The sequence below is a fragment of the Micromonospora sp. C95 genome (assembly GCF_018070465.1).
Classification (GTDB): Bacteria; Actinomycetota; Actinomycetes; order Mycobacteriales; family Micromonosporaceae; genus Micromonospora.
The window spans coordinates 114,308-169,704 of sequence record NZ_JAGPXT010000011.1; the positions used below are offsets into that span (position 1 = coordinate 114,308).

At 71.0% G+C, this 55,397-nt stretch carries 46 protein-coding genes and 1 pseudogene (1 of these 47 cut by a window edge); 27 read left to right on the plus strand and 20 right to left on the minus strand.

The annotated features are described in order from the left end of the window. From KBX00_RS15685 to KBX00_RS15695, 3 genes are all read left to right on the plus strand, one after another. Positions 1-310: the end of a nitrate- and nitrite sensing domain-containing protein gene (locus KBX00_RS15685; RefSeq protein ID WP_210827560.1), read on the plus strand. It extends 2,081 nt beyond the left edge of the window; only the last 310 of its 2,391 coding nucleotides appear in the window; its start codon lies beyond the left edge, outside the window; its stop codon occupies positions 308-310. An 85-nt stretch (positions 311-395) separates the two neighbouring features. After that, positions 396-818, plus strand: coding sequence for a roadblock/LC7 domain-containing protein (locus KBX00_RS15690; protein WP_210827562.1), 423 nt, complete (start codon positions 396-398; stop codon positions 816-818). A 30-nt stretch (positions 819-848) separates the two neighbouring features. Then, positions 849-1,448 carry an ATP/GTP-binding protein gene (locus tag KBX00_RS15695; RefSeq protein ID WP_210827564.1) on the plus strand — a complete coding sequence of 200 codons (600 nt, stop codon included), beginning with the start codon at positions 849-851 and terminating at the stop codon, positions 1,446-1,448. 63 nt (positions 1,449-1,511) lie between these two features. On the opposite strand, the gene KBX00_RS15700 is transcribed toward KBX00_RS15695, so the two are convergent. Together KBX00_RS15700 and KBX00_RS15705 are read right to left on the minus strand one after the other, a co-directional pair. Beyond that, complete coding sequence (locus tag KBX00_RS15700) at positions 1,512-4,367, minus strand: aconitate hydratase (RefSeq protein ID WP_210827567.1); 2,856 nt, start codon at positions 4,365-4,367, stop codon at positions 1,512-1,514. A 474-nt stretch (positions 4,368-4,841) separates the two neighbouring features. Further along, complete coding sequence (locus KBX00_RS15705; RefSeq protein ID WP_210826683.1) at positions 4,842-5,501, minus strand: C39 family peptidase; 660 nt, start codon at positions 5,499-5,501, stop codon at positions 4,842-4,844. Positions 5,502-6,089: 588 nt separating this feature from the next. Between KBX00_RS15705 and KBX00_RS15710 the strand changes: the two genes are divergently transcribed. Further along, complete coding sequence (locus tag KBX00_RS15710; protein ID WP_210827569.1) at positions 6,090-7,763, plus strand: right-handed parallel beta-helix repeat-containing protein; 1,674 nt, start codon at positions 6,090-6,092, stop codon at positions 7,761-7,763. 8 nt (positions 7,764-7,771) lie between these two features. Here the strand turns inward: KBX00_RS15710 and KBX00_RS15715 are convergent, their stop codons facing one another. After that, a complete protein-coding gene (locus KBX00_RS15715) occupies positions 7,772-7,978 on the minus strand; it encodes a hypothetical protein (protein ID WP_301547999.1) in 207 nt (68 codons plus the stop codon). Positions 7,979-7,997: 19 nt separating this feature from the next. On the opposite strand from KBX00_RS15715, the gene KBX00_RS15720 reads away from it, so the two are divergent. Beyond that, on the plus strand, positions 7,998-8,657 hold the full coding sequence (locus KBX00_RS15720) for a hypothetical protein (RefSeq protein WP_210827571.1): 660 nt from the start codon (positions 7,998-8,000) through the stop codon (positions 8,655-8,657). A gap of 37 nt (positions 8,658-8,694) precedes the next feature. Beyond that, the gene (locus KBX00_RS15725; RefSeq protein WP_210827572.1) at positions 8,695-9,084 is read left to right on the plus strand and encodes a hypothetical protein; all 390 of its coding nucleotides are present in this window, start codon (positions 8,695-8,697) and stop codon (positions 9,082-9,084) included. A gap of 157 nt (positions 9,085-9,241) precedes the next feature. Here KBX00_RS15725 and KBX00_RS15730 read toward each other — a convergent pair whose 3' ends face one another. Next, a complete protein-coding gene (locus tag KBX00_RS15730) occupies positions 9,242-9,391 on the minus strand; it encodes a hypothetical protein (protein WP_210827573.1) in 150 nt (49 codons plus the stop codon). Between the two features lie 12 nt (positions 9,392-9,403). Here KBX00_RS15730 and KBX00_RS15735 point away from each other — a divergent pair, with 12 nt between their 5' ends. The 3 genes from KBX00_RS15735 (at position 9,404) to pulA (ending at position 16,489) form a co-directional block, all read left to right on the plus strand. Beyond that, on the plus strand, positions 9,404-10,090 hold the full coding sequence (locus KBX00_RS15735) for a cellulose binding domain-containing protein (protein ID WP_210827574.1): 687 nt from the start codon (positions 9,404-9,406) through the stop codon (positions 10,088-10,090). A 79-nt stretch (positions 10,091-10,169) separates the two neighbouring features. Then, a complete protein-coding gene (locus tag KBX00_RS15740) occupies positions 10,170-10,865 on the plus strand; it encodes a cellulose binding domain-containing protein (RefSeq protein WP_210827575.1) in 696 nt (231 codons plus the stop codon). Positions 10,866-10,996: 131 nt separating this feature from the next. Beyond that, a complete protein-coding gene (pulA, locus tag KBX00_RS15745; RefSeq protein WP_210827576.1) occupies positions 10,997-16,489 on the plus strand; it encodes a pullulanase-type alpha-1,6-glucosidase in 5,493 nt (1,830 codons plus the stop codon). A 109-nt stretch (positions 16,490-16,598) separates the two neighbouring features. Here pulA and KBX00_RS15750 read toward each other — a convergent pair whose 3' ends face one another. The 3 genes and pseudogenes from KBX00_RS15750 to KBX00_RS15760 all read right to left on the minus strand — a co-directional run bounded on the left by KBX00_RS15750 (position 16,599) and on the right by KBX00_RS15760 (position 22,251). Continuing rightward, positions 16,599-18,269, minus strand: a complete 1,671-nt coding sequence (locus tag KBX00_RS15750; protein WP_210827577.1) for a hypothetical protein — start codon at positions 18,267-18,269, stop codon at positions 16,599-16,601. Positions 18,270-19,770: 1,501 nt separating this feature from the next. Then, positions 19,771-20,412: pseudogene (locus tag KBX00_RS29845) on the minus strand (right-handed parallel beta-helix repeat-containing protein); the annotation flags it as partial. Between the two features lie 357 nt (positions 20,413-20,769). After that, positions 20,770-22,251 (minus strand): aminopeptidase P family protein, encoded by a 1,482-nt coding sequence (locus tag KBX00_RS15760; protein WP_210827581.1) that lies wholly within the window; start codon positions 22,249-22,251, stop codon positions 20,770-20,772. 134 nt (positions 22,252-22,385) lie between these two features. On the opposite strand from KBX00_RS15760, the gene asnB reads away from it, so the two are divergent. Further along, positions 22,386-24,347 carry an asparagine synthase (glutamine-hydrolyzing) gene (asnB, locus tag KBX00_RS15765; RefSeq protein ID WP_210827583.1) on the plus strand — a complete coding sequence of 654 codons (1,962 nt, stop codon included), beginning with the start codon at positions 22,386-22,388 and terminating at the stop codon, positions 24,345-24,347. 66 nt (positions 24,348-24,413) lie between these two features. On the opposite strand, the gene KBX00_RS15770 is transcribed toward asnB, so the two are convergent. Beyond that, positions 24,414-25,529 (minus strand): lytic polysaccharide monooxygenase, encoded by a 1,116-nt coding sequence (locus tag KBX00_RS15770; RefSeq protein WP_210827585.1) that lies wholly within the window; start codon positions 25,527-25,529, stop codon positions 24,414-24,416. Between the two features lie 398 nt (positions 25,530-25,927). On the opposite strand from KBX00_RS15770, the gene KBX00_RS15775 reads away from it, so the two are divergent. Next, positions 25,928-26,863, plus strand: a complete 936-nt coding sequence (locus KBX00_RS15775) for a PfkB family carbohydrate kinase (protein ID WP_210827587.1) — start codon at positions 25,928-25,930, stop codon at positions 26,861-26,863. A gap of 37 nt (positions 26,864-26,900) precedes the next feature. On the opposite strand, the gene KBX00_RS15780 is transcribed toward KBX00_RS15775, so the two are convergent. Both KBX00_RS15780 and KBX00_RS15785 read right to left on the minus strand, forming a co-directional pair. Continuing rightward, positions 26,901-27,737: an MBL fold metallo-hydrolase gene (locus KBX00_RS15780; protein WP_210827589.1), complete on the minus strand. Its 837-nt coding sequence runs from the start codon at positions 27,735-27,737 to the stop codon at positions 26,901-26,903. Next, positions 27,734-28,138 carry a thioesterase family protein gene (locus KBX00_RS15785; protein ID WP_210827591.1) on the minus strand — a complete coding sequence of 135 codons (405 nt, stop codon included), beginning with the start codon at positions 28,136-28,138 and terminating at the stop codon, positions 27,734-27,736. The genes KBX00_RS15780 and KBX00_RS15785 overlap by 4 nt, the downstream gene beginning before the upstream one ends. A 109-nt stretch (positions 28,139-28,247) precedes the next feature. Here KBX00_RS15785 and KBX00_RS15790 point away from each other — a divergent pair, with 109 nt between their 5' ends. After that, positions 28,248-29,324, plus strand: a complete 1,077-nt coding sequence (locus KBX00_RS15790; RefSeq protein WP_210827593.1) for a phosphatase PAP2 family protein — start codon at positions 28,248-28,250, stop codon at positions 29,322-29,324. 115 nt (positions 29,325-29,439) lie between these two features. Here the strand turns inward: KBX00_RS15790 and KBX00_RS15795 are convergent, their stop codons facing one another. The 3 genes from KBX00_RS15795 to KBX00_RS15805 all read right to left on the minus strand — a co-directional run bounded on the left by KBX00_RS15795 (position 29,440) and on the right by KBX00_RS15805 (position 31,777). Continuing rightward, positions 29,440-30,882, minus strand: a complete 1,443-nt coding sequence (locus tag KBX00_RS15795) for a PH domain-containing protein (protein WP_210827603.1) — start codon at positions 30,880-30,882, stop codon at positions 29,440-29,442. Next, entirely contained in the window at positions 30,879-31,409 is a 531-nt protein-coding gene (locus KBX00_RS15800) for a PH domain-containing protein (RefSeq protein WP_210827607.1), read from the minus strand. Before KBX00_RS15800 ends, KBX00_RS15795 begins: the two co-directional genes overlap by 4 nt. A gap of 95 nt (positions 31,410-31,504) precedes the next feature. Beyond that, positions 31,505-31,777 (minus strand): hypothetical protein, encoded by a 273-nt coding sequence (locus KBX00_RS15805; RefSeq protein WP_210827608.1) that lies wholly within the window; start codon positions 31,775-31,777, stop codon positions 31,505-31,507. A gap of 236 nt (positions 31,778-32,013) precedes the next feature. Between KBX00_RS15805 and KBX00_RS15810 the strand changes: the two genes are divergently transcribed. The 5 genes from KBX00_RS15810 to KBX00_RS15830 all read left to right on the plus strand — a co-directional run bounded on the left by KBX00_RS15810 (position 32,014) and on the right by KBX00_RS15830 (position 36,924). Beyond that, the gene (locus KBX00_RS15810; RefSeq protein WP_210827610.1) at positions 32,014-33,123 is read left to right on the plus strand and encodes a MoxR family ATPase; all 1,110 of its coding nucleotides are present in this window, start codon (positions 32,014-32,016) and stop codon (positions 33,121-33,123) included. After that, a complete protein-coding gene (locus KBX00_RS15815) occupies positions 33,102-34,115 on the plus strand; it encodes a DUF58 domain-containing protein (RefSeq protein ID WP_210827612.1) in 1,014 nt (337 codons plus the stop codon). The genes KBX00_RS15810 and KBX00_RS15815 overlap by 22 nt, the downstream gene beginning before the upstream one ends. After that, on the plus strand, positions 34,112-35,062 hold the full coding sequence (locus KBX00_RS15820) for a VWA domain-containing protein (protein WP_210827614.1): 951 nt from the start codon (positions 34,112-34,114) through the stop codon (positions 35,060-35,062). Before KBX00_RS15815 ends, KBX00_RS15820 begins: the two co-directional genes overlap by 4 nt. A gap of 307 nt (positions 35,063-35,369) precedes the next feature. Continuing rightward, the gene (locus KBX00_RS15825; RefSeq protein ID WP_210827615.1) at positions 35,370-35,672 is read left to right on the plus strand and encodes a hypothetical protein; all 303 of its coding nucleotides are present in this window, start codon (positions 35,370-35,372) and stop codon (positions 35,670-35,672) included. Beyond that, positions 35,656-36,924, plus strand: coding sequence for a hypothetical protein (locus KBX00_RS15830; RefSeq protein WP_210827617.1), 1,269 nt, complete (start codon positions 35,656-35,658; stop codon positions 36,922-36,924). Before KBX00_RS15825 ends, KBX00_RS15830 begins: the two co-directional genes overlap by 17 nt. A gap of 189 nt (positions 36,925-37,113) precedes the next feature. On the opposite strand, the gene KBX00_RS15835 is transcribed toward KBX00_RS15830, so the two are convergent. The 5 genes from KBX00_RS15835 to KBX00_RS15855 form a co-directional block, all read right to left on the minus strand. Then, entirely contained in the window at positions 37,114-37,275 is a 162-nt protein-coding gene (locus KBX00_RS15835; RefSeq protein WP_210827665.1) for a hypothetical protein, read from the minus strand. A 179-nt stretch (positions 37,276-37,454) separates the two neighbouring features. Then, on the minus strand, positions 37,455-38,669 hold the full coding sequence (locus KBX00_RS15840; RefSeq protein ID WP_210827619.1) for an acyltransferase: 1,215 nt from the start codon (positions 38,667-38,669) through the stop codon (positions 37,455-37,457). Beyond that, positions 38,666-39,568 carry an alpha/beta hydrolase gene (locus KBX00_RS15845; protein WP_210827621.1) on the minus strand — a complete coding sequence of 301 codons (903 nt, stop codon included), beginning with the start codon at positions 39,566-39,568 and terminating at the stop codon, positions 38,666-38,668. The genes KBX00_RS15840 and KBX00_RS15845 overlap by 4 nt, the downstream gene beginning before the upstream one ends. Before the next feature lie 98 nt (positions 39,569-39,666). Continuing rightward, entirely contained in the window at positions 39,667-40,329 is a 663-nt protein-coding gene (locus KBX00_RS15850; RefSeq protein WP_210827659.1) for a response regulator transcription factor, read from the minus strand. Next, positions 40,329-41,612, minus strand: a complete 1,284-nt coding sequence (locus KBX00_RS15855) for a sensor histidine kinase (protein WP_210827623.1) — start codon at positions 41,610-41,612, stop codon at positions 40,329-40,331. Before KBX00_RS15855 ends, KBX00_RS15850 begins: the two co-directional genes overlap by 1 nt. A gap of 153 nt (positions 41,613-41,765) precedes the next feature. Between KBX00_RS15855 and fabG the strand changes: the two genes are divergently transcribed. From fabG to KBX00_RS15875, 4 genes are all read left to right on the plus strand, one after another. Continuing rightward, positions 41,766-42,470 (plus strand): 3-oxoacyl-ACP reductase FabG, encoded by a 705-nt coding sequence (gene fabG / locus KBX00_RS15860; RefSeq protein WP_210827625.1) that lies wholly within the window; start codon positions 41,766-41,768, stop codon positions 42,468-42,470. 26 nt (positions 42,471-42,496) lie between these two features. Continuing rightward, positions 42,497-43,264: an enoyl-ACP reductase FabI gene (gene fabI, locus KBX00_RS15865; RefSeq protein WP_210827661.1), complete on the plus strand. Its 768-nt coding sequence runs from the start codon at positions 42,497-42,499 to the stop codon at positions 43,262-43,264. A gap of 72 nt (positions 43,265-43,336) precedes the next feature. Beyond that, positions 43,337-44,368 (plus strand): ferrochelatase, encoded by a 1,032-nt coding sequence (locus tag KBX00_RS15870; protein WP_210827627.1) that lies wholly within the window; start codon positions 43,337-43,339, stop codon positions 44,366-44,368. Further along, positions 44,317-45,186 (plus strand): HAD-IIA family hydrolase, encoded by an 870-nt coding sequence (locus tag KBX00_RS15875; protein ID WP_210827630.1) that lies wholly within the window; start codon positions 44,317-44,319, stop codon positions 45,184-45,186. The genes KBX00_RS15870 and KBX00_RS15875 overlap by 52 nt, the downstream gene beginning before the upstream one ends. 182 nt (positions 45,187-45,368) lie before the next feature. Here KBX00_RS15875 and KBX00_RS15880 read toward each other — a convergent pair whose 3' ends face one another. Further along, the gene (locus KBX00_RS15880; RefSeq protein ID WP_210827632.1) at positions 45,369-46,163 is read right to left on the minus strand and encodes a hypothetical protein; all 795 of its coding nucleotides are present in this window, start codon (positions 46,161-46,163) and stop codon (positions 45,369-45,371) included. Positions 46,164-46,368: 205 nt separating this feature from the next. On the opposite strand from KBX00_RS15880, the gene KBX00_RS15885 reads away from it, so the two are divergent. Both KBX00_RS15885 and KBX00_RS15890 read left to right on the plus strand, forming a co-directional pair. Next, positions 46,369-47,181 carry a DUF3097 domain-containing protein gene (locus KBX00_RS15885; protein ID WP_210827634.1) on the plus strand — a complete coding sequence of 271 codons (813 nt, stop codon included), beginning with the start codon at positions 46,369-46,371 and terminating at the stop codon, positions 47,179-47,181. A gap of 76 nt (positions 47,182-47,257) precedes the next feature. Next, on the plus strand, positions 47,258-48,559 hold the full coding sequence (locus KBX00_RS15890) for an AI-2E family transporter (protein ID WP_210827636.1): 1,302 nt from the start codon (positions 47,258-47,260) through the stop codon (positions 48,557-48,559). 86 nt (positions 48,560-48,645) lie between these two features. Here KBX00_RS15890 and KBX00_RS15895 read toward each other — a convergent pair whose 3' ends face one another. After that, on the minus strand, positions 48,646-49,965 hold the full coding sequence (locus KBX00_RS15895; protein WP_210827638.1) for a serine hydrolase: 1,320 nt from the start codon (positions 49,963-49,965) through the stop codon (positions 48,646-48,648). Between the two features lie 82 nt (positions 49,966-50,047). On the opposite strand from KBX00_RS15895, the gene KBX00_RS15900 reads away from it, so the two are divergent. From KBX00_RS15900 to KBX00_RS15915, 4 genes are all read left to right on the plus strand, one after another. Then, positions 50,048-50,518: an NfeD family protein gene (locus KBX00_RS15900; protein ID WP_093407378.1), complete on the plus strand. Its 471-nt coding sequence runs from the start codon at positions 50,048-50,050 to the stop codon at positions 50,516-50,518. Positions 50,519-50,522: 4 nt separating this feature from the next. Continuing rightward, entirely contained in the window at positions 50,523-51,632 is a 1,110-nt protein-coding gene (locus KBX00_RS15905) for an SPFH domain-containing protein (protein ID WP_210827640.1), read from the plus strand. Positions 51,633-52,095: 463 nt separating this feature from the next. Continuing rightward, entirely contained in the window at positions 52,096-52,905 is an 810-nt protein-coding gene (locus tag KBX00_RS15910) for a hypothetical protein (RefSeq protein ID WP_210827642.1), read from the plus strand. A gap of 223 nt (positions 52,906-53,128) precedes the next feature. Further along, positions 53,129-55,318 carry a transglycosylase domain-containing protein gene (locus KBX00_RS15915; protein ID WP_210827663.1) on the plus strand — a complete coding sequence of 730 codons (2,190 nt, stop codon included), beginning with the start codon at positions 53,129-53,131 and terminating at the stop codon, positions 55,316-55,318. The last annotated feature ends 79 nt before the right edge of the window (positions 55,319-55,397 follow it).

The window sequence follows — 55,397 nt, forward strand, 5'->3', positions numbered from 1 at the left end:
GGTCTCGGCCGCCGGTCCGCCGCCCGAGCTGGGCGACCCCACAGTTACCGGGATCGAGCCGACCCGCACCGAGTCGGGCCTGCCGGTCCGGGTACGCCAGACGAGCCTGGCACCGGGGTTGCGGGCCGAGCCCGCGGCGGTGGCGGAGAGCGACGACACGATCCGGGAGCCGGAGCAGGTCCGGCGCATGATGAGTTCGTACCAGACCGGCACCCGGCGGGGACGTTCCGACGCCGCCCGGCTGCTCGGTGCTGGCGGTCGGCCCGGGCCCGACGATGAGTCCGACGACGCCGATCAACAGGCGCCCTGACCGGGGTGCGCTGCCCGGTCAGCCGGGGAGAACGGTCAGGCCCGAGTGAGCCGGTGATGAGCCGGAGGAGAAGAGGGACGACGACGTGGCGCAGAAGACGGCTTCGAGTGCCGACCTGACGTGGTTGCTGGATGATCTTGTTGGCCGGGTCAAGCAGGCCGAGCACGCGGTCGCGTTGTCCGCCGACGGCCTGCTGATGGCCTCCTCGCAGGGGCTCAGCCGCGACGACGGCGAGCACCTGGCAGCGATGGCGGCCGGCATCCAGAGCCTGGCCCGTGGCGCTGGCAAGCGGTTCGGTGGCGGGCAGGTGCAACAGACGATCATCGAGATGCAGTCGTCGTTCCTGTTCGTCACAGCCGCCGGCCGCAACGCCTGCCTGGCGGTGCTGGCCAGCGAGGACGCCGACGTCGGTCTGATCGCGTACGAGATGGCCATGCTGGTCACCCGGGTCGGCAAGTACGTCGCGTCGCCGCCCCGGCCGGCCGAGCAGACCGGCGGAGAGCAGTAACCCTACACAGCATCTTCGAGGCGGTTACCAATGGACTACGGGCACGCTGAGCGGCCGTCGGGCGCGGCCACGCTGCCCACCGCGATCAAGATCCTGATCGCCGGCGGGTTCGGGGCGGGTAAGACCACCTTGGTCGGTGCGGTAAGCGAGACGCGCCCGCTGCGGACCGAGGAGGTGCTCACCGAGTCGGGAGTGGGCATCGACGACCTGGAGGGCGTCGAGACGAAGCGGACCACCACCGTCGCGATGGACTTCGGCCGGATCACCATCAGTGACGATCTCGTGCTGTACCTGTTCGGTACCCCGGGTCAGGACCGGTTCTGGTTCGTCTGGGACGAGTTGGCCCTCGGGGCGATCGGCGCGGTGGTGCTCGCCGACACTCGTCGGCTGGCCGACTGCTTCCCTTCCATCGACTACTTCGAGGGCCGGGGAACACCGTTCCTCGTCGCGGTCAACTGCTTCGAGGGAGCCCGCCGGTATCGGCTCGACGAGGTGCAGGCGGCGCTGAACCTCGACCCCGAGGTGCCGGTGTTGCTCTGCGACGCCCGGCAGCGGGAGTCGGCCAAGGAGGTGCTCATCATGCTCGTGGAGCACGCCATGAAGACCCGGGCGGCCGGTCGCACCGACTGACGGGGCCTGCAGAAGCTGAGGGCTCCCACCCCGGCGGGGTGGGAGCCCTCACGGCATCGCGAGTCAGCTGGCGATCATGCGCCGCAGTACGTACTGCAGGATGCCGCCGTGCCGGTAGTAGTCCGCCTCACCCGGGGTGTCGATCCGCACCACCGCGTCGAACTCCACCCCACCGTCGGTGGTGACCTGCACCGTGCGTGGGGTGTCGCCGTCGTTGAGGGCGGTGACCCCGGAGATGGAGAAGGTCTCGGTGCCGGTGAGCCCCAGCGACTCGGCGTTCTCCCCGGCGGGGAACTGCAACGGCAGCACGCCCATCCCGATCAGGTTGGAGCGGTGGATCCGCTCGTACGACTCGGCGATGACCGCCTGCACGCCGAGCAGCATGGTGCCCTTGGCCGCCCAGTCCCGCGACGAGCCGGATCCGTACTCCTTGCCGGCCAGGATGACCAGCGGCACGCCCGCCTCCTGGTACGCCATGGCGGCGTCGTAGATCGACGTCTGCTCCCCGGTCAGGTGGTTGATCGTGAAGCCGCCCTCCACGCCGGGCACCAACTGGTTACGTAGCCGGATGTTGGCGAAGGTGCCCCGGATCATCACCTCGTGGTTGCCCCGGCGCGAGCCGTAGGAGTTGAACTCGTGCCGTGGCACCCCGTGCTCGGCGAGGTACTGCCCGGCGGGGGAGTCGGCCTTGATGGAACCGGCCGGCGAGATGTGGTCGGTGGTCACCGAGTCGCCGAGCTTGGCCAGCACCCGAGCCGGACCGATGTCGGAAACAGGCGCCGGTAGGCGCCCCATGCCCTCGAAGTACGGGGGCTTGCGGACGTAGGTCGAGTCGCCGTCCCAGGCGAAGGTGTCCCCGGTCGGGGTCGGCAGCGACTGCCAGCGCTCGTCACCGGCGAAGACGTCGGCGTACGCGGAGCTGAAGCCGGTGGCGCCGATCGCGGAGGCGATCACGTCCTGGATCTCGGCGGTGCTCGGCCAGATGTCGCGCAGGAAGACCGGGTTGCCCGCGCTGTCCTCACCGAGCGGCTCGTTGGCCAGGTCGATGTCCATCGTGCCGGCCAGGGCGTACGCTACCACCAGCGGCGGGGACGCCAGGTAGTTCATCTTCACGTCCGGGTTGATCCGGCCCTCGAAGTTGCGGTTGCCGGAGAGCACCGAGACCACCGCGAGGTCGGCCTCGTTCACCGCGGCGGAGATCTCCTCCGGCAGCGGGCCGGAGTTGCCGATGCAGGTGGTGCAGCCGTATCCGACCAGGTGGAAGCCGAGCTTCTCCAGGTACGGCGTGAGACCGGCCCGCTCGTAGTAGTCCATCACCACCTTGGAGCCGGGCGCGAGGGTGGTCTTCACCCACGGCTTGCGGTTCAGGCCCTTGTCCACGGCGTTGCGGGCGAGCAGCGCCGCACCGATCATCACCTGCGGGTTGGAGGTGTTGGTGCAGGAGGTGATCGCGGCGATCACCACGGCGCCGTGGTCCAGCTCGAACTCGGTGCCGTCGGCACCGGTGACCCGGATCGGGTTGCTGGCCCGACCGCCCGAGCCCACGGCGGCGTTCACCAGGTCACGGGGCGCGTCGGCCGGGTCGTCGATGCCGTTGGCCGGGGAGTCGCTGGCCGGGAAGGACTCGGCACTGGCCTCGTCGGCGTGGCCGGTCACGCCGTACGGCTGCTCCTGCTGCGGGACGCCCGGCTTGCGACCCGGGTCGCCACCGGTCTCGTCGGCGGACACGTAGTCGGTGAGCGCCGAGCGGAACAGGGTCTTGGCGTTGCCGAGCGGCACCCGGTCCTGAGGGCGCTTCGGCCCGGCGAGAGAGGGCTCGATGGTGCCCAGGTCGAGTTCCAGCTGCTCGGAGTAGACCGGCTCGTCGTCCGGGTCGTGCCAGAGGCCCTGCTCCTTGGCGTACGCCTCGACCAGGGCGACCTGCTGCGGGTCGCGGCCGGTCAGCTCCAGGTAGCGGACGGTCTCGGCGTCGATCGGGAAGATCGCGACGGTGGAGCCGTACTCCGGGGACATGTTGCCGATGGTGGCCCGGTTGGCCAGCGGCACCGCGCTCACACCGGGGCCGTAGAACTCGACGAACTTGCCGACCACACCGTGCTTGCGCAGCATCTCGGTGATGGTCAGCACCAGGTCGGTGGCGGTGGTGCCGGCCGGCATCTCACCGGAGAGCTTGAAGCCGACGACCCGCGGGATCAGCATGCTCACCGGCTGGCCGAGCATGGCGGCCTCGGCCTCGATGCCGCCGACGCCCCAGCCCAGCACGCCCAGGCCGTTGACCATCGTGGTGTGCGAGTCGGTGCCGACGACCGTGTCCGGGTACGCCTGGCCGTTGCGCTCCATGATCGTACGCGCCAGGTACTCGATGTTGACCTGGTGCACGATGCCGGTGCCCGGCGGGACCACCTTGAACTCGTTGAACGCGCTCTGGCCCCAGCGCAGGAACTGGTAGCGCTCCTTGTTGCGGGCGTACTCCAGCTCGACGTTGCGCTCGAAGGCGTCCTCGCGACCGAACAGGTCGGCGATGACCGAGTGGTCGATGACCAGCTCGGCGGGGGCGAGCGGGTTCACCTTGGTCGGGTCACCACCCAGCTCGCGAACGGCCTCACGCATGGTGGCCAGATCGACCACGCACGGTACGCCGGTGAAGTCCTGCATCAGCACCCGGGCCGGGGTGAACTGGATCTCGACGTTCGGGTCCGCGGTCGGGTCCCACGCACCGAGCTGGCGGATGTGTTCGGCGGTGATGTTCGCGCCGTCCTCGGTCCGCAGCAGGTTCTCCAGCAGGATCTTCAGGCTGTAGGGGAGCCGTTCCTGGCCCTCCACCTTACTGATCTTGAAAATCTCGTAGCTCGCGTCTCCGACGCGTAGCTGGGTCTTCGCACCGAAGGTGTCGAGGCTCGCCACGTCGTACTCCTTCACACCAGCGACCGTGAGTAGTCCTGAGCAGTCTTTCGCACCGGTCGGAGCGCTGCCGTGCTTAGGCAACACTTACCGCCGATTCGCGCCATCAACAAAACCGTACGTCCGTCTTGCTATTGGCGCAACCCGGTGTCACCAGGTGGGCGGGAGGTGCCTCCCCTCGTGGCGGGACGGGAGCCAGCAACTTCGGGGGATGTTGCTGGGTCGCGTTGTTTTGACACGGCAGTTTCCCTCTGCGGTGGCCTGTCCGTCGCGTGCCGTCGTAGCGTCCGGCCCCCCGCCGCCATCGGCGTGGTCCCCGCTGGCGGCGAGGCGAGGCCGCAACTTCGGGGATGTTGCTGGCTGGCTGCGGTTTCAGGCTGCAACATCCCTGATGTTGTCGCATCCTGCGGTGCGGTGCGGTGGTGGGGATTGGGGGTGGGGACGACGAAGGGCCGGCCCCGGGTGGGGCCGGCCCTTCGTGGTGTTGGGTTGTCAGGAGGTGGCGGTGTAGCCGCGGGTGGCGATCCAGTCGGCGAGGGCGTCGATGCTCATCCGGTAGGAGGCCTGGGCGGGGTCGGCGGAGTCGGCGATGGTGACCGTGTCGCCGCCGTCGCGGTAGCCGACGACGCTGATGTAGTGGCCGCCTTCGAAGCTGTGCGTGGTGCCGTCGGTGTCGGTGGCGGTGCCGGCGATGTTGGCGACCACGGCACGGCCGTTGTCGACGGTGCGGACGATGTCGTCGCGCAGCTTGTCGGTCTGCTTGTCGTCGGCCTTGGTGTCGGTGATCTCGACCGACTTGTAGACGTCCTTGCCGGTCTCCTTGTTCAGTACCGGGGTGATGTCGTTGATGGAGTTGGTGCCGGCCTCGGTGGTGCGCATTTCCTTGGCCATGGTGTCCACGTCGATGTTCTTGCCCTGCACGCTGAGTGCGTTGCGGGCGGCGGCGGGGCCGCAGTAGTAGAAGTTCGGCTGCGCCTCGTAGCGGACGCCGAGTTCGCGCTCGCCACCGGCCTTGCGGTCGGTCTGTACCTGTGCGGCCGGCTTGGTGGTGGGGGCGGCGTGGGCGGCGACGGCGGGGCCGGCGATGCCACCGGCGGTGGCGGCGGCTGCGGCGATGGTCAGGGCGGTCTTGCGCAGGATGGTGGTAGCCATGATGGTCTGCACCTTTCGGTCGGGGGTGCGTGGCGGTGCCCGCGGTAAGGGGGATGCGGGTGGGCCTCGCGTGAAAGGGAAGACGTGCTACGAGCTGGTCCGTTGCCCGGAGACGGTGTAACGCCGGGTGGTGCGGGGTCATTCCGGGGCTCGCGGCCCGGCCGGATGTAACGCCGGGTGGGCCGGGATCATTCCGGGGGCTCGCCCGGCCCGGGGGATGTGACGCCGGGTGGTGCCGGAGTCATTCCGGGGGATCCTCGCCGGGGGGCCTGGTGCGATGTTCCGGGGGGTGTAACGCCCGGCGGTGGGGGGTCATTCCGACCCGGCCCGGGACGCGGCGCTGGGGGCGCTCGCGGTTACGCCATGTACAACCACCGGCCCGGGTCCACGATTCCGCCGGTGCGGTGACCGACGCCACCACAAACCGGAGCTTTCCGGACATAAGGCGTCTGAATGCACGTCATCAGGTCCGCCCGCCTGTGCCGGTGCCCGGGTGGCATGGCGGTGGTGTGACTGGCGAGGCGTTTTCGGCCGGGGAGATGGGGAAAGCGGCGGCCGGCAGGAGGTAACGACCGAGGGGAGAGGTCCGTGCGGCAGCAGGACCGGTCCACCGCCATCCGCGAGCGCCTGTCACCGGTCGCCGGTGCGCCGCTGTGGTGCGACGCGCTTGATTTCGGACTTCGGGGCGATGGGGTCACCAACGACCAGCCCGCGCTGTCTGCGCTGGTCGACCGCCTGGGCGAGGGATACGCCGCCGACAGCCGGGCACGGGTCATCTACTGCCCGCCCGGGATCTACTCGATCCGGGACGCGGGCACGGTGTGGCGCAGCGGGGTGTCACTGATCGGCGCCGGGCCGGGAGCGACCCGGTTCGTGCTGAGCAACGAAGGCAACCGCGCCGACCCGACGCCGCTTGCCTTCTGGACCACGGTGCAGCACGGCGCCGACCGGGACCGGCACATCGCCGACTGCACCTTCGCCGACTTCGAGATCGACGGCTCGGGCGTGGCCATGGCCGAGTACAGCTATCTGGCCAAGGGACTCGGCCTGCAGTACGTGGTGCGGGGCGTCTTCCGCAATCTCTACATCCACCACACCGGCGCCACCGGACTCGGTTGCGACTTCCTCCAGGACAGCCTGATCGACGGCGTGGTGGTGGTCGGGTGCGGGCGGCTGGACACCGGTGAGGAGATGGGCGGTGCGGGCATCGGCATCGGCATCGGTGGCTGGGGTGCCGTGGAGCGTTGCACCATCAGCAACTGCACAACCCTCGGCAACGGCACCAACGGGATCTTCCTTGAGCTGCAGAAGCCGTACTGGACGCCGCCACGCGGGTACCGCATCATCGGCTGCCACAGCCAGGCCAACCGGTTCGGCATCTCGGACTGGGGCGCAGACGGCCTGATCGTCTCCGCCTGCACGCTCACCGGGAACCTGGAGGCCGGCTTCGACGTCTCTGCCAACGGCACGGCCGGTATCGCCGGCCGGGGCGGCATCCTGAGCGACTGCGTGATCGACCGCAATGTCCGCGACGGGATCAGCGTGGGCAACACCCCCGGGCCGTACACGATCCGGGGCAATCGGATCAGCGGCAACGGCTGGTACGGGTACCACCAGCACAGCCTGGGCAACGGCTACGAGGGCCCGGCGTCGGATGTCGTCGTCGACAGCAACGAGTTCTGGGACAACGGTCTGGACGGGATCCGGGTGGACCGGCCGATGGTCGACGCGACGGTGACGAACAACCGGATCCGGAGCAACGGCCGGCAGTGCGCCCCGGCGGCCACCGGCTCCGGGGAGTCGGTGCGATACGGCCGGCGTGCCGTGTCCGACCGGGCGGCAGCGTGGTCGATCGACGGGCACCGCGGCAAGCTGCTCCGGGTGGGGTCCCGACTGGCGCTTGTGGTCGGCAACACCGAGATGGAGTTGGAACTGGCCGACCTACGGCCGGACGCTGCGATCGCCTGGAACGAGGACGTGCCACCACCCGGCGCGCGCTACGAGTTGCCGGCGGCGGCACCGGTACGGGCCGGAATCACCGTCAACGCCCACTTCGAGTCCGCGACAGTGCGCGGCAACCGGATCTGGGACAACCGCGACGACCCGACCCAGAGTTACGGCATGTGGATCAGCGATCAGGGTGCCTGTGTCTCCTGCCGGGTCGAGGACAACGACCTGGCCGGCAACGCCGAGGCCGCGCTGCGACTGGACAACCAACCGGTCGGCGGCCGGTGGGACCGTAACCACGCCGAAGTGGACTGAGGGGCGCCTCAGCCGTCGTCGTCGGCCGGGGAGACCGAGTCGGCCGGGGAGACCGAGCTGGCCTCTGCGTGCCGGTCGCGCAGCCGGGCCCGGATCTCCTCCGGGGTGTACGCGCGCCGCCGCCGTTCCGCTCGGGCGATCACCACGCCGGAGGCCGCGACACCGGCCAGACCGGCCAACCCGAGGACCTTCCACCACCGCATCCGTCGCCGCATCCGCTTAGGGTAGTCCCCTATGAGCATCAGCCTGGACGAGGCGGTGGAGCTGACCCGTACCGGCGATCTGTGGGTCTTCCGTGGCCGCAGCGTGCCCGACCGGGCCATCCAGTTGACCACCAACAGCCCGGTCAACCATGTCGGCATGGCGGTGGTGCTGGACGACATGCCGCCGCTGATGTGGCACGCCGAGCTGGGCCGGTCGCTGCCGGACCTGTGGACCGGCAGCCACCAACGTGGCGTGCAGTTGCACGACCTGCGCGACGCGGTCTGCGTCTGGGGCAACCGGTACGGCCAGCGTGGCTGGCTGCGCCAGCTCGAGCCACCGGCCGATGCGGAGATGGAGCGGTCGGTGCTGCGGACCGTCGCCCGGCTGGACGGCACACCGTTCCCGTCCACCGCGCAGCTGGCCTGGCGTTGGTTGCGGGGCCGGGTACCGTCGACGCGGTTGCCGCTGCCAGCGGCGTGGCGACGCGGCCAGACGGCGCGGGACCTGGCGCTGGAGACCGCGTACTGCGCCGAGGTCGTCGCGGTCACCTACGAGGCGATGGGTCTGCTGCCGGTCGGACGACGACCGAGCTGGTACGACCCGGGCCGGTTCTGGAGCGGGGACGACCTGGGTCTGCACGGTGGTGCCCGGCTGGGCAGCGAGATCGAGGTGCGGATCCCGCCGCGTTGAGGTTTCGGCCTGACGCGCTCCGGCAATTGGTTGCGGCGTGACTGCTTCCACCGATCTCGACCTGCTGACCGACTTCTTCGACCGGTACGGGGTGGCGTTGACTGTCGGTGACGTGCCGGCGATCGCCGGCTGTTACGCCCTGCCCGGGCTGGTGGTCGCCGACACCTACAGCTTCTCGTTCAACTCGCCGGCTGCCGTCGCGCTGTCCTTCGTGGGCGCCGCGCCGGACTACACCGAGCGCGAGCTGGTCGCGGCGCACGCCGACATCGAGCAGGTACAGCAGATTTCCGCGCTGCTCGTGGAGGTGGCGGTGCGGTGGGAGTTCCTGGACAGCCAGGGCCGGCAGGTGCCCGGCGAACGGTACCGCTACCTGCTGCGCCGCACCGAGCAGGGGTTGGCCATCTGCACCGTGGTCCGGACGGGCTGAGCCAGCGGGACGACGCTGGCCGCCGACCGGCCAGGTAGGGCACGTCGCTGGTTGCGAAACGTCGCGCGGGTCGGACGGCTTCGGCGCCTGCCCGTTTCGCGCCCCGGGCCGGCGTGACTAGGCTGCCCGTCGGCGACGACGAGTGGGGACCTCAATGTCAGTGCGGCCGTCCGGTGATGACGCCAACGACGATGCCACCGGTGACCGGTACGGCGACGACAACCGTCCCGGCACCGGTGACCGGCACGACGATGCCGACGATGCCAGCGCTGACCGGAAAGGCGACGGTGGCGCCACCGGTGGGCATGCCCTGTCCAGGATGATCGCCTCCGCGCCCTGGGTGGTGGTGCTGGTCGGCGTCGCGGTCCTGGCGGTGCTGCTGGTGGTGGCGCTGTTGTCGTTCCGTGGTCCCGAAAGTCCGTCGGCCTGGTCGCCGGGCCCGCCGGTGAGCCTGCCGACAGCCGGGCAGGGCGGCGAGTCGACGCCCACGGCACGGTCGACCGCCTCGACCGGTCCGTCCGCCTCGGCCACCTCGACGGCTTCGGTGAGCCCGACCGGCTCACCCTCGCGGTCCGGCTCGCCGGAACCGCCGACCGACCCGTCGGGTACCGGATCGGTCGTCCGGCCGGACGCCAGCCGGTCGCCGAGTGCGTCGGCACCGGCGGCGCCGGCCGACGAGGGTGGGGCGGTCACCGCCAGCTACCGGGTGCAGGACAGCGACGACGCGGACCATTTCGAGGCCCAGTTGGTGGTCCGCAACGGCACCAGCCGGTCGGAAGACTGGCAGGTGGAGTTGCGTTTCAGCGGCGGCGTCACCGGCATCCGCGCCTCCAGCGGCCCCGGAGTGTCGGTGACCATCAGGGGTAGCGGCTGGTACCTGCTCAGCGGCACCGGTCAGCTCGCCGCCGGCGCCCAGCAGTCGGTGCAACTGCGGTTCACCCGTACCGGGGGCGGCGAGTACCCGACACAGTGCACGGTGAATGGATCCGGCTGCGGGATGGGGTAGGACAGTTCATGATTCGTCCGGCACTTTCCGGCGCGGCTGAAGATCGTTACGCTTGCCGGGCTGCCCGCTGAGGAGAGACATGTCCGGTACGCGTCGCGCTCCCCGTCAGTTCCCGCCGCACGGCTCCGCCGCCGTGGCTTCCTCGCCGTGGATCCTGGTGTCGATCGGGGTCGTCATCATGGTGGTGCTGCTCGTCATCGCGGTCGGCGCGTACCGGGGTCCCGGGCCGGACTTCCAGCCGGTGCCGCCGGGGCAGCCCCCGGTCGCCGCCGCGCCGATACCCGAGCGGGCCTCCTCGGCGGATCGGGAGGTGTCGACACCGCCGTCGGTCGCGGTGCCCGGGCTGTCCCCACGCCGGACCGACCCGCCGAGCCCGACCCCGAGCGCCTCGCGCACGACGTCCCCGCCGCCATCGGCGGCACCGTCCCGTACGACGGAGCCGCCGGCACCGCCGCCCGCGCCGATCGACGCGCGTTACCGGGTCTTGCACACGTTTCACGGCGGCTTCATCGCCGAGGTGTCGATCCGCAACACCTCCCATCGTGACCTGGACTGGGTGGCGCGGGTGGACTACCCGGGCGGGCGGGTGGTGACCGCCTGGCTGGAAGGCGTGCCGCAGGGGACGTTCAGCGGCACCGGCGGGACGCTTACCTACCGCAGCGGGCCGGACCTGGATGCCTGGTCGTCGGTGTACCTGCGCTTCCACATCGAGTCGGCCGATCCCCGTCCCGCGAGCTGCACCGTCTCCGGGCGCACCTGCCGCAGTCGTCGTTAGCTCACGCGCACGGGTGACGGTCCCGTCTTGCGCAAGTGTCTGCTTTGTTGCGGGCCTGTTTGCAAGGTATTGCAGAATTTTTCGGCAAGGGCTAGCGTGCGGGCCAATCAGCGACCAGAGGAAGGCCGTCGATGAAACCCCCGCCGACACCGCGAAAAATCCTGCTCGCCCTCGTCTTCCTGCTCACCGTCACCCTGGTCGGCACGCCCGTCGCGGTGACCCCCGCCGCCGCGATCGGTCGGTCCGCCGGCATCGGGGCACCGAGCGCCACCGGTGCCGTCACCTGGCACCGGGAACCCTCCGCCACGGCCCTGCTCGCGGCCGGCCGCAACCAGGCGAAGGCCGAGCAGTTCTACTTCGTACTGCCGGACCGGTTCGCCAACGGCGATCCGCGCAACGACCGCGGCGGCCTTGCCGGCGACCGGCTGCGCACCGGGTACGACCCCACGGACAAGGGGTTCTACCAGGGCGGTGACCTCAAGGGACTTACCGAGCGACTCGACTACATCGAGGGGCTGGGCACCACCGCCATCTGGCTGGCACCGGTGTTCAAGAACCGGCCGGTGCAGGGTGCGGGCGACGACGTGTCGGCCGGCTACCACGGCTACTGGATCACCGACTTCACCCAGGTCGACCCCCACTTCGGCAACCCCGCCGACCTGAAGAAACTGGTCAAGCTCGCGCACCGGCGCGGCATCAAGGTCTACCTCGACGTCATCGTCAACCACACCGCCGACGTCATCGCCTACGAGGAGGACACGTACACCTACGTCGACAAGGCGACCGCACCCTACCGCGACGCGCAGGGCCGACCGTTCGAGGACCGTAACTACGCCGACGGCAGCCGCGACTTCCCGAAGGTCGACGGCGACTCGTTCCCGTACACCCCGACGTTCGAGACCCGGGCCGACGCGAAGGTCAAGGTCCCGGCGTGGTTGAACGATCCCACCATGTACCACAACCGCGGTGACTCCACCTTCGCCGGGGAGAACAGCGAGTACGGCGACTTCTTCGGCCTCGACGACCTGTGGACCGAGCGGCCCGAGGTGGTCCGTGGCATGACGGAGATCTACGCTGACTGGGTGCGGGCGACCGGTGTCGACGGCTTCCGGCTGGACACGGTCAAGCACGTCAACATGGACTTCTGGCCGCAGTTCAGCCAGGGGGTGCAGCAGGCGGCGGCCCGCGCCGGCAAGCGGGACTTCTTCATGTTCGGCGAGGTGTACAGCGCGGACCCGGAGATCGCCTCCAGCTACGTGCGGCAGGGCGGGCTGCCCGCCACGTTGGACTTCGGCTTCCAGGAGGCCGCGCGCGGCTACACCGCGAACGACGGATCGGCCAAGGCGTTGGCCGAGCTCTACGCCCGCGACGACCTCTACGCCGCCCGGGACACCCACGCCGGGCGGCTCACCACCTTCCTCGGAAACCACGACATGGGCCGGATCGGCTCGTTCATCGCCAACGGCCCCACCGACCCGGCCAGCCACCTGCGTCGGGACCAGCTCGCCCACGAGCTGATGTTCCTCACCCGGGGCCAGCCGGTGATCTACTCCGGTGACGAGCAGGGCTTCACCGGCGCCGGCGGGGACAAGGACGCCCGGCAGCCGATGTTCGCCTCACGCACCCCGGACTACCTCGACGACGACCTGCTCGGCACCGACCGCAGCCACGCGGTCGACCAGTTCGACCCGACGCACCCGCTCTACCGCACCATCGCCGACCTGGGCCGGTTGCGCCAGGCCCACCCGGCCCTGCGCGACGGCGTGCAGGTCACCCGGTACGCCGCCGACGGACCCGGGGTCTTCGCCTTCTCCCGGTTCGACCCGGACGACCGCACCGAGTACCTGGTCGCGGTAAACAACGCCACGAGCGCGCAGACCGTCACCGTGGACACCTGGTCGGGCGGTGCCACCTTCACGGGCATCCACGGTGCCACCGCCCGACCGGTCGCCACGGGCGACGGGAAGCTGACCCTGACCGTGCCGCCCCTGTCGGCGGCGGTGCACCGGGCGGACAAGCCGGTAGCACTGCCCGACGCCAAGCCGGGCATCACCATCACCGCGCCCGCCGGATCGCCGGCCACCCGGGCCGAGGTGACCGCCCAGGTCACCGGCGACCCGCTGGCCCACGTCGCGATGGCCACCCGGGTGGCCGGCGGTAAGTGGACGCTGCTCGGCTCCGCCCAGCGTGCGCCCTACACCGTGCACCACGACCTGACCGGTCTGGCTGCCGGCACGAAGATCGAGTACAAGGCGGTGGTCCGCGACGGCCGGGGCCGCACCGCCGCCGCCCGGTCCACCACCACCGTCGGCACCCCGGACCTGCCCGGCTCGTCGCGGGACTGGCTGGTGGTCCACCACCAGCGCCCCGACGGCGACTACGCCGACTGGGGGCTGTACGCCTGGGGTGACATCGACCCGGAGTACGCCACCGAGTGGCCGCAGGGGCAGCCGTTCGCGGGAAGCGACGCGTACGGACGGTTCGCCTGGGTGAAGCTCAAGCCCGGCGCGAAGACCGTCGGGTTCCTGGTGGTCGACGCCGACGGCAACAAGGACGTGGACAACGACCGGACCGTGGACGTGACCCGCACCGGTGAGGTCTGGGTCAAGCAGGGCGACCCGGCGACGTACCAGACCCGGGAGGAGGCCACCGGCGAGCCCGCCCCGCCGGTCGAGGAGGGCACGGCGGTCATCCACTACCACCGCCCCGACGGCGACTACGACGGCTGGGGCCTGCACCTGTGGGACGGCGCGGCCACCCCCACCGACTGGGCGACGCCGATGCCGCCGACCCGGACCGACTCCTTCGGCGCGGAGTTCCGGGTGCCGCTGGCCGAGGGCGCGACCGGGCTGAGCTACATCATCCATCGCGGCGACGAGAAGGACCTGCCGCAGGACCAGCGGCTCGACTTCGCCGACGCCGGCCGTGAGGTCTGGTTGCTCGCCGCGACTCCGGGCCGGCTGTTGCCGGCGACGGCCACCGGATCCGGTACGGACGCCGACATCAGCAAGCAGCGGGCGCACTGGATCGACAGGTCCACCGTCGCCTGGCGCACCGGCCCCACCGACGGTCGGGCGTACGCGCTGGTGGCCGCGCCGACCGGCGGGGTGCGCGTGGTCGACGGCGAGCTGGTCGGGACGTACACCTCGCTGCCGTTGACCGCGCGGCGCAACGGGCTCACCGAGGCCCAGCGCGCGACCTTCCCGCACCTGTGGGACCACCGGGCCTTCACCCTGGACCGACGCGATCTGGCCAGGGTGCCGGCGGCCCTGCGCGGGCAGCTGCTGGTGACCGAGCGGGCCGCCGACGGCACCCTGCTCGGCGCCACCGGCGTGCAGATCCCGGGTGTGCTCGACGACGTGTACGCGCCGGCCACCGCCGCGCGGCTCGGTGCCACGTTCACCGGTGGTGTACCGACCCTGTCGGTCTGGGCACCCACCGCCCGGACGGTGTCGCTGGAGTTGTACGACGCGCCGACCGCCACCGCGCGACAGGTGGCGATGCGCCGCGACGACCGCACCGGCGTGTGGTCGGTACGCGGGCAGCGGTCCTGGAGCGGCAAGTACTACCGCTACCGGGTGCAGGCGTGGCAGCCGGCCACGCAGCAGCTGGTCACCGCCTCGGTCACCGACCCGTACTCGGTGGCGCTGGCGGCGGACTCCACGCACAGCCAGATCGTCGACCTGACCGACCCGAGACTCGCCCCGGCGGGCTGGGCGCGGCTGCGCAAGCCGGCCGCGGTGCCGCCGGCCAGGGTGCAGATCTCCGAGCTGTCGGTGCGGGACTTCTCCATCGCCGACGACACCGTGCCGCCGCAGCGGCGGGGCACCTTCCTCGCCTTCACCGACCCGGCCACCGCCGGCATGCGCCACCTGGGGGCGATAAGCGACGCCGGGGTGACCCACCTGCACCTGCTGCCGGCGTTCGACTTCGCCACCATCCCCGAGCGCCGGGCCGACCAGCGGCAGCCGGACTGTGACCTGGCCGCCCTGCCACCGGACTCGGAGCGGCAGCAGGAGTGCGTGGCCGAGGTGAAGGAGACCGACGGCTACAACTGGGGGTACGACCCGCTGCACTACACCGTCCCCGAGGGCGGGTACGCGGTCGACCCGGCCGGCGCCGGGCGCACCACCGAGTTCCGGCAGATGGTGGCCGGGGTCAACGGCGCGGGCCTGCGGGTGGTCATGGACGTGGTCTACAACCACACCTCGGCCGCCGGCACCGACCCGAAGTCGGTGCTGGACCAGATCGTGCCCGGCTACTACCACCGGCTGCTCGACGACGGCACGGTGGCCACCTCCACCTGCTGCGCGAACACCGCGCCCGAGCACGCCATGATGGGCAAGCTGGTGGTGGACTCGCTCGTCACCTGGGCGAAGGCGTACAAGGTGGACGGGTTCCGGTTCGACCTGATGGGCCACCACCCGAAGGCGAACATCCTGGCCGTACGCGCCGCACTTGACGAGCTGACGGTGGCCCGGGACGGGGTGGAGGGCAAGGACATCCTGCTCTACGGCGAGGGCTGGAACTTCGGCGAGGTGGCCGACGATGCCCGCTTCGTCCAGGCCAGCCAGGCCAACATGGCCGGCACCGGGATCGGCACGTTCAACGACCGGCTACGCGACGCGGTGCGCGGCGGCGGCCCGTTCGACGACAACCCACGCCGGCAGGGCTTCGCCTCCGGGCTGTACACCGACCCCAACGGCGATCCGGTGAACGGCTCGGCCGCCGAGCAACGGGCCCGGCTGCTGGCTCAGCACGACCTGGTCAAGGTGGGCCTGACCGGCAACCTGCGCGGCTACCGGTTCGTCGACTCGGCGGGCCGGCAGGTCACCGGCGCCGAGGTGGACTACAACGGCTCGCCGGCCGGCTACACCGACGCGCCCGGGGAGGCGGTCACCTACGTCGACGCGCACGACAACGAGATCCTGTACGACGCGCTGGCGTACAAGCTGCCGCAGGACACCTCGGCCACGGACCGGGCCCGGATGCAGGTGCTGGCGCTGAGCACGGTGGTGATGAGCCAGGGCGCCGGCTTCGTCACCACCGGCACCGAGCGGCTGCGGTCGAAGTCGCTGGACCGTAACTCGTACAACTCGGGGGACTGGTTCAACCAGATCCGGTGGGACTGCGCCCAGGGCAACGGCTTCGGCATCGGGCTGCCGGCGGCCGAGGACAACCGGGACAAGTGGCCGTACGCGAAGCCGCTGCTGGCCGATCCGTCGCTGGTGCCGGACTGCGCGGCGGTCGAGTTGACCGACGCCCGCTACGCCGAACTGCTGCGGATCCGGGCCTCGTCGCCGGTCTTCGGGCTGCCCACCGCGAAGGAGGTGCAGCGCCGGGTCGCCTTCCCGCTGTCCGGCGCGGACGAGACCCCGGGGGTGCTCACCATGACCCTCGACGCCGGTGGGCTCGGTGGTGCGTGGAGGTCGGTGACGGTGGTCTTCAACGCCACCCCGGAGACCGCCACGCAGCGGGTGACCGGACTGCGCGGGGCGGACGTGACGCTGCACCCGGTGTTGCGCTCCTCGGCCGACCCGGTGCTGCGTACCGCGGCCTTCGACCGGGCCAGCGGCACGTTCACCGTACCGGCGCGCAGTGTGGCGGTGTTCGTCCAGCGGTAGTGCCGTGCCGGTGACACGCTCCGGCCCCGCCGGTCCGATCCTGCTGGATCGTCCCGGCGGGGCCGAAGTCCCCGTCACCTCGGTCCGGCGGGTGCCGGCACCGCGTTGATCAGCCGAAGCAGTTCGGGATCGGGGTGAAGGTGCCGGCGCAGTTGGTCGGCTTGTTGGCCGTGATGGCCGACTTGTCGTCCACGTTCACCTCACCGAGGAAGCTGAAGACACCGCCAGCGGTGAGCGTGGCGAAGTTGTGCGCCACCTTCGTCTTCTCCAGGTCGATCACACCGGCGACGGTGAAGATGCCGCCGCCGACGCCCAGCGGGCCGACGGCCCGGTTGCCGCTGATCTCGCTGTGCCGGAAGGTCGCCTCACCGGTGCCGTTGAACACGCCACCGCCGAAGAAGCCGGCCTTGTTCTCGACGATCTTGGTCTCCTCGACGTTGGCGATCGCGCGGAAGCCGAGGGCCAGGCCACCGCCGACACCGACCGTGGTGTTCTTGGCGACCTCGACGTGGGCCAGTTCGAGGGTGCTGTCGTCGCCGGCCGCGGTGACGCCGCCGCCGGCCAGGACCGCGGTGTTCCCGGTGATCTTGGAGTACCGGACGGTCGTGTTGCCCTCGATGTCGAGCACGCCACCGCCGAAGCCGAGCACCTCGTTGCTGGTGATTTCGGTCTTCTCGATCCAGGCGGTGCCGCCGTCGATGTCCCGACGGAAGATGAACGCCGCGCCGTTGGCGATGCCGCCACCGCCGATGATCGCGTCGTTGTTCTTCACGGTCGACTCGGCCACCCGCAGCACGCCCGCGTTGAAGATGCCGCCGCCGTAGAGGAAGGCGGTGTTGTCCGCGACCGTGGTGTGGTAGAGGCTGGCCTTGCCGAAGTTGGCCAGGCCACCACCGACGCCGCCGGCCTGGTTGGCGACGATGTGCGTCTCCTCGAAGGAGGCGGTGCCGCCGGGCTGCACGAGCACGCCACCACCGTCGTTCGACTCCGGTTCGACAAGCACCGACGGTGCGCTCGCGGCCTTGGCCTTGAGCGCGATGCCCTTCGGCTCGGCCTGGAGCAACGGCAGGTACTCCTGCTTCGCCTCGGCGGCCTTCGTCGCCTCGACCGAGTTGGAGAACCGCGACCAGACCGCTTCCGGCGTGTCGCCGTTGACCGGCAGCGCCCGGGTCTGACCGTTCTTGATGGTCAGGCCCTTGACGGTCAGGTTTCCGCCGCGACCCACGTTGAGGATCCGGAACTCCTCGGCCGTGGCGTCCCGGACGATCTTGGTGTCGTGGCCCTTGAGCACCACGTTCTCCGTGATCACCGGAAGGCCGTTCGGGCCGGTCCCGTCGCCGTAGTCGGAACGGGTCAGGGAGTAGGTGCATCCCTTGGCGAGGTTGAGCACAGCGCCGTGGTTCTCGTTGGCGTAGACCAGGGCCTGGATCAGCTTGTCGCTGTCGCAGGGCACCTCCTTGCCGTGGTCCCGCTTCTCGTCGTCCCGCTTCTGGTCGTGCCGGCCACGCTCGTCGGCGGCGTCGTCGGCCCGGTCCTCCTTCTTGCCCTTGTGCTCCTCGGGCGCTACCGCGTTCTGGTCGCCGTCCCTGCTGACCTGCTGGGCGGTGGACCAGCGCAGACCATCGGTACCAACCGCGCCGGCGCCGGTGGCGACCCCGACGGCGGCGATGCTGACCACGCCGGTGAGCCCGGCGACGCCACTGGCGAGCCAGAGCTTACGACGCCGCTTGGGCGTCGCCTCCGGCTCGCTGGCGTTGTTCTTAGCTACATAGTTGGACATCGGAGCTCTCTGCCCTCTCGTCGTACCAGACAGGGTCGTCACGCACAGGCGAGCGTCCCCTGCTACAAATCGGTTGTAGCTCCCAGAACCACCGTATGAGAATGTTCCTCGCCTCAGGCCCTTATCCGAAATAACCCCACATTAGGTACGACGGTGACTAGCGAGACCCAGGGCCGTGCTGATCGGCACGCCCGGGTGGCTTCCGCTCGGACCTGCGCGGACGGGTCTGGAGGGGAGAAGTGGAAAAGAAGGTGGGGCTCCTCCGCGCCGAGCGGCACGGAGGAGCCCCTCTATGTGGTGGTGCTGTCCTGTTGCCTGTCGCTCGCCCCGGCGTCGGTCAGCCGAAGCAGCGTTCGGGGATGACCGGGCTACCGACGCAGTTGGTCGGTCGGTTGCCGGTGACCGCGGACTGCCGGTCGATCTTCACCTGGTCGTTGTCGGTGTAGATGCCGCCGGGAGCGTTGGTGGCCACGTTGTCGGCGACCTTGGTCCGGATCAGGGTGGTGACGCCGTCCTGGTTGACGATGCCGCCCGCGAAACCACCAGTACCCGTCGCCTGGTTCGCCCACAGCTCGGAGTCACGCAGGGTCACCGAGGCGCCGTCGTTGAACAGACCGCCGGCAGCCCCGTTGGCGGCCACGTTCTCCTTGAGGACGCTGTGGTCGATGACGGCGGTGGAGTCTTCGGCGATCCCGAGGCCGCCGGCATCGTCGCTCGCGTAGTTCCGGACGACGAGCAGGTGCTCCAGGCTCACCCGGCTGTCGCCGAGAGCGACCAGACCGCCGCCGTCGAGGCTGCTGGTGTTGTCGGTGAGCTGGCTCTGGACGGCAGTGGTGTCGCCGCCGTTGACGAAGACCCCGCCGCCGAGCACCCCGGTCCGGTTGTGGCTGATCGTGCTCTTCCAGATCCAGACCGTGCCGCCGGTGCCGGCGAATCCGTTGGGCGTGGAGCCGTTGGCGATGCCGCCGCCCCCAGCGCCCGAGTTGTTGTACACGATCTTCGACTCCTCGACCCGCAGCGTGCCCGCGTTGAACACGCCGCCGCCGAAGCTGCCGGCACTGTTCTGTTCCACGGTGCTGCTGCGGATCGTGGTGGTGCCGTAGTTGGCGATGCCGCCACCGTTGCGCGTCGCCTGGTTCTGCACGATCAGGCTGTGCTCCAGGTCGGCGGTACCGCCCCGCTGCACCAGAATCCCACCCCCGTCGACGCCGTCGGCGGCGATGCTCGGCGGAGCGACGTCCGCTCCGACGGCCCCGGCCTTGGCCGCCGCTGACGGCTTCGCCGCCGGTGCCGCCTTGGCCCCGGCCGCCTTTGCTCCGGCCGCAGTGGCCCCAGCTGCTTTGGCCCCGGTCGTCTTAGCCCCGTCGGTCGTGGGCTTCGCCCCGGCTGCTTTGGTCCCGGCTGCCTTGGCCCCGGCTGCCTTGGCCTCGGCTGCCTTGGCCTCGGCTCCGGCCGCCGGGGCGGTCCCGGCGGGTTTCGCGGTGCCGAGTTCCAGTCCCGCGACCGGCGCGGTGGTCGTCATGCCCGCAGTGGTCTGCCCGCCCTTGACCGTGACGCCCTTCAGCGTCAGGTGACCACCTCGACCGACGTTGAGGATGCGGAACCGCTCGACGTTCGCGGCCCGGAGGATCTTGCTGTCGTCACCCTTCAACGTGATGGGCTTGGTGATCACCGGCAGCCCGTTGCCGTCGTCGCTGCGGGTCAGTTCGTACGTGCAGTGCCGGGCCAGGTTCAGTACGGCACCATGGTTCTGGTTGGCGTGCACGATCGCCTGGATCAGCTTGTCGGCGTCGCAGGGCACCTCGTGCGCCCGGTGCTTGTCACCAGCGGTGTCCTTGCGGCCGGCGCCCTTCCGGCCGGCATGCTCGCCGGCCGACTCCTTGGTATCGCCGCTTTCGGTCGCTTCGGCCTTCCCGGCGTCGCTGACGTTCTGCCGGGCGTTGGACTGCGCGTCCGTGCGGCCCGAACTTTCGGGTCGGTCGTCGCGGGCGGCCACCCCACCCAGCGCGGCCAGACCGACGACGCCGGTCAGGCCGGCGACGCCCGCTGTCAGCCATAGTTTTCGTCGTCGAAGTCCCGGCGGTGCCGCCGGTGGTGGCGCCGGGGGCGGCCCACCGTAGGAAGTGGTCACGTCATCAGACATCAGAGCCTTCCGCCCTTTCCTGCTACCAGACTGGCTCGCACCGAGCGAATGGGCGCGAGCAGCTACAAATCGGTTGCAGCCTCTGATGACCACCGTATGAGAATGTTCCTCGCGAGAGGGATGAATCCGAAACAACCCCGCATTGGCACCTGATCGGGCATCACCCGACCATCCCGCAAGACCTGGCTGAAAGCGGTTGACCAGGACAAACGCTCGATCCACCGGACAGACGAGGGCGGACCCCATGCCAAGAGCATCGCTCCGGCGGGGGTCCGCCCTCGGTAGCCGGCGCCAAGGCGCTGACGAGCCTGTGCAACGCGGCAGACGCGGTCTCGCCCGATCAGCCGGGCGTTCCGATCAGCCAGGCAGTCGCGGCCCGGCGGCACGCTGTTCGGCCAGCCAGGTCTCCACCTCGTCGGCCTGGCGCGGCAGGCCCGCCGACAGGTTCACCGCACCGGCGGTGGTGACCAGAACGTCGTCCTCGATCCGGATGCCGACGCCGCGCAGTTCCTCCGGCACCAGCTCGTCCTCCGGCTGGAAGTACAGCCCCGGCTCGACGGTGAGCACGTACCCCTCGCCCAGCGTGCCGTCGCGGTACATCTCCTTGCGGGCGTTCGAGCAGTCGTGCACGTCGATGCCGAGCATGTGCCCGAAGCCGTGCAGCGTCCAGCGGCGGTAGACCATCGAGTTCTCGTCCATCGCCTCGTCCACGCTCACCGGCAGCAGCCCCAGGTCGGCAAGTCCCTCGGCGAGCACCCGCATGCAGGTCAGATGGACGTCCTTGAAGGTCACGCCGGGCTTGATGAACTCGATGCCGGCCTGCTGCGAGGCGTACACGACGTCGTAGACCTGGCGCTGCAACGGGGTGAACCGCCCGTTGACCGGCAGCACCCGCGTCACGTCCGCGGTGTAGAGGTGGCGGCCCTCCACGCCCATGTCCATCAGCAGCAGCTCGCCCGGACGGGTGACGCCGTGGTTGTGCACCCAGTGCAGGATCGTGGCGTGCTCACCGGCACCGACGATCGAGCCGTAGCCGACGTCGTTGCCGTCGTGCCGGGCCCGCAGCGCGAAGATACCCTCCAGCAGCCGCTCGGAGACACCCCGGTCGGCCGGCAGCGCCCGGGCCACGTCCTCGAAGCCGCGTACGGTGGCGTCGACCGCCTCCTGGAGCTGGGCGATCTCCCACTCGTCCTTGACCAGCTTCTGCTCCGAGATGGCGATCGCCAGCTCGCGGTCGCGGGCCGGCTGCCCCTCGTCTCGCGGGCCGTCCCAGGGTCGCACCGCGGCGTCCACCCGGGTGTCGAAGCCGCGCAGCACCCGGGTACGCGCCGGCGCCAGGTCGGCCAGCGCCGCGTCCAGCTCGGTCAGATCGGCGGTGGGCAGGCCTAGCTCGGTCGACTTCTCGGTCAGGGTGTGTCGCCGTCCCACCCACAGCTCGCCGTGCCGGCTGCGGAAGAACTCGTCGTTCTCCCGGGACGAGCGGGGCCGCATGTACAGCGTGGCGTCGTGGCCGGAGCCGGTCGGCCGCAGCACCAGCACGCCGTCCGGATCATGGTCACCGGTCAGGTACGCGAAGTCGCTGCCCGGCCGGAACCGGTACTCGGTGTCGTTGGCGCGTACCTTCTCGGCGCCGGTGGGGATCACCAGCGTCTCACCCGGGAAGGCCGCCGAGAGCGCGGCCCGGCGCTTGGCGTAGTTCGGCACCTCCGGCCGTGGGCCGACTGGCAGGGTGGTGTCCCGCCAGCCCTGCCGCATGAACGACAGGAACGCCGGTGGAAAGTCCGGGTCGTGCGACTCGGTGCCGTCGGTCGGCTCGCCGTCGGTGCGTTCCTCGGTCATGCCCCGCCCCTCTCGCCTCGTTGCTGGTCCCGACGGTACCGCGAACCCGGTCCCGGGCCGACCCGCCGGTGGCCGTCGCGGTGAGCCCGACAGTGCCGCGACGGCCGATCAACGCGCGTGGAAAGATGACGGACATGTGCGGACTCCTGGCTTTCTTCAGTGCGCGCGGCGACGCCGCCGCCCACCGCGACAACATCGCCGGGGCGTTGGAATGCCTGCACCACCGCGGCCCGGACGAGACCGGGGTCGAGGTGGTCGGCGACGCCTCCGGCCGGTACGCGGACGGAGTGTTCGCCCACAAACGGTTGGCGATCATCGACGTCGCGCTGAGTCACGAGCCACTGCCCTACGCCGACGGGCGTTACCTGCTGACCTTCAACGGCGAGATCTACAACTACATCGAGCTGCGCGAGGAGTTGATCCGCGAGCACGGCGCCCGGTTCGCCACCAACGGCGACGGCGAGGTCATCGTCGCCGGCTACCACTACTGGGGCGAGCAGGTGCTCACCCGGCTGCGGGGCATGTTCGCCTTCGTCATCTGGGACCGGCAGGAGCGCCGCGCGTTCGGTGCCCGCGACTACTACGGCATCAAGCCGCTGCACTACCTGGAGACCGCCGACGGGCTCTACCTCGCCTCGGAGAAGAAGGCCCTGCTGCCCTTCGCCCAGTCCGCGTACGCCGGAGACGCCGGGGTCGACCCGGCAAACCTCAGCCACTACCTGACCCTGCAGTACGTCCCCGAGCCCGGCACCCTGCACCGGGGAATCAACCGGATCGGCTCGGGGGAGTACCTCACCTGGACCCCGGGTGGCCGGATCGACGTGCGGCGCTGGTACCGGCCGGTGTTCCGGCCCGCCCCGGTCTCCGACGAGCAGAAGCTCTACCACGAGATCCGGGAGACGCTGCGCGAGAGCGTACGCATGCACATGCGCTCCGACGTGCCGGTCGGTTCGTTCCTGTCCAGCGGGATCGACTCCACGGCGGTGGTCGCGCTGGCTCGGGAGTTCAACCCGAACATCCTCACCTTCACCGTCGGCTACGACGTGCCGGGCTACTCCGAGATCGACGTCGCCCAGGACTCGGCCCGTCACCTCGACGTGACCACCATCCCGACCAAGATCGGGCCACAGGACATGATCGAGGCGCTGCCGAAGATCGTCTGGCATCTGGACGACCCGGTCGCCGACCCGGCGCTGGTGCCGCTCTACTTCGTCGCCAAGAAGGCCGCCGAGCACGTCACCGTGGTGCTCTCCGGCGAGGGCGCCGACGAGTTCTTCGGCGGCTACACGATCTACCGGGAGCCGCTGTCGCTGAGTGGCGTCAACGGGCTGCCCGACGGGGTGCAGAAGGGTCTGCGGGCGGTCTCCAAGGCGATCCCGCAGGGGGTCAAGGGCAAAAGTTTCCTGGAGCGCGGCACCACGCCGATCGAGCAGCGCTACTACGGCAACGCCCGGATGTTCACCGAGGAGGAGAAGCAGCAGCTGCTGCGCCGCTACGACCCGTCGGTGCGCTACACCGACGTGACCGCGCCGATCTACGCCGAGTGCACCGAGCTGGACGACGTGACCAAGATGCAGTACGTCGACCTCTACACCTGGCTGCGTGGCGACATTCTGGTGAAGGCGGACCGGATCTCCATGGCGCACTCGCTGGAGGTGCGGGTGCCCTTCCTCGACCGGGCGGTGTTCGAGGTGGCGGCGAAGATTCCGGTGGAGCTGAAGCTGCCGCCGCGTTCCGACGCCACCAAGTACGCCATGCGCCAGGCGTTGCAGGGCGTGGTACCGCCGGCCATCGTCAACCGCAAGAAGCTGGGCTTCCCGACCCCGACCCGGGTCTGGCTGCGCGGCGAGATGTACGAGTGGGCCCGGCACGTGCTGTCCACCTCCGGTGCCGGTGACCTGCTCGACCTGTCGTACGCGCTGCGTCTGCTGGAGGAGCACAAGCGGGAGGAGTTCGACCACTCCCGCAAGGTGTGGACGGTGCTGATCTTCTGCATCTGGCACGCGATCTTCGTCGCGAAGACGCTGGACCCGGGCATCCAGCGCAACCAGTCGGCCCTGCTGACCAAGCCCGTCGTCGGCTCCATGGTGCGCTGACGAGAGCAGATGCGGACAAGCGGAAGGGGGCCCCGCAAAGGGCCCCCTTCTTCGTGCTGCTGACGGTCAGCTGCTGGAGCAGGTCGCCGTCGGCGTTGCGCTGCTGCCGCTGGCGAGGAAGCCGAAGCTCGTACTGCCGTTGGCCGCCACGGTGCCGTTGTACGACACGTTGCGTGCCGTCACCGACGATCCGGACGTGGTCTGGGTGGCGTTCCAGACCTGGCTGATCTGCTGACCACCGGGCCAGCTCCAGTTGGCGGTCCAACCGCTCAGCGCGGAGGTGCCGGTGTTGCGGATCTCGACCTCACCCTGGAACCCACCGGACCAGCTGTTGGTCACCTTGACCGTCGCGGTGCAGCCACCGGGGCCCGGCGGCGGGGTTGTGGGGTTCGGCGGCGGGGTGGTGGGGTTCGGCGGCGGAGTGGTGGGGTTCGGCGGCGGGGTGGTCGGGTTCGGCGGCGGAGTGGTCTGGTTACCGCCGATGCCGGTCACCTCACCGTTGCCACCGTCGAAGACCACGTCGGAGCAGCCGAAGAAGTTCTCCTGGCTGTCCGAGCGCACCCACCGGGAGTAGATGATGTGCCGGCCGCTCTTGTTCGACGGCAGGTTACCGGTGAAGTAGTAGTGGCCGTCGTTGGTCCCGACCGCGCCGCGCTGCGGCGGGTTGGTCACCGTCAGGAACGGCTGGGCCTCCAGGTCGCTCCAGGCCAGCGCCCGGGTCGGGCTCCAGCTGTCGCGGGTCACGTAGAAGTAGAACGTGCCCGGGTGGTGGGCCCAGTTGCTGTACTTGAACTCGATCGACCGGCCGGCCGTCAGGTGCGTCAGCGGCCAGTCGTTACGGGCCAGGTCGTAGCCACGGAAGCCGGTGGCCCCGCCGCTGCACAGCTGGCCGTCCGGGATGAAGCCGGTGGTGCGACCGCCGGCGTCCGAACGCAGCACGCTGAACCAGTTGTAGAGCGAGTTCGTTCCGCTCTGCGCGACGGCGGCGGCGCAGGCGGGGTTGTTCGGCCTGATCTCACCGGTCTGGGTGAGACCGTCGCGCCAGCACAGGAAGGTGCGGGCGCCCGGCGTCATCGCCGCGCCGTGCGCGACGGCCGGGTCGGGGCTGGCGGTCACGACGACCGCACCCGCGAGAAGAGTGAAAGCCGCGGTTAGCAGCGCGGCCAAACGTGGACGGTGCACGGGTTCTCCTGACTCGCGGAGCGCATTGCGTTGGTGCGCCCCGCCGAACGAGCGAGGTGGCGGATTTGGTGCCACCCCCGCTGCGGGCGAAATGCGACTACGTGGCAACCGTGCGGATGGGGACGGATGGCCCAGCCGGCACGCTGTCGCCAGCGGAGTGTCGACGCGTGAATGCCCTCGCGCGATGTGAAGCCCGGCGCCGGTGGACGCGCAGCCCCGCGCCACCCGGCACCACCATCCCACCACGCCGGGCCGATCCGCGCAATAGTCACCCCTCGATGCGTGGCACGGACCCGGTGCGCGACACCCAGGTCGCGCCAATACGGTGGCTTCCACGCCCGGCACACATTCGCTGTGCCAGCCTGGGCATCACGTACGGCAGACGGAAGGACCTGACGATGGGATACGCGGTCGTGCTCGGCGAGGCGCTCGTCGACCTGCTGGACAGCGAGTGCGACGGCGCGCCGGTCTACCGACAGGCGATCGGTGGCGGACCGCTGAACGTGGCCGTCGGTGTCGCCCGGCTCGGTGGCGCCGTGCAGTTCGCCGGGTCGCTCGGCGACGACGTGCTCGCCGGTCGGATCCGCGCCTTCCTCACCGCCGAACAGGTGGGGCTGGCCGGCGCGGTCACCGCCGCGGTGCCGACCACGCTGGCCGTGGCCACCTTCTCCGGCGCGGAGCCGGACTTCCGCTTCTACGGCGAGCCGCCCTCCTACGCGCTGCTCGGTCCCGACGAACTCGACGTCGCCCTGGTCGAGGGCGCCGACGTGCTCTACTGCGGCTCGATCGTGCTGCTGGCACCGACGACGCTGGCCGCCGCCCGCCGAGCCTGGGCGGCTGCCTCAGGGCTGCGGGTGTTCGACCCGAACGTCCGCCCCCGGCTGCTGGCCGGCCCGCAGGCGCTGGCCGGGCTGCGGGAGGTGGTCGCCGAATTCGCCGCCGGGGCGCACCTGGTCAAGCTCAGCGCGGCCGACGCAGAACTGCTCTATCCAGGTGAACCGGTCGAATCGGTGGCGGTCTACCTGCGCGAACTGGGCGCGGCCACCGTGGTGGTCACCCTCGGCGCCGCCGGCGCGGTGGTCGCCGCCGCCGATGCCGATCCGGTGCGCGTACCCGCCCCGAAGGTCGACGCCGTCGACGCCACCGGCGGAGGTGACTCGGTGATGGCCGCCCTCGTCGCCGACCTGCTGACCGACGGCGAGCCGGCCGAGCCGTCCGGCTGGCACGAGCGGGTCGGGTACGCCCTGCGGGTCGCCGGCCTGGTCTGCGAACGTCCCGGTGGCGCGGTCGCCATGCCCACCCGCGCCGAGGTGCGCCAGCGCTTCGGCGACTGACGACGAACCGGCCCGCCATCGCCGGCAGCGGGCCCGGTCAGGCGGTGCCGTCCAGTTCGGCATAGCCGCGCCGGGCGGCGGCCAGCGCGTGCCGGGCCGGGAACGGAGCGTCGGCGGCGACCCGCTCCGGTGGTGCGCCACCGGTGTGCCCAGCCCGGATCAGCCAGGCCAACTCCACCAGCTGGGCGTGCTGGGCGCGAACGAACTCCGCGTCGACCGGCTCGCCGTGCCCGGGCACGACCACCGTCGACGGTGAGATCGACCGCGCCAGCTCGGCCAGCGCGTCGGGCCACTGCAACGGGTACGAGTCCTCGAACGCCGGCGGACCGGCCTGCTCGACAAGGTCACCTGCGACCAGCAGGTCGGCGTCGGGCACCTGCACGACGAGGTCGGCATCGGTGTGCCCGCGCCCGGGGTGGCGCAACACCACCTGTCGGCCGCCGACGTCGAGGACCGCCTCGGTGCGCACGGTGTGGGTGGGGGCCAGCAGCGCGGTGTCGGCCAGTTCGGCGGCGAGTTCCGGATGGCCGGGGTGCAACTCCGCGTACGCCTCCCGGCGCAGCCGGTCCGCCTCGTCGCGGATCGCCCCGGCGGCCAGTTCGTGCGCCCAGACCGGGCGAGGCGGGTCACCGGCGAGCGTGGCGTTGCCGAAGCAGTGGTCGAAGTGGTGGTGGGTGTTGACAAGCGTCAGCGGGTCGGTGGTGACCGTGCGTACGGCGGCGGCCAGTTCGGCCGCCTGCCCGGCGGTGGAGAGGGTGTCGACCAGCAGCGCCGCGCCGTCGCCCAGCACCAGCGTGACGTTCACCGCGAGCACCGGCTCACGGAGCACCAGCACCCGGTCGGCGACCTCGACGAAGCGGCCGGTCGTCGTCATGCGGCCCCGCCGGCTCGTTCCAGGAACCGGTGCCGATCGACCAGGGCCCGCTCCACCCGTCCCTCGGCGACGGTCTGGCCGCCCTCGGTGACGGTGATCTCGAACACCAGCCGGCGTCGGTCGACCTCGGTCAGCCGGGCCTGCGCCGCGACCGTGCGGCCCACCGGCGTCGCGGCCCGGTGCTCCAGCTGCACCCGCGTACCCACGGTGGTCGAGCCGCTCGGCAGGTGGCGGGCGGTGGCGGCCACGGTCGCCGCCTCGGCCAGGGCGAGCACCCGTGGGGTGCCGAGCACCGGGACGTCACCGGAACCGACCGCCTGAGCGGTGTCGGCGTCGGTGACGGTCAACTCGACCCGGGCGGTCAGACCCGGGGCCAGGGTTTGCTCCGTCAGCTCCTGCATGGCCACAGCGTAGGTGTTCGGCGGAGCGCGGGCCACGCGGCCGGGCAGATGCGCCACGCAGGTGCTCCTGCGTCCGGTCCTGCGCAGGTCGCCGCTAACCTTGTCCGCGATGTCTGCCGTGACCGACCCTCAGCCCCCAGCCTCGACCGAGCCGCCCGCCCCCCGCGACGGCGGGCGCCGCCGTGTGATCGCGATGTCGGTCTGGGGCGTCGCCTTCGTGGCGGGCTGGCTCGTCATCGGCCTGCCCACCGATCCGGTGTACGCGTTCTTCTGGATCTGGGCCGGCACCATCGCCTGGTACTCCGCCCGACCGTGGCGCAGCCACCTGCAATTCGCCCGGGACTGGGTGCCCGTGGTCCTGCTGCTGGTGGCCTACAACCTCTCCCGTGGGTTCGCGTACCACGACGGCACCGTGCCGCACGCCTACGAACTGATCCTGGCCGATCGCCTGATGTTCGGTTGGGCCATGGATGGCCAGGTGCCGACCGTCTGGTTGCAGCAGCACCTGTACCAGCCGGAGGTGCGCTGGTGGGACGTCCTGGTCAGTTGGGTCTACTTCTCCCACTTCGTCGCGGCGCTGGCCGCCGCCGCGGTGCTCTGGCTACGCGAGCGCAGCCGGTGGGCGGCGTTCATGCGCCGCTGGTTCTTCCTCTGCGCCACCGGCCTGATCACCTACTTCCTCTACCCGGCCGCGCCGCCCTGGTGGGCTGCACAGAACGGGCTGATCGAGGAGGTCGCCCGGATCTCCACCCGGGGCTGGAAGGCGTTCGGCATGCACGGGGCGGGCAACCTGCTCAACGCCGGGCAGTTGGCTTCCAACCCGGTGGCCGCGATGCCGTCGCTGCACACCGCCTTCGCCCTGTTCGTGGTGGTGTTCTTCCTGCGTAACGTCCGGCGTCGCTGGTGGCCGCTGCTGCTGGCCTACCCGCTGGCGATGACGTTCACCCTGGTGTACAGCGGCGAGCACTACGTGATCGACGTGCTGGTCGGCTGGGCGTACGTCGCCATGACCTTCCTGGCGGTCGGCTGGGCCGAACGCTTGTGGGCCCGCCGAAAAGCCCGCCACACCCCACCCAACCCCAACCCCGACCCCAACCCCAACCCCGACCCCGACCCCGTCACCCGCCCCGCCCTCGCCCCGCCGCCGCCGCCCACCGACGCACCCACCAAACCCTCCACCCGCTGACCGCTCCCACCCACCTCGTGGATCTTGCACTTTCGGTCGCCGACATGACCCTTTTGCGGCTCATGCGGCGACAAGAAGTGCAAGATCGCGGATGGGGGTGGGGTGGGGTGGGGGATTAGGTGGGGCGGCGGGCGGAGTGGCCCCGGGCGGTCAGCTCCGCCGCCAGCGCCCACGCGTCGGCGAGATCCCGGTCGACCGCCGCGGCGCCGGCTCCACCGGCGGTGTCGGCGTGCACGGTGGCCAACCCGAGCAGCCGCTGCACCGGCCCCTGCACCACCCGTACGCTCTGCAACCGGGCGTACGGTACGACCGTCAGTTGACGGGTGAGCAGGCCCGAGCGGACCGCGAAGACCTGCTCGGTCAGACCGGCACCGAGCACCTGGCGACTCAACGGGTTCACCCAGCGGGCCCGGGCCGGTGGGGGCCGCAACGGCAACGACGCCAGCGCCACCCCGGGCAGTACCTCGGCAACGATCATCTCGCCCGTCGGCTGGTCACCGACGGGCAGCAACCGGTCCGGCCGGTTGCGCTCGTCGGCCTCGCCGGCGGAGTAACCTGCCACCTCCAGCCGCAGCCGCAGCCAGCCCTTCATCCGCCACAGCAGTGGCCAGGTCACCCGCACGGTCTGCACCCGGTGCAACGGGACGGTCTGTGACCTGGTCTCCAGCAGGCCGTTGCGGATGCGCAGCCGGTCGTCGTCGCGGGCCAACTGGAACCGCCAGTCGTCGAGGACCCGGCGGACAGGTTGCAGCAGGACACCCGCCATCGCGGTAAGCGTGCTCGCCACCGCGATGAAGGACCAGGACCCCTCGGACAGGAACTGCGTCGCCACGAAGGCCACCCCGAGCGGCAGCAGGAACGCCTGCGGGGTCAGCAGCTGACTGATCAGCAGATCCCGGTTGCTCACCGAGTGCAACCGTCGCCCGGGTTGCGCAGGCGGCTCGGCGCCGGCCGGCATCGGCTGGGCCTGGGCCGCCGGCACCGCGCCGGAGGGGTGACCGGCCAGGGTCAGCAGGCGCTGCCGCAACGCCGCGGCCTCGGCGAGGCTGAGGTACGCCAGCGGGGCCTCGGTCTTGCCGCCGCCGACCACCTCCAGTCGCAGCTCGGCCAGCCCGGTGAGCTGGGCGAGCAACGGCCGGACCACCTCGACGGCCTGGAGCCGTTCCAGCGGGATCGCCCGGCTGCGGCGCCAGAGCAACCCCTCGTGGATGCGCAACTCGCGGCCCACCACCTGGTAGCCGGTGTTGTACCAGCTGACCACGGCCAGCACGCTCGCGCCGAGCGCGAGCACGATCACCATGGCGGTGAACCAGCCGATCCCGACCCGCGACAGGGTCGACCAGGACAGCCCGGCGATGACCACGACCAGTGACTTGGCGCCGTGCAGCACGGGACTCAACGGATGCAGCCGCTGCCGTGCCGGCGAGGCCGGTGGCGGCGAACCGGCCCAGCCAGCGGGCCGGCCGGCGGCCTGACCGCCCGTCGCGTCCCCGACGTGATCCTGCTCGTCCGCGCCGGCCGGGGTCCGGTCCGGACCGGGAGCGGCCGAGCCGCTCACAGTCCTTCCGCCCGGTCCTCGCCGAGCGCGGTCAGGCGGTCCCGCAGCCGGGACGCCTCCGCCGGACGCAGCCCCGGCACCCGGGCGTCGCTGGCCGCCGCCGCGGTGTGCAACTGCACGGTCGCCAGGTCGAACGCCCGCTCCAACGGGCCGGCGCTGACGTCGACGAACTGCATTCGGGAGTACGGGACGATGGACAGCCGGCGGACCAGCAGACCGTGCCGGACCAGCAGGTCGTCCTCACGTTCGGCATAGCCCCAGGCCCGCACCGCCCGGACGATGGTCACCACCCGCCAGAGCGCGAACAGCCCGACGGCACCGAGTGCCACCCCGAACGGCCAGGAACCGGTAACCACCCAGCCGACTCCGAGCACCGCCGCGACGACGGCCACGCCGGCCGCCAGGCGCAGCAGCTCGACCCAGATCAGGTCGGTCGATATCGACTGCCACCGGACGGTGTCCGGCCACGGTTCGAGCGGGCTGGTCGGCGCGGCCGGCGGCGGGACCTCAGGTGCGTCATCGGTCACCGGGTCAGCCTTTCGTTCGCGACTGCGGGGCTCGCAAGCTCACTCCTCGCGCTCACCGGGTCAGCCTTTCGTTCGCGACTGCGGGGCTCGCAAGCTCACTCCTCGCGCTCACCGGGCTGGCTTTCCGTTGTACGCGTCCACTCTTCGAGCGTAGGCGATCCCGCCATCGGGGCGACCTCACGCAGAAAGCCCCGTGCGCCGAGGAAGTCACCGAGGGACGCGCGGTGCGTGTCACAGGCGAGCCAGGTCTTGCGCCGCTCGGGCCGGTGCAGGCGGGGATTGTTCCAGCGCAGTGCCCATCGGGCCGGGGTGCGACACCCACGGGCCGAACAGGGTAGCGCCTCGGCGGGGCTGTCGGGGTGGGTCATCCCGCTCAGTCTAGAACGGCGGGGGAGAGTAAGCGCCGGGCGGCCACGGGGGAAGCCGCCCGGCGACGGATGAATGGTACACACGCCGGGGCGGCTTTTGTCCACTGGTGATCGGCGATTTTTCCGTCCCGGAACGGCGTGGCGGAAATCGGTCGCTCCCCCCGTCGGTACTCAGTCGGGCATGCGAGGCTTGGTACCGCACACGCCGCTACGACCGATCACGCTGTGGAGGACCGGTGGCCCAGCCGACCACGCCCGACGCCCCGCCGCCGCCGAACGGGGCCCAACCGCAGTCGTCTCCGCCGCCGACCACCCCGGCGCAGGACGCCACCCTGCTGGAGCGGGCGCTGTTCGAGATCAAGCGCGTGATCGTCGGGCAGGATCGGATGGTCGAGCGGATGTTCGTCGCGCTGCTCGCCCGCGGGCACTGCCTGCTGGAGGGCGTGCCGGGAGTGGCCAAGACCCTCGCGGTGGAGACCCTCGCCAAGGTGGTCGGCGGCTCGTTCGCCCGGGTGCAGTTCACCCCCGATCTGGTGCCGGCCGACATCATGGGCACCAGGATCTACCGCCAGTCCAGCGAGAAGTTCGACGTCGAGTTGGGCCCGGTGTTCGTCAACTTCCTGCTCGCCGACGAGATCAACCGGGCGCCGGCGAAGGTGCAGTCCGCACTGCTGGAGGTGATGAGCGAGCGGCAGGTGTCGATTGGCGGCGAGAGCCACCGGGTGCCGAACCCGTTCCTGGTGATGGCGACGCAGAACCCGATCGAACAGGAAGGGGTGTATCCGCTGCCGGAGGCGCAGCGGGACCGCTTCCTGATGAAGATCATCGTGGGGTACCCGACGGACGCCGAGGAGCGGGAGATCGTCTACCGGATGGGTGTCGCTCCACCCGAGCCAACCCCGGTGTTCGACACCGACGATCTGGTCGCCCTGCAACACAAGGCCGACCAGGTCTTCGTGCACAACGCCCTGGTCGACTACGCGGTCCGGCTGGTGCTGGCCACCCGTACGCCGGCGGAACACGGCATGCCCGACGTCGCGCAACTGATCCAGTACGGTGCCAGCCCCCGAGCCTCGCTCGGGCTGGTCCGGGCCACCCGGGCGCTGGCCCTGCTGCGTGGACGCGACTATGCCCTGCCGCAGGACGTGCAGGACATCGCACCGGACATTCTGCGGCACCGGTTGGTGCTCAGCTACGACGCGCTCGCCGACGACGTGCCGGCGGACCACGTGGTGCACCGGGTGATGTCGACCATCCCGCTGCCGTCGGTGGCACCCCGGCAGCAGGCCACCCCGCCCGCCGGGGCGGTGGCACCTACTTCGGGGTGGCCCGGGCAGCGGCCGTGACCTCCACCACCCCTCGACCCGGTGAGCCGGACCGGATGGCGGCCACCAACCGTTCCGGTGCCGTGCTGTCCCGGCTGCAACTGCTGGTGACCCGCAAACTCGACGGGCTGCTCCAGGGCGACTACGCGGGTCTGCTGCCCGGCCCGGGCAGCGAGGCCGGTGAGTCGCGCGAGTACCGTCCCGGTGACGACGTGCGCCGGATGGACTGGCCGGTGACCGCCCGGACCACCACCCCGCACGTACGGCGTACGGTGGCCGACCGTGAGCTGGAGACGTGGCTGGCGGTGGATCTGTCGGCGAGCCTGGACTTCGGCACCAGCCGGTGGCTCAAGCGGGATGTGGTGATCGCGGCGGCCGCGGCCATCACGCACCTGACCGTGCGGGGCGGCAACCGGATCGGTGCCGTCGTCGGCAGCGGCGGCGACGCGCCGGTGCCCCGGCGTGGTCGGCGGCCGGCGCCCCCGGCCGGCCCGGGGCGACTGGTCCGGTTGCCCGCCCGGTCCGGCCGCAAGGAGGCCCAGGGCCTGCTGCGGGCCATCGCCGGCACCGAGATCCGGCCCGGCCGCGGTGACCTCGGCGCGCTCATCGACATGCTCAACCGGCCACCCCGACGGCGCGGTGTGGCCGTGGTCGTCTCCGACTTCCTCGCCCCGCCGGCCCAGTGGGCGCGTCCGCTGCGCAAGCTGCGGGTACGCCAGGACGTGCTGGCGATCGAGGTGGTCGATCCGCGCGAGTTGGAACTGCCCGACGTCGGGGTGCTCCCGGTGATCGACCCGGAGACCGGCGAGCTGCACGAGGTGCAGACCGCCGACCCGAGCCTGCGGCACCGTTACGCGGCGGCCGCCGCGGCCCAACGGGCGGAGATCTCCGCCGCGTTGCGCGCGGCCGGCGCCGCCCACCTGCGACTGCGTACCGACCGAGACTGGCTGCTGGACATGGTGCGCTTCGTGGCCGCCCAGCGGCACGCCCGCACCCGAGGAACGACACGATGATTCGACTGCTGCAACCGTGGTGGCTGCTGGCCGTGCTGCCGGTGCTCGCCCTCACCGCGCTGTACGTCTGGCGGCAGCTGCGCCGGCGTGACTACGCGCTGCGGTTCACCAACGTGGACCTGCTGCGTACCGTGGCGCCGAAGGGTCTCGGCTGGCGCCGGCACGTACCGGCCACCGCGTTCCTGCTGGCCCTGCTGGTGCTGGCCGGTGCGCTGGCCCGGCCCGCGGTCGACACCCGGGAGCCGTTGGAACGGGCCACCATCATGCTGGCCATCGACGTGTCGCTGTCCATGCAGGCCGACGACGTGCCGCCGAACCGGCTGGAAGCGGCCCAGGAGGCGGCCATGCAGTTCGTGGCGGAGCTGCCGGAGACGTACAACCTGGGGTTGGTCTCGTTCGCCAAGTCGGCGAACGTGCTGGTGCCACCGACCAAGGACCGCCCGGCGGTGACAAGTGCCATCGAGGGGTTGGTGCTGGCCGAGGCGACGGCCACCGGCGAGGCGGTCTTCACCTGCCTGGAGGCGATCCGGTCGGTGCCGGCCGACGGCGCGGCCGGTATCCCGCCGGCCCGGATCGTGCTGCTCTCCGACGGCTTCCGCACGGCCGGTCGGTCGGTGGAGGAGGCGGCGGCCGCGGCGCAGGCGGCGAACGTGCCGGTCTCCACGATCGCCTTCGGCACCGACTCCGGCCACGTCGACATCGGTGGTCAGTTGCAGCGGGTGCCGGTGGACCGGCTCGCCCTGGCCGAGTTGGCCGAGGCCACCGAGGGTTTCTTCTACGAGGCGGCCACGGTCAACGAGCTGAAGCAGGTCTACCAGGACATGGGCAGCTCGATCGGCTTCCGCACCGAACCGAGAGAGATCACCCAGTGGTACGCCGGCATCGCCCTGTTGCTGGCCCTCTGCGCCGGCGCATTCAGCCTCCTCTGGTCCTCCCGCATGATCTGACCACCACCAGAACATAGTTGATCATAAGGTTGGCGGCACTTCTGAAAGAGGCGCGCCCACGCCCGCGTCGAGGACCGGATCCGCTGCGCCAAGGACACTGGCCTGCGCCGACTCCCGTCGCGCGAGTTCGCGATCAACCAGGGCTGGTGTGTTGCCGCCGCGATCGCCGCCGAATCATCGCGGTTTAGTGCTGGTCGGGAAGCCGACAGGGCTGTGGAATTTTACGCAGTATAGTACCTGCCGCAAAGCTGTTGAGATCACCTAATACGTCTCTCCGGTCCGTCGCTTCTCAGGAAAGGTTGGTCAGGTGCAACTCGTACTCGTCACGTCTGGAACGAGCGATGTCGACAGCCTCAAGGCCGCCCTGTATCACGAGGCGGACGCCCAATCTAAGATATATGGCAGGAAAGGGCTCGAAGGATCAATTGCCGAATGGACCCTCCTGATTGTCGCCTCGTCGCAGGGCTTGGTAGCGATTGCCAACTGTATATTGAGGTGGCAGGATCGGCGAAAGATAAAGCGGATAAAGTATGGCGACATTGAGATAGAGAATCCTACGGACGAGGATATCAAGCGCTTCAGGGAAGCCCGTGATGAACGATCCGACTAGCGGGAGCGACGGCTTCCATCTGCGCGATCGTGAAACGTTTCTGTCGCTGGTATCGGCCCACTCGCCAGCCGGCGCTCGAATTCAGATCATAGAACCTGTTCCGAATCACATCAACGCGACCCTGCTGCTGGTCGAGCAGGTCGAGCAGGTTCTGGGGCGCAGGCCCATCGCCGCGCTCGTGCATGGCGGGGCGCCGGAGGCATTCTCTTTCACTGGATTTCCGTCTCCCAATGCCGCGATCGGCTCCAGTCACCTGGAGATGATGTACACGGTGTGGGGTCTGCACTTCCACAGGCTCATCGCTCGACATCGACGCGATCAGAGCAGGAGAAAATTCCTCGAACTCCTTGGCATGCTTGCCTCGGCGGCGGGAGCGACCGAACTCGGCGACCGGTGCTTCGACCGCGCGCAACAGTCACGGGTTATATACCTCACCTCTGCGAGCCTTCCCGATATCGACATGCTGCCACCGGGCGATGCGTACGTGGCCGCATGGACCTTCGGAATGTCTCATGAGTTCGGCCATGCTCTTGACGGCGGCAGCAGGTGGTCGAATTGGTTAGGGTCAACGACGCTGGCGGAATGGATCGAGGAGGGCCTCAGCTGGTCCGCCGAGCGTTATCGCCTGGCCGGCCGTAAGTCGGAGGACTTTGAGCTGGGTGGCGCGAGTCACATGCTTGAGCCAGCGCACCTACGCGCCGAGATCGCCGCTGACTGCTTCGCCATCTATCTACAATTTCGGGTGACCCACCGACTCATGACAGCATTAACGGAGCCTTCGCCGGAGCCAGCTCAGATCTTGTCTACCTGCATCGACGTTCTCGATTGCTGCATCATGATCGAGTCTTGTCTAGCAATTATGGGGCTGGCGCGGAGTTCCGACGTCGGTGGGCTGAGTGTGGCAAGCTCGGCTGCCTGGAACATCCGATCGGTCGCCGCAACGGCGTTTATGGATGCCGTTCTTCCAGGCATGCTGCGGGATGACCTGCCGGACTGGTTGGGCAGCAGTAACGAGTGGTCGGCCAGCAGCAGCGAGTGGCTCGCCGGCAGAAATGGCTGGCAGGGTGGCGGACGGGTGTGGCACCACGGGTCTGTCGTGCAGTTGCTGCGCGCGTCGAAAGGCCCGGCCTGGAAAGAGGTGTCGGACGGCTTTTCCGACGCCGTGGCGGAGATCGAGGAGCTTGCATCTGCGGCGGCAAGGGATGCATCACCACGGACAACGCCGTCACCGGATTCGACCTCCATTGAGTGAGGCGACAGCGCCGGCCCTTCGGTTTGGACTAACTCGACCAAGGCATGGCTGGCGCAGTTGACCTGCCTACCGGGGATTGTGCGGGCATGTTCACCTTTATCGACTGCCGATGTCCCGCCCCGGCGGCCCGGGCAGCCGGTGGACCGTCCGCCTGATGATCAACGGAGGCCGGTGGGTGGGCGGGGGTGGTCAGTGGGTGGCACTGGCGAGGAAGAAGAGAACGGCCACCCAGACGGCGGCGAGGGTGAAGCCCAGCGGGGCGACGTAGCGGCTCATGACAGCTCCGACGTGGCGACTGGCGGCCCGGGCAGGGCGGCGGACCGCGAGAGAGGGGTGGATCAGGACGCGCACACGCGAAGTCGTGACCGGGCTGCTGTCCGGCGATGGCCGTCCGATCTGCCGCCACCGCAATGCTGCGGGGCGGTGGGACGGTTACGCAGGGGGAGCGGGCCAGCTCAGGCGGAGCGGGGCTCAGCGTGGCTGGCGGTCGGCCCGGCCACGACTGGGAGGATCGCTATCTCGCACAGCGATCACCTCCTGGGGTCGGTTCCGGGGCGACGCGGGCCGCCGAGCGACCCGCAAACGTCGATCATCGTACACCCGGTGTGCGTGCCCGGCCCACTCGGCCGATCGGTCGACGGACCCAGCCCGTTCATGTGTCGCGGCCGGGGCTGCCGGCGTCGAACGAGCAGCACCAGCACGGCGGTGAGCACCGGCAACCAACCGATCCGGGCCAGCAGCCAGGCCGGGTCGTCCGGCGCGGTGTGCAGTCCCGGCAGCGGGGCCCCACCGTGCGCGGCGAGCACCACCACCGCGACCAGCACCGGCTGGTGCCAGAGGTAGATGCGTACGGCATGGCGGTTGATCTCGCCGGCCAGCCTGCGAGGCAGCGGCCGGGACAGCAGTCGCACCAGGGTCGGCCGGACCAACAGGCCGAGACCGGTCTGGGTGACCGCGAGCGCCACCACGAGCAACGATGGCGGATCGAGATTGGATCGGCTGTCGCCAGGGACGCCGACCGCGCTCACTGGATAGCCGAAGGCGAGTACGGCCGCCAGTCCGACCGCTCCGGTGGCGGCCAGCCAGCGGGCGTCACGTCGTCGGCCCAGCCGGCCGTCGGCGTGGGCCAGTCCCAGCAGGTACGGCACGGCCCAGGCGGCCAGCACCGTCACCGGTGGCAGCCAGGTGCCGGCCGGGAGCAGCCGCACGGCCAGGTCGGTGCCGGCCACCACGGCCGCCGCGGTGACCGCGCAGCGCGGCGTGCCCCAGCGGCGTACGGCGGCGCGCAGTGGGCCGGTGAGCATCACCAGGGCCAGCAGCGGTGCCAGGAACCACAGTGGACTGATCGCCAGGGTCAGTGCCACCGACAGGGTGCGGTCGGTGACGCCGGCGACGGCGGCGACGAGCAACACGGCTGACCCGGTGCCCAGCAGGGCGACCGCCGGCAGCAGCAGCCGGCGCAGCCGGTGAACCACCCAACCGCGTCCGGGATGCCGGTCGGCCGACCGGGCGGAGGCGTGACCGGCGGCGAAGAAGAACAACCCGAGGGTCTGCAACACCCAGCTGACCGGAGCCAGAGCCGGCATCGTGGTGAGCGGGCTGGCCAGGTTCAGCGCGCCTGCCGTGTCGAGGACCAGTCCGGTGACGAGCCAGTGACCGAGCACCACTCCGGCGACAGCGAATGCGCGCAGCCCGTCGACGAGGGGGTCCCGAGCCGGCCGGTGGGCGGTGCGGTGGCCGCTCATCGGGTCGCTCCCGCCGCTGTGCGGGTAGCACCATGCAGCACCACCTCGGCGACTGCCGCGAGGGTCGGACCGCCGGGCAGCAGGTAGCCGTCGTGGCCGGTCGAGGCGGCCGGCAGCGGCCGCGCACCGAAGGACGGGTCGGCCGGCCGGATCCCGTGTCCCACCCCGGGCAGGCGGAGCTGTGGCACCCGTCGGATCCAGTCGTCCGGTGCCTCGGCCGCCCAGACGCGCACCGGGCCGAACCGGTCGGCGTGGTCCGCCCCGACGCCCACGCCGCCGAGGGTGACAACATCGGTGACCTGCGGCGGAGCCTCCATGGCGGCCAGCCCGACGACAAGCGCGCCGTAGCTGTGACCCACCAGGGTGATGCGGGTGGCCGGTAGCTGCCCGGCCAGTGTCCGCAGGTGGTCACCCAGTTGGTCGGCACCCCGGCGGGCGGCAACCGGGGTGGCTGCCGTGGCGATGCCGTCGGGCGGGTCGTAGCCGAGCCAGGCCAGCACGGCCACCCTGGCGTGCGGATCGGCGGCGTGCAACGCGGCACGCAGGGCACGGGCCTGCTGGGCCGGAGCGCGCCGAGCCACTCCGCCCAGCCCCCGGTCGAAGTCGGCCAGCCGGGTACCGACGCCCGGCACCAGCACCGCGATCCGATCGGCGCTGGCCAGGTCACCGAGGACCTCGACGGCCCGGCCGTCGCCGTCCGGGTCGAAGGCCAGGAACTGCCGACCCTGCGCGACCCAGCGGGCGTACGGCGCTCCGGCGGCGTCCAGCGCGGCGGCGGTCGACGGGTACGCCTCGACGAAGCCGGCCGGGGCTGGTTCGGGTGGGACGGTCGTCGGCCGTACCAGCCCGGTTGCCAGCATCGCCGCCAGGCCCAGCCGCAGCATCTCCCTGCCCGCCATCACGCGCTCCCCTCACCCGGTCTCGGGGTGCAGGATGTGCCGGCGGTAGGTAGCTGGTAATCAACCCGGAGAGCCGTTCGTGGCCTGGCACCTGGGGGTTACTCGCCGGCGGCGACCAGGCCGGTCTCGTACGCGAGCACGACGGCCTGGGCGCGGTCGCGCAACTGGAGCTTGGCCAGGATCCGGCCGACGTGGGTCTTGACGGTCTGTTCCGCGACGACCAACTCGGCGGCGATCTCGGCGTTGGAGCGTCCCTGGGCGATCAGCCGCAGTACCTCGGTCTCGCGTGGGGTGAGCGCGGCGAGGGCGGTGGGTCGGGGACGCTGCCGGTGCGGCCGTGCCGCGAATTCGGCGATCAACCGGCGGGTGACGGTCGGGGCGAGCAGCGCGTCGCCGGCCGCGACGACGCGTACTGCGTGGATCAGGTCGGCGGCGGGCGCATCCTTGAGCAGGAAGCCGCTGGCACCGGCGCGCAGGGCCTCGTACACGTAGTCGTCCAGATCGAAGGTGGTGAGGATGAGTACGCGCGGCCGGTCGGCCGGTCGGTCGCCGAGAAGCTTGCGGGTCGCGGCGAGCCCGTCGAGCACCGGCATCCGAACGTCCATCAGCACCACGTCCGGGTCGAGCCGGCGGGCCTGGGCGACCGCCTGGGCACCGTCGGCGGCGTCGCCGACCACCAACAGGTCCGGCTGGGCGGCCAGCAGGGCGCCGAAGCCCTGCCGGACCATCGCCTGGTCGTCGGCGATCAGCACCCGGATCATCATGACCTGTCCCTCGGCTCGTCGGACAACGGCGGGCCGGTCGGCAGCAGCGCGTCGATCGCGTAGCCGCCGTCGGCGGTGGGGCAGGCGGTGAAGCTGCCGCCGAGAGCGAGGACCCGCTCGCGCATGCCGGTCAGCCCCTGCCCGCCGCCGCGTGCGTCGGAAGCTGTCGGGATCCCGCCGGTGGTGTTCTGGACGTGTACCGCCAGGGCGTCGGGCTGCTCGCGGACCGTGACCCGCACCTCGGCGCCGGCCGCGTGGCGGGCCGCGTTGGCCAGGCCCTCCTGGATGATCCGGTAGCCGGCCAGTCCGACCGGTACGGGCGGCTCGACGGTGACGTCGCTGTCCAGTTCCACGGTCATGCCGGCCCGCCGTGCGGCAGCCACCAGCGCGGGTAGTTCGGCAAGCGTCGGCTGCGGGGCGGTCCGGGGGTCCTCCGACTCGCTGCGCAGCACGTGCAGCAGCCGCCGCATGTCGGTGAGCGCCGCCCGGGCGGCCTCGGCGATGGAGCTGAATTCGGCCCGGGCCGGTTCGGGCACGGCGAGTCGGTACGGCGCGCTTTCGGCCTGCACGGCGATCAGTGACATGTGGTGCGCGACCACGTCGTGCAGTTCCCGCGCGATGCGGGTGCGCTCCTCCAGCACCGCCCGCCGGGCCTTCTCCAACTCGCTCAGCTCGGCCTGCTCGGCCAGTGCCCGCCGGGTGAGCAGGTTGTGCCGCAGCAGGTCACCGACGATGAGCAGCACCACGACCAGCAGGGTGACGGCCACCTGGTTGCCCGGCGGCACGAATATCCACACCGGCAGCAGGCTGAACAGGCCAGTCCAGGCGAGCACGGCCCGGTCGACCCGGGCGGCCACGGTGATCAGCACGACGACGATGACCAGGACCTGCGTCGGGCTCCACGGCCAGAACTCGTAGGTGGCGGGGCTGAGCACCACGGCGTTGTCGGTCGTACGCCGGTTGAAGGTGCCGAACAGTTGCCCGATGAACATGATCCGCCAGGCCAGCAGCGGTCGGGTGGGCAGCAGGGGCAGCGGTGCGACGGTGAGCAGTGCGATGACCCAGGCGGTGGCGATGGGCAGGCGTCGCGTGTCCAGCAGGAACTGCGCGGTGATCAGGGTCAGCCCGAGCAGAAGCAGCAGCCCGGTCGTCCGCAGCACGGCTGCGGTGCGCGGTCGGTGTCGCCACCGGTCCAGTGGTCGGCGGCTCGCCGGATGGTCCGGCCCCACCACGGTGCGGCGCAGGCCCGCCAGGGCGGCCCGGACGGTACTGCGGTCCATACCCCGGCAGGGTAGTTCGAGTGGCCGGCTCCGTCGTCCGACCACGGAGTGATCCACCCAGTGGTACCCGGGTATGACGTGCGGCGGGTTAGTGATTACCGTGCGGTAACGCCTAGTCTCCAAGCCGCAGCGATCTTTGGGAGGGGACGCACCGTGTCGCGAACTGTGCTGGTTACCGGGGGTAACCGGGGGATCGGTCTGGCCATCGCTCAGGCTTTCGCCAAGCAGGGTGACCGGGTGGCGATCACCCACCGGGGCAGTGGCGCGCCGGAGGGGCTGTTCGGCGTGCGGTGCGACATCACCGACAGCGAGTCCGTCGACGCGGCCTTCGCGGCGGTCGAGGCGGAACTCGGCCCGGTGGAGGTGCTTGTCGCCAACGCGGGCATCACCGACGACACGCTGCTGCTGCGGATGTCGGAGGAACAGTTCACCCGGGTGCTGGACACGAACCTGACCGGCGCGTACCGCTGCGCCAAGCGGGCCTCCGGGAAGATGCTGCGGGCCCGGTGGGGACGCATGATCTTCGTCTCCTCGGTGGTCGGCCTCTCCGGCGGCGCCGGCCAGGTGAACTACGCGGCCAGCAAGGCCGGCCTGGTCGGGGTGGCCCGCTCGATCACCCGGGAGCTGGGCGGCCGGAACATCACCGCAAACGTCGTCGCGCCGGGCTTCATCGAGACCGACATGACCGCCGGGCTGACCGACCAGCGCAAGGCCGAGATCCTCAAGTCGATCCCGGCGGGCCGGATGGCCACTCCGGACGAGGTGGCGGCGGTGGTCACCTGGCTGGCGGGGGACAGCGCCGGGTACGTCTCCGGCGCGGTCGTCCCGGTCGACGGTGGCCTGGGCATGGGCCACTGAATCCCGAGCACGGAGGAATGAGCGTAATGTCCGGACTGCTGGCCGGTAAGCGGCTGCTCGTCACCGGCGTCATCACCGACGCCTCGATCGCCTTCTCGGTGGCCAAGCTCGCCCAGGAGAACGGCGCCCAGGTCGTGCTCACCGGCTACGGCCGACTGTCACTCGTGGAGCGGATCGCCAAGCGGCTGCCCGAGCCGGCCCCCGTGATCGAGCTGGACGTGACCGACCCCGAGCATCTCGCCGGGCTGGCCGACAAGGTCCGCGAGCACGTCGACGGCCTCGACGGGTTGGTCCACTCGATCGGGTTCGCCCCGCAGAGCTGCCTCGGTGGCGGGTTCCTCGACGCCTCCTGGGCGGACGTGTCGACGGCGCTGCACGTCTCGACGTACTCCTACAAGTCCCTGGCCGTCGCCGCGCTGCCGTTGATGTCGCCGGGCGGCTCGGTGGTCGGCCTGACCTTCGACGCCAGCCAGGCGTGGCCGGTCTACGACTGGATGGGCGTGGCCAAGGCCGGGCTGGAGTCCGCCTCCCGCTACCTCGCGCTGCACCTGGGCAAGCAGGGCATCCGCAGCAACCTGGTGGCCGCCGGTCCGCTGCGCACCATGGCCGCCAAGTCCATCCCCGGCTTCGAGCAGTTCGAGGACGCCTGGGCCGGGCGGGCCCCGCTGGGCTGGGACCTCACCGACCAGGAACCGGCCGCCCGGGCCTGTCTCGCCCTGCTGTCGGACTGGTTCCCGGCGACCACCGGCGAGATCGTGCATGTCGACGGCGGCTACCACGCCGTCGGCGCCTGACGCCGACTCTGTTTACGACCGGGACCCGGGGGCGTTGCCGGGATGCCGCAGGCCACCGGCAAGAATGGGACCATGGCGTACGACGCGGTGGTGCTGGTGTCCTTCGGTGGCCCGGAGGGGCCCGACGACGTGCTGCCGTTCCTGCGGAACGTGACCCGGGGGCGGGGCGTCCCGCCGGAGCGGTTGGCCGAGGTCGCCGAGCACTACCAGCACTTCGGTGGGGTCTCCCCGATCAATCAGCAGTGCCGCGAGCTGTTGGCGGCGGTCCGCGCCGACTTCGCCGCTAACGGACTCGACCTGCCGGTGTACTGGGGCAACCGGAACTGGGACCCGATGCTCGCCGACACGGTGGCCCAGATGCGTGACGACGGCGTACGCCGGGCGTTGGCGTTCGTCACCAGCGCCTTCGGCGGGTACTCCTCGTGCCGGCAGTACCAGGAGGACATCACCGCCGCGCGGGCGGCGGTCGGCCCCGACGCGCCGGTGATCGAGAAGCTGCGCCAGTTCTGGGACCACCCCGGCTTCGTCGAGCCGCACGCCGACGCGGTGCGCTCCGCACTCGCCCAGCTCGACCCGGCGCGGCGGGACAGCACCCGGCTCGTCTTCACCGCACACTCGGTGCCGATCTCGGCGGCCGACGGCGCCGGCCCGCACGGCGGCCGGTACACCGCCCAACTCGCCGAGACGGCCCGGCTGGTGCACGCGGCGGCGGCCCCGGACCTGCCGTACGACCTGGTCTGGCAGAGCCGCTCCGGCCCACCACACGTGCCGTGGCTGGAGCCGGACATCAACGACCACCTGGAGACTCTCGCCGAGCAGGGCGTGACCGGCGTGGTGGTCAGCCCGATCGGCTTCGTCTCCGACCACCTCGAGGTGGTGTGGGACCTCGACACCGAGGCATCGGACACGGCCAAGCGCCTCGGCCTGGACTTCGTCCGCGCCGGTACCCCCGGCACCGACCCGCGCTACGTGACCATGGTGCGGGAGCTGGTTCGGGAACGCATCGATCCGGACGGGGCGCAGCTGCGCCGTCGCCTGGGCCAGCTGCCCATGTGGGACACCTGTCCCACGGTCTGCTGCGTCCCGGCCCGCCGTCCGTCCTGACCGCCGCGGCGAACCCGACGACACCCCTGGGGATGATCATGCAGGACCGTAAGCCCGTCGAAAGCTGGCTCACCGACATGGACGGGGTGCTGGTGCACGAGGGTCAGCCGGTGCCGGGCGCGCCGGAGTTCGTCAAGCGGCTGCGTACCTCCGGCAAGCCCTTTCTGGTGCTCACCAACAACTCCATCTACACGCCGCGCGATCTGCAGGCCCGGTTGGCCCGGATGGGCCTGGATGTGCCGGAGCAGGCGATCTGGTCGTCCGCCCTGGCCACCGCCCAGTTCCTGGCCGACCAGCGGCCGGGCGGCACGGCGTACGTCATCGGTGAGGCCGGGCTGACCACCGCCCTGCACGCGGTGGGCTACGTGCTCAGCGACTTCGCTCCCGACTACGTGGTGCTGGGGGAGACCCGCACCTACAGCTTCGAGGCGATCACCAAGGCGGTCCGGTTGATCAACGACGGGGCCCGGTTCATCTGCACCAACCCCGACGCCACCGGGCCCTCGGTGGAGGGTGCCCTGCCGGCCGCCGGCTCGGTGGCCGCGATGATCTCCAAGGCCACCGGGGTGGAGCCGTACTTCGTCGGCAAGCCCAATCCGATGATGATGCGGTCGGCCCTGAACACGATAAACGCGCACTCGGAGAGCACCGCGATGATCGGTGACCGGATGGACACCGACATCCTCTGCGGCCTGGAGGCCGGGCTGGAGACCATCCTGGTGCTGACCGGGATCAGTTCCCGGACGGAGGCGGAACGCTACCCGTACCGCCCCTCCCGCATCGTCAACTCGGTAGCCGACCTGATCGACGAGGTCTGACCCGCCGCTCGGTAGGTGCTGACCCTGGTCAGTGCCGTACCACGTCGCGGAGCAGGAACTCGGCGAGCACGGGAGCGAGGGTGGTCGCCAGCACGCCGATCTTGCACTTTCGGTCGGGACAAAGGCGGGCGAAAGCCGCATCTCGGCGACCACAAGTGCAAGATCGCGGGGTGCGGGGTGGGTCAGGGGCGGAGGGGGGCGTTGCAGGCGGCGACGAGGGCCTGGCGGCAGGCGGCGGTGAGCGGGCGCAGGGCAGCGTCGCGCTGCTGCGCCTCGTAGTTGTTGACCGCGCCGCCGGGTGCCGCGTGGCCGGCCAGGGCGAGCACCCGGTCGAGTACGGCGGCGCGGGCGAACAGTCGACGGGAGCGTGGGTCGAAGCCGGGGGGCAGGTCGGTGATGCCGTCGGGGCGGCGCAACGCCTCCAGGGCGCCGGCCAGCTCCGGACGCCACTGGGCCACGTCGAGCCGGGTGAGCGCGGCGGTGGTGTCGGCCAGTGCGGCGGCCAGCTCCGCCTCCGCCTCGGCGGCACCGGGCAGGGTGAGGCAGGCGGCCGGCGCGTCCGCCGGCAGCGGGTGCACCCGCCAGAGCACCGTCTCGAAGGTGTCGCCGGAGCCGGAGGTGTGCACGCGTACCTCGGGGATCAGCCCCAGCGCGCCGGCGATCACGGCCTCGCCGGCGAGCAGCGCGGCACCGGCGAAGTCACCCGGGCCGGGCAGGCCGCGTGGGTCGCCCGGCGCCGGCAGCACCAGCCGGATCTCGTCCGGCGAGAGCTTGGCCAGGGTGGGCAGGGCTTCCCGCAGGGGCACGTCGGTCCAGGTGCCGGGCGCGTCGGCGACCAGGTGCTCCTCGGTGCCGGCTACCGCGTCGGAGACCTCGTCGAAGGGCACCAGCCCGGCGCGCCACGCGCGCACCCAGGCAACGAACCGGCTCGACCGGCGCGGCGCGAGGATGGCCGCACCCGCAGCGGGGGTGGACATGCCGAAAGAGTACGTGGTGACGCCCGTCCGTGTCTCGACTGCCGCGCCGCCGCCTCCCTGTCGCGCCGATCAGGCAGTCGTGGCGCGCGATTGGTTATTCTTCACGGCTTTTGTCACGTGCCACAACTGCCTGATCGCGTTCGTCTGGCCGGGGGTGGGGTGTGTCGGGGTTGGGGGGTGGTGGTGGCGGGACTAGCGTGGCGGGATGGGGCGGCGCTACGGCGAGGACGTGTTGGCGGGGGACTGGCGGCGGCGGAAGGTGACCCCGGAGGTCGACGCCGAACCGGACCTCGTGGTCGAGGACGCCGAATCCGGCTTCTGCGGGGCGGTCGTCGGCTTCGAGTCCGGCGCGGTGGTGCTTGAGGACCGGCACGGCCGGCGGCGCAACTTTCCGCTGCTGCCGGCGGCGTTTCTGCTCGACGGCCGCCCGGTCACTCTGCGCCGGCCGGCCAGAGCGCCGGTGCCGACGGCCCGGCGGCGCACCGCGTCGGGCTCGGTCGCGGTGGCCGGGGTACGTGCCCGGGTCGCCCGGGCCAGTCGGATCTGGGTCGAGGGCGTGCACGACGCCGCCCTCGTCGAGCGGATCTGGGGCGACGATCTGCGCATCGAGGGTGTGGTGGTGGAGCCGCTGTCCGGCATCGACGCCCTCGACGCCGAGGTACGCGACTTCGACCCCGGCCCGAGCCGCCGGCTCGGTGTGCTTGTCGACCACCTCGTACCCGGCTCCAAGGAGAGCCGCATCGTCGCCCGGGTCAACTCGCCGCACGTCCTGGTCACCGGTCACCCCTACGTGGACGTGTGGCAGGCGGTGAAACCCACCGCACTGGGCATCGCGGCGTGGCCGGTGGTGCCACCGGGGCGGCCGTGGAAGGACGGTGTCTGCGCCGCGCTCGGCGTCGCCGAACCGGCCGACATGTGGCGGCACATCCTGTCCCGGGTGAACAGCTTCGCCGAGGTGGAGACGCCGCTGATCAACGCGATGGAACGACTTATCGACTTCGTGACCGAACCGGACTGACCCGCCGGCCCCATCGGCGCGCTCGTCGACCGTTACCGTGAACGGCCTGATCCCTACCACCCCCGGGGGTGTGCACGTGAGCCGGTTAGGGCAGCTGCGGCAGCGGTTGCGTCAGGCGTACGCGACGGGACGCGAGTCGGTACGCGCGGCCCGTGAGCGGGAGAACGCGCGGCGCGCGGAGCGGACCGCCGAGCGGGACCGGTTCATCGCCGAACCGGTGACGCCGATCGACGACGGTGCCATCTCCACGGCGAGCCGGGACGACGCGGACGTGCCGAGGGGGCTGCGGATCGCCGCCGCCTGGTCGTGGCGGCTCATCGTCATCGGGATCGTCGGCTGGGGGCTGCTGCGCGTGCTCGGCGCGATCCGCGTCGTCATCGTGCCGTTGCTTGTGGCGTTGCTGCTCGCCGCCCTGCTGGCGCCGGCCGTCGGGTGGCTGCTGCGCGCCCGGTTCCCGCGTACGCTGGCCACCGCCGTGGTGCTCATCGGTGGGCTGGCCGCGGTGATCGGCACGTTGACGCTTGTGGTCAACGAGTTCATCGCGGGCCTGCCTGAGCTGAGTTCCAGCGCCGCGGCCGGCATCGGGCAGATCCAGGACTGGCTGCGCGACGGACCGCTGAACCTCTCCGACACCCAGCTCGACAGCTACATCGAGTCCGGGCAGGACTGGATCAACGAGAATTCGCAGGCCCTGACCAGCAACGCGATCGCGACCGCCGGCACCGTGGTCGAGGTGTTCACCGGCGCGCTGCTGGTGCTCTTCGCCACGTTCTTCTTCCTCCGGGACGGGGACCGGATCTGGCGCTTCCTGGTGGGGATGTTCCCGGTCGCCGCCCGCTGGCGGGTCAACGACGCCGGGCGTGCCTCCTGGCTGACCCTGGTCGCCTACGTACGCGCCACGGTGCTTGTGGCGTTCATCGACGCGGTGGGCATCGGCATCGTGCTGGTGCTGTTCGACGTGCCGTTCGCCTTTCCGCTGACGGCGCTGGTGTTCCTCGGCGCGTTCATCCCGATCGTCGGCGCGACGTTGTCCGGCGCGGTCGCGGTGCTGGTGGCTCTGGTCGACGGTGGCTGGGTCACCGCGTTGATCATTCTCGGTGCGGTCGTCGTGGTGCAGCAGGTGGAGGGCAACGTCCTGCAACCGTGGATCATGGGTCGGGCGGTGGCGCTGCACCCGTTGCCCGTGGTGCTGGCGGTGACCGCCGGAGTGGTGCTGGAGGGCATCGTCGGCGCGCTCGTCGCGGTACCACTGATCGCCGTGCTCAACACCGCGGTGCGCCGGCTGTCCCGGCAACGGCCGATGCCACCGACCCCCCGGCCCCCGTCGCCGACGCCACCGGTGCCCGACGCGGTGGTGGTCCGGTCCACCGCGCCGTGACGGTGCCGGCGGGACCGGTCGCCGGCCTTTGGCCGGGCGAGCCGCTCGCGTGACCGGCCATCCCGGTTCGGCGAGCGGGCGAACTGTCAGGGTTCGTCGTCCGGGTCACGGGTGAAGACGAAGGTGGCGATGTCCAGGGCGACCGGGCTGCCCGCCTCGTCCCGCAGCACCGCCAGCACCTCGCCGTGCTCGACGCCGCTGACGCCGCGCCACCGGTCGGGGCCCTCCGGGGCGTAGCGGCTGACCCGGTCGCCGCGCAGCATGCCGACCAGTTCCCCGGTCGCCCGGTCCCAGCTGACGTCGAGCGCCGTACCCATCCACCACCAGCGACCGGTCAGCGGAGCCAGGTCGGCCGGCGGTGGGGCCTCGGCCGGCGTCCACGGCCGGGTCGGCACGGGCTCGGCGTCGAGCACGTGGGTGAGGATCCGGTGACCGAGCGGCCCGATCCCGCCGGTACGGAACCCGTACGAGTTGGCGAAGCCGACGACGCCGGTGCGGCTGGGCCGGTGCACGACCAGCGTGGCGATGTAGCCGGGCATCGAACCGCCGTGCCCGACGTGGATCCGGTCGCCGTCGCGGGTGAGCTGGATGCCGAGGCCGTACCCGCCGCGCCAGGCGTCCAGATCGCTGAGGATCACCGGTGCGCACATCTCGTCGAGGGTGGCGGGTTCGAGCACGGCCGGATCCGGGTCGGCGAGGAAGGCCGCCCAGCGGGCGAGGTCGGTGACGGTGGACCAGAGTTGACCGGCCGGCGCCATCGCCCGGCTGTCGGTCCGTGGTTCCTCCCGCAGCGTGTCGTGCCAGGGGTGCAGCACGTAGCCCCGGGCGAAGGGCTCGGTGGCCGCATAGGTGGTGCGGCGCAGTCCGAGCGGTTCCAGGATCCGCTGGCGCACCAGCTGCGACCAGGGCGTCCCGGTGATCCGTTCCAGCACCCCGCCGAGCAGCCCGTACGCCAGATTCGAGTAGTGCCAGACGCGGTGCGGCGGGTACGCGACCTTCGCGGCGGTGAACCCGGTCAGCAGGGTGGTCAGGTCGACGCCCTCGCTGCGTTCCCACCACGGGCCGTCGGGTTCGCGTTGCAGGCCGCCGGCATGTCCGAGCAACTGCCGCAGGGTCACCATCCCGGCCGCGGCGGCCTCGGGCAGATGCCGACGCAGCGGGTCGTCCAGCGCCAGCCGGCCGGCGTCGCGCTCCTGCATGACCAGGACGGCGGTCATCGTCTTGGTGATCGAGCCGATGCGGTACTGGAGGTCGGCCTCGGGAGGTGGCTGCGTGCCGGCGGCGGCCAGATGGGCCAACGCGCCGTCGCGGACCACTCCGATGATCAGTGATGGGGCGTGGCCGGCGGACTGTACGTCGGCCACCAGAGCGTCGACCTGCCGGGCGGTTTCGGGACGCAGGGGCACGAAGTCTCCCTCGATGTCGGTGGGATCGCCCTGAGATCATGACAGTTCGATGACACGTGCACGGACATGTCACGATCGTTACGTGGATGCCGTGCTGTGGATCGTGCTGGGCGTGGTGCTGGCGGTCGCTGAGATCTTCACCGCGACCCTGTTCTTGATCATGTTTGCGGTCGGCGCGTTCGCGGCCGCGGGTGCCGCCGCGCTCGGCGCGCCGGTGGCCGTGCAGGCGGTGGTCTTCGCGGTGGTCTCCGCGCTCACCGTCTTCGCCGCACGACCGGTCATCCAGCGACACAAACAGACCAGCTCCGACAGCGACGACACCACCTTCGGGGTCGAGGCGATCGAGGGCTCCACCGCCCTGGTGCTTGAGCACGTGGACGCCGACCGGGGCATGGTGAAGATCGACGGCGAGGTGTGGAGCGCTCGCGCCTACGACGCCACCCAGGTTTTCGCACCCGGCGAGCGGGTGCAGGTTATCCAGGTCAAGGGAGCGGTAGCCCTGGTCTGGCGGGACGTCACCACTCCCGGTGAGCTACCCGAAGCGGAAAGGTGAACGGATGGAGTTCGTAGTTCCCGCCCTATTGATAGCAGTGGCGCTGATCGCGGTGGTCACCCTGGCCAAGTCGGTGCGGATCGTGCCGCAGCAGCGTCAGGACGTCGTCGAGCGGCTCGGCCGGTACAAGCGCACGCTCAACCCTGGCCTGAACATCCTCGTGCCGTTCATCGACGCGGTGCGTACCAAGGTCGACATGCGTGAGCAGGTGGTCAGCTTCCCGCCGCAGCCGGTGATCACCTCGGACAACCTGGTCGTGTCGATCGACACCGTCCTCTACTTCAAGGTGGTGGACTCCGTCCGGGCCACCTACGAGATCTCCAACTTCCTCCAGGCGATCGAGCAGTTGACCGTGACCACGCTGCGGAACGTGATCGGCTCGCTGGACCTGGAGCGGGCGCTGACCAGCCGGGAGGAGATCAACCGGCACCTCTCCGGCGTGCTGGACGAGACCACCGGCCGCTGGGGCATCAAGGTGACCCGGGTGGAGATCAAGGCGATCGAGCCGCCGCCGAGCATCCGCGACTCGATGGAGAAGCAGATGCGCGCCGAGCGGGACCGCCGGGCCGCGATCCTGAACGCCGAGGGGCACAAGCAGTCGCAGATCCTCTCCGCCGAGGGTGAGAAGCAGGCGGCGGTACTGCGCGCCGACGGTGACCGGCAGGCCCGGATCCTGCAGGCCGAGGGTCAGGCCAAGGCGATCCGGACCGTGTTCGACGCGATCCACCAGGCCAACCCGAGCCAGAAGGTGCTCGCGTACCAGTACCTCCAGGCCCTGCCGCAGATCGCCAACGGCACGGCCAACAAGGTGTGGATCGTGCCGACCGAGCTGACCAGGGCCCTGGAGGGCATGGGCGGCGCACTCGGCGGGCTGGGCCAGATGGTCGGTGACGCGCCGAGCAAGGAGGCCTCCGACGACGCCAGCGCCGTCGAGCGGGAGGCGGCGGAGGCAGCGCAGGCCGCCGCCGCAGCGGCCCAGGAGATCCACAACGAGGTACGCGTGGCCGAGGCGCAGGCCACCGGCGGCAACAGCCCGCAGGGGCTGCCCGCGCCGGAGCCGGTCTCGCCGGCGAGCCTGCTCAACGACACCTCGGAGCAGCGCGAGCGCGGCTGACCCGATCCGGTGCTGCCGGCCCGAACCGCTTCGGCGGTTCGGGCCGGTTCGCGTCCTGGCCCGGTTCGCGTCCTGGCCCGGTTCGCGTCCTGGCCCGGTTCGCGTCCTGGCCCGGTTCGCGTCCTGGCCCGGTTCGCGTCCTGGCCCGGTTCGCGTCCTGGCCCGGTTCGCGTCCGCTGCCGCCGCGCCGTGGGTTGGTGCGGGATGCGGCATCTTGCGGTCTCCGCGTGGCTGGTTGGCGCGGGATGCGGCATCTCGGGTCGGCTCCGGCCGGCGTCTGATCGGTGGTCTCGCGCTGTGGCGGGGTGGGTTTCCGCCGCGCGGCTCGGATCCGACGACAAATGCGAGAAATGCTCATTAGATGGCCTGCTGCCTGCCACCATCGGTCCTAGTGCGGATGGTGACCAGGCATCGGGGCACCTCGGCGTGTCCCGGAACCGTCCGCAGGTGAGCGAGGTGACGCATGGAGCCGGTGCGGCGGCTGTGGTCCACGCCGGAGGTGCCCGGGGCTCACGACCCGAAGGGGCCGATCGGCACCCGACGTACCGGCGGGGGGTTCGGCGTCCTGCCCTTCGTCGACGAACCGGCGCCACCCCGGGCGGCCACCAACGCCAGCTGGGCCTGGTCGCTGCGGCGGCTGGCGCGGGCCGCGGTCTGGCTGCTGCCGGCGTACGCGATCCTCTACGGCGCGGTGGCGATGGCCAGCGACGGAGGCGTGGGCAACGACCCGTATCCGGCCGATGGTCGGGCGTTGTACCTGATCGGCTGGGTGGCCGCCGTCTGGGTCGGCCTGCTGGCCCTGCTCGGGCTGACCGGGCTGCTCGCCGCCACCCGCAGCCGGCACGCCGCCGTGGCCGGCCTGCTGGTCAGCATCGCCGGTACGGTGCTCATGCTGCCCTTCGCCGGGCTGTCCGAGCAGACGCCGGTCTTCGGCACCACCGCCCGATCGCTGGTGCTTGTCGGTGCCACCTGCTACAGCGCCGGCTGGTTGCTCACCGGTTGGGCGGTGGCCCGCTCGGGGATGTTCAGCATCGGGGACGGGGTGATGCTGATGATCGCGAGCCCGCTGCTCGGTCTCGGCGGCGCGTTGATCGGCTCGTTGCAGACCTTCGGCGCGATCTTCGTGCTGATCTCCGGCATCGGCATCTGCTACCGCTCGGGCCGCCTGCTGCCCCGGGAGATCCTTCGCGACGCGACCAGCGCCAGCGTCGCCACCGCAGGTCCGGCCGGGCCGGTAGGCCCCGGTGGCGCGGGCCCACTCGGCACGGCCTGAGGGAGTCGGCGATGTATCCGGCACCTTCGGACGGTGCCGGGTTGTTGACGAGTCGGAACCATTGTCTGTCCTGAGACCGGTTGGGCCGGATGTCGGCTCTGGAACCGAATCCGGCGATCCGTCGTCGGCCAGCCCGGCGGTGGCTGGCAAATAGCGGTGAATTGCCTGACAACTGGCCGATTGTGGTGGCCGGAAGGTGGCTTTCGCGGCAATCCTGGTGACCATGGCCACCCCTACGCCGCTGTCGCGGCTGTTCACCGTCGTGCTGACCGGCGTACTCGCCGGCCTGGTCCTGGCGGTCGCCGCGCTGCCGGGCAACCTGCTGCTCGGTTTCGCCGCGAAGGCGGCACTCGGCAACTACGCCGCGCTGCCCGACGCGCTGCGGACCCCGGCCACCCCGCAGCGCTCCTACCTCTACGCCAACGACGGCAAGACGTTGATCACCACGTTCTACGACGTCAACCGCACCGACGTGGCGCTGGCGGAGATCGCGCCGGTGATGCGCCAGGCGATCGTGGCCGCCGAGGACCGGCGGTTCTACGACCACGGCGGGGTCGACCTGCGCGGCATGCTCCGTGCGGTGGTCAGCAACGTCACCGAGGGCAGCGGGCAGGGCGGCTCGACGCTGACCATGCAGTACGTCCGCAACGTGCTCAAGACCGACCCCAGCCGCACCGCGGCGGAACGGGCCGCGGCCACCGAAGCGACGATCGGCCGCAAGCTACAGGAGATCAGGTACGCCAATGCCTTGGAACAGCGCCTCGGCAAGGACGAAATCCTCAACCGCTACCTGAACATCGCGTACTTCGGGTCCGGGGCGTACGGGGTGGCCGCCGCGAGCCAGCGCTATTTCTCCAAGGCACCGGCCGATCTGACCCTCGCCGAGGCGGCGCTGCTCGCCGGCCTGGTGCAGTCGCCGGAGGCGTACAGCCCGATCGACGGCGACGCCGACGCGGCGGTGGAACGCCGGGGCTACGTGCTGGATTCGATGGTCGAGACCGGGGCGATCACCGCCGAGCAGGCCGCCGAGGCCCGCGCCGAGAAGCTGACGCTGGACCCGAGCGAGCAGGCCAACGGCTGCGCCGCCACCACCGGCGGGCGCGACGGATGGGGCTTCTTCTGCGACTACCTGCGCCGCTGGTGGGTCGCCCAGCCGGAGTTCGGCGACACCGTGCAGGAGCGGGAGCAGGCGCTACGACGTGGCGGCTACACCGTGGTGACGACGTTGGACCCGCAGATCCAGGCCACCGCGCAGCGCCAGGCCACCGGCATCTACGGGTACGACAACCCGCGCGCCGTGCCGATCGCCGCCGTCGAGCCCGGCACCGGTCGCGTCCTGGCGATGGCGGTCAACCGGCACTACAGCCTCGACGGCAACCCCGACGGTCAGGTCAACTACCCGAACACCGTCAACCCGTTGATCTCCGGCGGTGCCGGTGTCGCCGGCTACCAGGCCGGTTCCACCTTCAAGCTGTTCACCATGCTCGCCGCGCTGGAGTCCGGGCGGACCCTGTCCACCGGCTTCGACGCACCCAGCCGGTTGCCCACCCGGTACCCGGCCGAGGGGGAGAGCAGCTGCGACGGGCGCTGGTGCCCGGGCAACGCCAACCCGGAGTGGATGGACGGCTACCGGATGATGTGGGACGGCTTCGGCCGCTCGGTGAACACCTACTTCGTCTGGCTGGCCGAGCAGGTCGGACCGGAGAAGGTGGTCGAGATGGCCCAGCGGCTGGGTATCACCTTCCGTGCCGAGTCCGACGCCGACTTCGCCGAGAACGACGCGGCCGACTGGGGCGCGTTCACCCTCGGCGTGGCCGCCACCACCCCACTCGACGTGGCCAACGCGTATGCCACGGTGGCGGCCGAGGGGACGTACTGTGCGCCGCTGCCGGTGGTGTCGGTGACCGCGCCGGACGGTCAGCGGCTGGCGGTCGGCGACCCCTCCTGCCGGCGGGTGCTCGACGCCGACGTGGCCCGCGCCGCCACCGACGCGGCGCGCTGCCCGGTGGGTCAGCAGTCCGCCTTCGGGCAGTGCAACGGTGGCACGGCCACGGCGGTGGACCGGATCCTCGACGGGCGTCCGGTGGCCGGCAAGACCGGCAGCTCCGACCAGGCCGCCACGGAGAGCTTCGTCGGGTACACCCCGCAGGTCGCGGTCGCCGGCATCGCCGCCAACCCGGACGACCCGACCGACCACGTCGGTGCCGCCGTGCAGGCCGAGGTGATCGACGCGGTCGCCCGGATCATCGCCACGGCCGTGGAGGGCCAGCCGGAGCAGTCCTTCACCCCGCCCAGCCGCGAACTCGTCGGCACCCCCCGCCGCCCCGTCGAACGCGACCCGATCCCCGACCTCCGCCGCACCCCCGACAACCCCCTGTCCGACCTCCGCCGCTGGCTCCAAAACCGCGGCTAACCCACCCCCCCACCCCACCCCCCACCCCGCTGCCGCGATCTTGCACTTTCTGTCCCCGCATATGGGGTGATAAGCCCAC

Bases quoted from the DNA above. Each gene is read 5' to 3' on its own strand.
- KBX00_RS15695 (WP_210827564.1), top strand. From the start codon at position 849: ATGGACTACGGGCACGCTGAGCGGCCGTCGGGCGCGGCCACGCTGCCC.
- KBX00_RS15705 (WP_210826683.1), bottom strand. From the start codon at position 5,501: ATGGCTACCACCATCCTGCGCAAGACCGCCCTGACCATCGCCGCAGCC.
- KBX00_RS15715 (WP_301547999.1), bottom strand. From the start codon at position 7,978: ATGCGGCGACGGATGCGGTGGTGGAAGGTCCTCGGGTTGGCCGGTCTG.
- KBX00_RS15720 (WP_210827571.1), top strand. From the start codon at position 7,998: ATGAGCATCAGCCTGGACGAGGCGGTGGAGCTGACCCGTACCGGCGAT.
- KBX00_RS15730 (WP_210827573.1), bottom strand. From the start codon at position 9,391: ATGCCCACCGGTGGCGCCACCGTCGCCTTTCCGGTCAGCGCTGGCATC.
- KBX00_RS15735 (WP_210827574.1), top strand. From the start codon at position 9,404: ATGATCGCCTCCGCGCCCTGGGTGGTGGTGCTGGTCGGCGTCGCGGTC.
- KBX00_RS15740 (WP_210827575.1), top strand. From the start codon at position 10,170: ATGTCCGGTACGCGTCGCGCTCCCCGTCAGTTCCCGCCGCACGGCTCC.
- pulA (WP_210827576.1), top strand. From the start codon at position 10,997: ATGAAACCCCCGCCGACACCGCGAAAAATCCTGCTCGCCCTCGTCTTC.
- KBX00_RS15750 (WP_210827577.1), bottom strand. From the start codon at position 18,269: ATGTCCAACTATGTAGCTAAGAACAACGCCAGCGAGCCGGAGGCGACG.
- KBX00_RS15760 (WP_210827581.1), bottom strand. From the start codon at position 22,251: ATGACCGAGGAACGCACCGACGGCGAGCCGACCGACGGCACCGAGTCG.
- asnB (WP_210827583.1), top strand. From the start codon at position 22,386: ATGTGCGGACTCCTGGCTTTCTTCAGTGCGCGCGGCGACGCCGCCGCC.
- KBX00_RS15775 (WP_210827587.1), top strand. From the start codon at position 25,928: ATGGGATACGCGGTCGTGCTCGGCGAGGCGCTCGTCGACCTGCTGGAC.
- KBX00_RS15780 (WP_210827589.1), bottom strand. From the start codon at position 27,737: ATGACGACGACCGGCCGCTTCGTCGAGGTCGCCGACCGGGTGCTGGTG.
- KBX00_RS15785 (WP_210827591.1), bottom strand. From the start codon at position 28,138: ATGCAGGAGCTGACGGAGCAAACCCTGGCCCCGGGTCTGACCGCCCGG.
- KBX00_RS15790 (WP_210827593.1), top strand. From the start codon at position 28,248: ATGTCTGCCGTGACCGACCCTCAGCCCCCAGCCTCGACCGAGCCGCCC.
- KBX00_RS15805 (WP_210827608.1), bottom strand. From the start codon at position 31,777: ATGACCCACCCCGACAGCCCCGCCGAGGCGCTACCCTGTTCGGCCCGT.
- KBX00_RS15820 (WP_210827614.1), top strand. From the start codon at position 34,112: ATGATTCGACTGCTGCAACCGTGGTGGCTGCTGGCCGTGCTGCCGGTG.
- KBX00_RS15830 (WP_210827617.1), top strand. From the start codon at position 35,656: ATGAACGATCCGACTAGCGGGAGCGACGGCTTCCATCTGCGCGATCGT.
- KBX00_RS15840 (WP_210827619.1), bottom strand. From the start codon at position 38,669: ATGAGCGGCCACCGCACCGCCCACCGGCCGGCTCGGGACCCCCTCGTC.
- KBX00_RS15845 (WP_210827621.1), bottom strand. From the start codon at position 39,568: ATGGCGGGCAGGGAGATGCTGCGGCTGGGCCTGGCGGCGATGCTGGCA.
- KBX00_RS15850 (WP_210827659.1), bottom strand. From the start codon at position 40,329: ATGATCCGGGTGCTGATCGCCGACGACCAGGCGATGGTCCGGCAGGGC.
- KBX00_RS15855 (WP_210827623.1), bottom strand. From the start codon at position 41,612: ATGGACCGCAGTACCGTCCGGGCCGCCCTGGCGGGCCTGCGCCGCACC.
- fabI (WP_210827661.1), top strand. From the start codon at position 42,497: ATGTCCGGACTGCTGGCCGGTAAGCGGCTGCTCGTCACCGGCGTCATC.
- KBX00_RS15870 (WP_210827627.1), top strand. From the start codon at position 43,337: ATGGCGTACGACGCGGTGGTGCTGGTGTCCTTCGGTGGCCCGGAGGGG.
- KBX00_RS15880 (WP_210827632.1), bottom strand. From the start codon at position 46,163: ATGTCCACCCCCGCTGCGGGTGCGGCCATCCTCGCGCCGCGCCGGTCG.
- KBX00_RS15885 (WP_210827634.1), top strand. From the start codon at position 46,369: ATGGGGCGGCGCTACGGCGAGGACGTGTTGGCGGGGGACTGGCGGCGG.
- KBX00_RS15905 (WP_210827640.1), top strand. From the start codon at position 50,523: ATGGAGTTCGTAGTTCCCGCCCTATTGATAGCAGTGGCGCTGATCGCG.
- KBX00_RS15910 (WP_210827642.1), top strand. From the start codon at position 52,096: ATGGAGCCGGTGCGGCGGCTGTGGTCCACGCCGGAGGTGCCCGGGGCT.
- KBX00_RS15915 (WP_210827663.1), top strand. From the start codon at position 53,129: ATGGCCACCCCTACGCCGCTGTCGCGGCTGTTCACCGTCGTGCTGACC.